Here is a 57,671-nt window from a genome sequence, read left to right on the forward strand (position 1 = left end):
GGTTTAATCTTTTCAGGAAACTCGAAGTTTTGATGACAAACCAAACTCTACAATTTACGTGTAGTGATAGCTAATCACTACAAAGAACAAGATACAAGATGACAAAAATCTCGCGTTGGGCGAGGTTACGTCCTGTGCTCCCACATTTCTATACAGATGTGGCGGCATCCCTGTCTCCCTACGGTAGGATAACTATATAGGATTCAAAAGTATGAAAAATGAATTGATAACCAATAGTTTCTAAAATTTCATAAAAACTTAAGCTTTATTTATGATTAATGACTTGATGGGTTTGAGAATAGATAAAAAATTGTGCTGTACCTACAGCAAGTACACATGAGGCAAGTATAAATTGCTGGTGATATGAAACTCCCCAATGTTGCAAGCTACTAAAACAGATTCCACCAATCAATTGAGTTACTGCAAAAGCTAATGTTGCCATGCTCCATAGTTTTTTATAGGCCACATGATAAAGATGTAAAATGGTATATGAAGTAAGGAAAACCACAGCAGGATTAAGCAAACCAGTAAAAAAGGATGATGTATAGGTAAGGATTGGATGAGTTGAAAAAATAGCAATCAAGATCGCAAAAACATACAGACTATATAATATTTTTAATGCGGTAGAATTGCCGAATTTTCGAGCTAATAAGTAAGCACTGATTGCACCTAAGGCACTGCCTGCACCATACAAAATCCAATTAAAGTTAATCAAATATAGATTAAGATGTAGGGTATTTTTAAGATAATCAATCCAAAACAGTGAGTGAGGAACATAGGCAAAAGCACTAGAAGCATAGACAACCAGCAAACTAAAATACATACCATTAACTGTCCCTGTTTGATTGTTTGTTACGTTGATATGATCCAGATGATCTTTAAACTGATTGAGTAAATAAACAATGACCAAACAAATGACAGCAGAGAATGCAAATAAAATCATCCATGCAGATTGTGTGTTGATTCTGTCAAGATAAGGCAAAAACAGGGTTGCCAATAATACTCCAATGCCAATACCACTAAAGCCGATAAAATTGATGGTTAGCCGTTCTTCAGCTTTGCTGCAATGTGCAACGATACTGGGAGCTAGGATCATCAATAAGCCACCACTGATGCCTGAAATGACTCGCCAAAAGACATACCAGCTTTCGGGAAGACCTGAAAAAGCACAGCTGAGTAAACTCACCGTTCCAGAAAATGCCGCCAAAATGATATATCGAGGCATGGTAAAGTTTTGAGGCAATTTCATTGCCCAAAATGCACCAATTAAATACCCCAACAAATTTGCACTGCTTAATATACTGGCAAAGCTGGAGTCCCAATGATAAGCAAGACGGGTAGAGGGCAATAATGCAGTATAGGAAAATCGGAGAATGCCAATGCCTAAACACATACACAGGCATAGGAAGATACTCAGCTGAATTTTATTCGATCCTATCTTGGTCATTATGCAGATTATCCATTTTCCGTTAATTCACCTTAAGGTGAATTTAAAAAAATGACAATAAATAATCAGTATTTAGTTTAGGAATAATCAAGGCTTATTCACACAACTTAACCAGAGGGTAAAATCGGAGCTTATTGCAGGATATGTACGATTAAGATCAAGGGCTAAGTCTCTTTAGATCATTGTACAATTATGAATTGAACATGATTTAAAACAGATTGGCCCATCGACAAGCAAAAATTCGTAAGGATTAAGCTTATAGATTGGCATCTACAGGATCTCCGATCGTATAGTAATGTCCACCTGCAACATGATGTAGGCTTTTCCATTCAGCACCAACTTCATGATAATACCAGTGACCATTTCGGAATACGCGATCATCCGCATATGCAGCGACGACTTTGCCTATAAATAAATCATGGCTTTGTTGATTATGCGGTTCAGGAATCAGTTCACAAATTAACCATGCAGCGCAGCCTTCAACCGCAGGGAGATGAAATCCCTCAAACCGGAAAAGTGGCGTATGGCAGTGTGAGAGTTTTTCAGGATCATTAAACTGACTGATTGAACCTAATTGTTGTACCAGTTTAAGTTGTTTAAGTGTCGGTACTTGCAGGATGAAATGCCCTGACTTTTCAACTAATTCACGAGTTTTCGTACTTTTGTCTAAAACCACACTCACTTTGGCAGGCACAAGTTCTAATGCACAAGCCCAAGCTGCTGCCATGACATTATTTTCGTTTTCATACTGGGCTGAGACAAGCACGGTTGGACCGTGATTTAATAGGCGATAAGCCTTAGAAAGTTCAACAGTTTGGATATGTGAATTCATAAGATGGCCTATATTCTGGGTGTTAGTCTTTATTTGTATAAGCTTATACAAAAAATTCATGAGTAAGCTAAAGTAATGTTTTTATTATTAATAGTACATGTTGAGAAAACAACACTTAAATATCAAAAAATGCTAAAGACTATTGGATATTTCACAATAAGCTTATAATAAAACGATCAAAACTATTGGAACTCGAATGAACTATACGCTCATTTTGAATATTGTCATATTCATTGCCTTGATCATACTGCTGATGCAAACCAGAAAGACAGATTGGAGTCTGGCTAAAAAAGTGTTTGCCGGTTTATGTTTAGGTGTGGTATTTGGGCTAGGATTACATTGGGTTTATGGTACAAATTCTGAAATTTTAACTGAGTCTATTCAATGGTTTAATATCGTTGGAAATGGTTATGTAAAGCTTTTGCAAATGGTAGTCATGCCATTAGTGCTGGTCTCGATCCTGAGTGCTGTGATTAAGTTACATAATGCATCCTCATTAGGCAAGATTAGTATTTTTAGCATTGGTACATTACTAATTACCACATTTATTGCCGCTTTGGTTGGCGTGTTTGTGGTCAATTTATTTGGATTAAGTGCGGCTGGTCTTGTACAAGGGACACAGGAAACAGCACGTCTTGAAGCAATTCAATCTGAATATATTGGTAAAGTCACAGACTTAAATGTACCTGATTTTATTTTATCTTTTTTGCCAACAAATCCATTTGCTGAACTCACTGGGGCACATCCAACCTCAATCATTAGTGTGGTGATCTTTGCTACGATGCTTGGTTTGGCAGGGCTTAACCTGATCAGAGATGACGCCGAAAAAGGCCAACGTATCGTCACTGCAATTGATACTTTGCAAGCATGGGTGATGAAGTTAGTTCGATTGGTGATGACGCTTACACCTTATGGTGTATTTGCCTTGATTACGAAAGTCGTAGCAAGTTCTAAAGCCGCTGATATTGTTAATCTTGGTGGTTTCTTGGTTGCCTCTTATCTGGGGCTAGCCATCATGTTTGCAGTACATGCAATTGTATTGTTGTTGACAGGCGTTAACCCAATCCGCTTCTTTAAAAAGGTTTTACCTGTATTAACCTTTGCTTTTACCAGCCGTTCGAGTGCTGCAAGTATTCCATTAAATATTGAAGCACAAACTCGCCGTTTGGGTGTGCCTGAGTCTATTGCTAGCTTTTCTGCTTCATTTGGTACAACGATTGGACAAAATGGTTGTGCGGGTCTATATCCTGCGATGCTTGCGGTGATGGTTGCCCCAACAGTAGGGATTAATCCACTTGATCCGATCTGGATTTTAACTTTAGCTTGCGTAGTGACTTTAAGTTCAATTGGCGTTGCTGGTGTCGGTGGTGGTGCAACCTTTGCTGCACTGATTGTTTTACCGATTATGGGTTTACCCGTAACTTTGGTGGCTTTGCTGATTTCCATTGAACCTTTGATTGATATGGGGCGTACTGCGTTAAATGTTGATGGTTCGATGACTGCAGGTGTTGTGACCAGTCAATTGATGGGGCAGACAGATCAAAGCATTTTACTTTCAGATGAGAGAGAAGAGTTAAAACATAGTTAACCTATTTTTCTATATTATTTAAACGCCATAAAAAGCACCTAAATTACATTTAGGTGTTTTTTTTCAACTAAAGTTTATCAAACATACTCTTTTTAATTAAAAGCTGATTCATTAAAACAAGTCAGAGTATTCTCGACTATAAATAGCAGTTTATCACGATCATATTTCTGATAAATATGATGGCCTGCTGGTGCTAAAGCGTTCTATTTTGCAGCTTGATTACACTCAGCCAATTTTTTTGAATTTTTTGTCCAAATTTTTCCAGCAGAATTTTTATAGAAGGTGATTTTCCCAATTCGAGATACCAAACTTTGGCATGAGTCGATTGAAAGTTGATTACCCCAAGGTCCAGACATTCGACATACAGTACCATCACATTTCCAAACCACATTAGGGCCATTCTCTATAGGTACGGTAACTGTCCCTTTATGTGTGGTTCCAGCAATCCAAATGGTATCGGCTGCAAAAGTCAGTGGAGAACATAGGATTAGGCTGCTTATAACGACGCTTTGGAGTTTTATGCTTATTTTCATCGTGCTTATTCCATCATTATTGATCTAGGAAAGATTATAAACTTCAAATGAATCTATAAAACAGGTGTATTTTGAATGGTCAATACGATCAAGCTTCAACTGTAACCATTTTAAAACTTAGACTGTATCTGTAATCATTTTTAGTATTGCTTAGAATAGATTAAAATGAGGAGTTTTGACAATGAAAATGTACCAAGTTGATGCTTTTACACAAGAATTGTTTAAGGGCAACCCTGCTGCTGTATTGGTCTTAGATGACTGGTTGGATGATGCTCTGATGCAAAATATTGCTTTAGAAAATAATTTGGCAGAAACTGCTTTTGTCAAACGCATGGATCATGAAAATTATCAAATTCGCTGGTTTACACCACAGGTTGAAGTCGATTTTTGTGGGCATGCAACCTTAGCTTCAGCATTTGTTTTATTTAAAGACTATACCCAAGCGAAGACGATTCATTTTCATGTTAAAGATTTGGGTATTTTTATCATCCAGCAAGCTGAGGATGGAAAGATCCTGATGAATTTCCCGATTCGTCAGCCACAAAAAGTGATCGATTATCCAGCGTTATTGAATCATGTCATTGATCAGCCTTTTAAAGAAGTCTACCTCAATGCGCAAGCGTATATTTTAATTTGTGAATCTGTACAAGATGTGATTGATGCAACACCAAACTTAACCAATATCCGAAAAATTGCAGAACAGTATCATGTGAGTACCGCATTAACTGCTGAGTCTGCAGGCTATGATGTGACCATTACCGCAGCTTCAAACGATTATGATTATGTTGCTCGCTATTTTGCTCCACATAAAGGAATAGATGAAGATCCTGTAACAGGTTCAATGCATACTGGTCTAGCGCCCTTATGGGCTGAAAAGCTAGGTAAAACACAACTTATTGGTTATCAGGCATCAGCGCGCGGTGGAAAATTGTTTTGTGCTATTCAGGATAGTCAACGTATAGAAATTTCAGGCTATGCACAGTTATTTATGCAAGCTGAGATTTTTATTTAAATTGATTTTAAGATAGACATGTTCAAATCATTACAAAAGCCGTTGAAATAAACGGCTCTTTTTTCAAAACTTTACTATAAATTTTGTTCAGAATTTCTTAAGATGTTTAGCTTATAAATGTTTAAAATTTAAAAAATTCTGGATTCTCCTATGCTCATGCAGTTGAAAAAACTCACCTTGTCGCTTTGTATTCTTGGTTTTAGTGCGTCTAGTTTTGCTCAAGCCATCCTGGTTAAATCTGAACATAATATCGAAGAATATAAGCTAGAGAATGGCTTTAGAGTTTTACTTGCACCGAATGACAAAGAAAGTAAAGTCTTTATGAATACGGTTTATTTGACCGGCTCTTTAAATGATCCACAAGGCAAAGGTGGCCTCGCACATTTACTTGAACATTTAGCGTTTAAAGGCACACAAGATGTAAAAGGTGAGGAATTTCAACGCCGTTTAGATCAATATACGTTAATGACTAATGCCAGTACCGATTATTATTCTACTAAATATACCAATATTGTACGTCCAGACCAAAATACCCTAAATGAAGTGATTTATTTAGAGTCACAACGTATGGACAAATTGGTGCTTCAAGAGCAATTCGTTCCTTCAGAAATCAATATTGTGATGCGGGAACGCGAAGTGCGTATGGATCAGCCTTTTGCTGTGCTGATGGATCAAATGTGGAAAGCAGCCTATGGCAACAAGTCATTGGGTCGTTTACCAATTGGTGATCTTGCTGAACTACAGTCAATTAAAATGAATGAATTGAACAAATTCTATAAAGACTGGTATGCACCGAATAATGCGGTAATGGTGATTGCTGGTAAATTTGATAAAGCAGAAGTTTTAAAAGCCATTGATAAAAACTTTAGTGCGATAGCTGCACGTAAGATTCCTCAACAAGCAACAGTACCTTTACTTGATTCTTCAACCATAAAAAATCGTAATTTTGTGGTGAAAAAGGGCAGTGATCTTGCCAAATTCAATATTTATATGAATGGTAAGAATGAAAAAATTCAGCCAGTATTAGCACTTGCGCCATATTTATATACCTTACAACCGAGTGGTCATCTATATTCCAGCATGGTAGAAACTGGTGTAGCGACCAATGTTCAATCGACAACATGGTTAGATGATGATTTTAATTTGGTGTTTATGGGGGCGATTTATGCACCAAACCATGATGCTCAAAAAATTGACAGTGCATTGATTGCCGGTGTAGAAAAAAATAAAAGCTTTGATGATGTCGAATTAAAACGGGTTAAAAATCTAATCCAGAATGCCAACGAGAGTTTATTGACCAGTGCTGCTGCTGTTGGTGGTATGTTAAGTGATTATGTGGTGTCGTCTCATGGTAATTGGGCACAATATTTTAAAGATCAACAAGCCATTCAAAAGTTAAGCGTAGCTGAAACTAATGCAACTTTAAAAGCATTTTTAACTGAACAGCACCGTTTTAATGGTGATATTCAACCGACACCTGAAGACCAGAAAAAGGCCTTAGAGCAAAAGCAAGCTGCTGAAAAACCAAAAACTTTAGATCAACAAGCTACTGCAGTAGAACCGTTAAAAGATGTCAGTGTTTATCAAGCGGAAGTTGCCCAATATGTTGAAAAATCGAAACAATATTTAACTGCAACAGAGAAAAAGATTCAACGTGGCACTTTAAAAAATGGGATGAAGTATGCTTTATTCCCAACCTCGACACGTGATGATAAAACCTATGCAACCATTGAGGTTAATTTTGGTACAGCTGAATCTTTAATGAATAAGGCACAAATTCTCGATTTTACGGCTTATTTATTATTACGTGCTTCTGAGCAATATAGCTTACAGAATATTGCAGATAAAACTATTGAAGCAAGTGGTGCAGCAACTGCGACGGCATCGGATAACGGGATTACTATTCAAATTTCAGCGAAAAAAGAAAAATTTGAAGAGTTCTTTAAATATATCGTGTCGGTGATGAAGAGCCCTAAATTTGAACAATCACAATTTGATTTAATTAAATTACAAAGTTTATCTAGTTTGGATCGACCATATACTGAGCCTGAAACAGTATCCTCTTTAACCATTGCGCGCCTACTTGAAACCTATCAGCCAGGTGATTTACGTTATCATTTTGAACCAGAACTGGCTAAACAACAGATTCAAGCAGCAACCAATCAACAAGTTATTGATTTGTATAAAAAATACTTTGCAATGGACCATGCCTTTATTTCTATCACTGGGCAATATGATGCAAAACCGATCAAGAAGTTACTTGAGCAACAATTTGGAAATTGGTCAGCTAAACAACCTTATCAGCGTTTATCAACAGAATTTACCCCTTATAAAGCGCAGAAAGTGCATGCCCTTTCAGAACAACGTGAGTTTGGTAGTTATCAAGCTTTGCAGACCTTACCTGTAGGTGTAGACAATAAAGATGCCGCAGCACTGATTGTCTTTAGTTATATTTTGGGTGACTCGCAATTGTCTTCACGTTTAGGACAAGAGCTTCGTGAAAAAAATGCGTTGGTTTATGGTTTTGGTAGTCAATTAAACTTGGACTCTTTTAATGAAGCAGGTGCATTGTCGATCGAAGCCAATTACACAGCAGGAAAATCTGCTGAAGTATCGCAAGTGGTGCGTAAAGTGCTGAATGACTTATTAGCGACTGGAGTAACCAGTCAGGAGTTGGAAGCGGCTAAAGCCAATATCATGAAGCAACGTGTAACGTCTTTAGAAGATGAACGTGTGATTCATCGTATGTTAAACAGCCAGCTTGAACGCAATAAGAAAATGGATAGTCGTGCTTTAAGAGATCAAGAGTTTGCTCAACTGACCAAAGCGGATGTAGATGCTGTAATTAAGAAGTATATTAAACCTGATCAATTGGTTGAAGTGATGGCTGACCAATATGGTCAAGCTCAGAAAAATCTAAATTGATGATTTAATTACTCATTGACTTAAGGAAGCCATACATTTGTATGGCTTTCTTTTTTATAAAGATACAAGATTTATAAAAAAGAGCCGTCAAACTGTACTAATTTATATTCATTAAACTCAAAAAACCGAGGTATTGGACCTCGGTTTTCAGTTTAACGATGCTTGAAAAATAAATTATTTTTCAACAAATGCGCGTTCAATCACATAGTCGCCTAAAACACCCATTTTAGGTGATTCTTTGAGGCCGTGTTGATCAAGGAGCTCGACAACATCGTCAAGGAATGCTGGGCTACCACACAGCATTGCACGGTCAGTTTCTGGATTAAAACGTGGTAAGCCAATTTTTTCAAATAATGCACCAGATTCAATCGCAGTGGTTACACGACCTTGCGTATGGAAATCTTCACGGGTCACAGTTGGGTAGTAAACCAATTTGTCTTTAATACCTAGCTCTTCAAAAAACTCATTGTTTGGAAGTTCGTTGAGGATCAGGTCTTGGTAAGCCAATTCAGAAATAAAGCGTGTACCATGTACCACGATAACTTTCTCAAAACGTTCATAGGTTTCAGGATCGCGAATCGTTGATAAGAACGGTGCTAACCCCGTACCCGATGAAAGAAGGTATAAGTTTTTACCTGGATTCAAATCATCAAGTACCAAAGTACCTGTAGGTTTTTTTGAAATTAGAATTTCATCGCCAACTTTTACTTTTTGCAAAATAGAAGTTAAAGGACCATCAGGCACTTTAATTGAGAAAAACTCTAATTCTTCTTCGTAGTTAGCGCTTGCAATAGAATATGCTCGCATTAAAGGCTTACCATTGACTTCAAGACCAATCATCACAAATTGACCATTTTTAAAACGTAATGCAGTATCACGTGTGGTCTTAAAACTGAATAGAGTGTCATTCCAGTGGTGTACGTGAGTAATCTTTTCGACGTTGAAAGCAGCCATTAAAGGTCTCAATAAATTATCAAATTAGAACAGCCTGCTATTCTAATCTAAAATCATTCTCGATAAACTGAATATATTTAATTGAACTTATCAGAAAAAATGATTATGACTGAGTTAAGTCTCCCGATTATTGGGATTATGCGTTCTCCTTATGTTGAAAAATTTGGTATTCCTCGACAACCAAATCTGGTTCAGGTGGAGTCTTTTATCGAAATGCATGCACCCTACAACGTCTTGGAAGCATTTGAGGGAATCGAAGAGTTTAGTCATTTATGGTTGATCTGGCAGTTTCATGACAATAAAAATCAACAAGATAAAGATAAATTCCGTCCTCAAGTGAGGCCACCACGGTTAGGTGGAAATAAAAAAATCGGTGTATTTGCAACACGCAGTATGTATCGTCCTGCACCGATTGGCTTATCTGTAGTACAACTTAAAGCCGTTAAAAAAGAGGGTAATGCAGTTCGTGTATATGTGACAGGCAGCGACCTTTTAGATGGTACGCCAATTGTCGATATTAAACCTTATATTCATTATTCTGATGCTGTGGATGCGGCGCAAAGTGGTTATGCCCAGCATGAGCCTGTTCGTAAACAGGTTATTTGGTCTGAGCATGCACAGCAATTAAAAAGTAAATTTCTTCAAACAGCTGACATGGACCAAAAATATATCGCTGAACTTGAGTCGGTACTGGCTTTAGATCCTCGACCAGCTTATCAGCATGATGATGCACGTATTTATGGAATGCGTTTTGGGAAATTTAATATTAAATTTAGTTGTGTAGAAGAGGGGATCCTGATACAGGGCATTGAGTCGTTCAGTTATTGAAAACGTGATTCCATATCCTGCTTAAAACTTATGCGCTTTTGTTCGCAGTGATCGGAGCATCTCGGTTTAAAGAGCAGGAGAGTATCTACAATTACTCTAAAGTGGCTGTCTTGGCAAACTGCAGCAAATCTTGTTGTGATTTCAGCAAAAGCCGTTGCCGTTCTGCGGCAACCCAGCCCAAAGCAAACCAGACTTGGGGTTCTGTTTTGACCAATTTTTTTAACACATCTTCAGCAACAATCAGGTCATTGTAGAGACCTAAACTTTCTTGAGCAGGTTTAATGGCTTTTAAATATTTTTTGACTTGGCTTTTATCCGATAATGATGCTACAAACTCAATACTATAACGCAAACGCTTTAAGTTTTTACGAGTACGGTGCCGTGCTTCGATGTCTAAATTTAAATAGTTTTTCGCATCAGTTTGAATTTTGCGATGTAATTGCCTAACTTTTTTAAATGCTGCTTTATGTACAGCTATTTGAGATTTTTCATTTGATTCTTGGGCAATAAATTGAATCAGGGATAGGACTAAATAATTAAAATTAAAAGATCTAAACAGTTTGGTTAATTTTTGCGAATCAACATCTTGAGGTTCTGGAAGTTTAAACTTAGGTGCACCAGCCGCTTCAAGCTGAGGTAATAACTCTTCTCGAATCATATCTAAATCACGAGCCGAACCAAGTTGTCTAAATAGTTCGGTTAACTGAGTTTGCCAAGTGGGATCGATATGCAAAGACCAATTCGAAAAGGTTTTTAAAGCGCTTCTTAAGCGACGTATTGCCACACGTGCCTGATGAATATGTTTGGAATTAAAGTTTCCAGATGCAATTGCTGTACTGTTGGGGAGTAGATGAGATAGACAATTATTCACAATCTTTTTTAATGCATTCTCAGGATGATCCTTTGAATCAAGAATAAGTGGCGTTTGCAACTGTACGGGATTGTCTGGAGTATTTTGTGCAAGCTGAAAACCTTGTTGCGCTTTGCTACGGGTATCAAGCCATAAGTTATAGCGTTTCATCCGAGGTAAGATAAAAGAAATTAGATCTTGAACAGTACCTTGTTTCAGTTCAAATTCTAATTCACGTAATGCGAGATGCTGTTGATGGGCGATGATATGACCATGATCATAACTGACTTCAATTTCACTATTTTGAAATTTAAATAAACTGAGTTTTCTTTCGATGTCTGTTTGAAACTGAACTTCTAATCCGTCTTTATGTTGCTCTAATAAGCGTTTAATATTTTTAGCAATATGCTTATTACTGAGATAATTTTTTAGATCTAATCCTATTTCTGAGCTTCCGATGTTTTCCTCAAATTCTGCACGTTTGAGTCTTTGTTCTGTTGGAAGTTTGAGGGTTTGTACCCATTGCTTATTTTCTTGATCATCTTCAAGGCGTTGACGAAGCGAAATGGAATGCTCAGACAAAATAAATTGTGCCGTATCATAGTATTTGGCTTGTAAGTGCTGAATATTGGTATCTTTTCTTTGAAACGCTTTAATGAGCATTTCTTGCTTTTCTTCAGGTATTTGGAATTTCAATTCAATTTCAAACATGCTTATCGTTCCATTCTTATTACTTATTCTTTCGATTTTAATCCGATAAATTGTTTTTTTTGAGTTTTTAATGAATGATTACAAATTCGCAACGTGAATACTCACGCGACTACTATTCTTCAATTTTATGCAGTATTTAAAGAGATGATTTTATTCAATAACTTTAATCAATAAAACCATCTCTTCTTGCTGCTGATTTATTTTAAAAACTTACGGCTAACCAAGAACTGTTCTGTCGCTTCAAGCAGTTTTTCCGCATAAGCTTCTTGTTTTGCGGTAAGCCAGCCTAAGGCAAACCAATCACTGGCTTCTAGGTCGGTTTGTTGTAGGTAAGATGATGATGAAGCAAGCACTTGATATTGCTCACAAGCTTGTTGAGCATCATTTAAAGATTTCGCATATTTCTGTAAGTTCTTAACATCATAGATATTGGTTAGGATCGGAAAGCTAAATTTTAATTCATTTAAATGCTGAGCCAGCGCTTCTAAACTTTCAAGGTCAGATAGATCGGCTTCATTTAAACTTTCTTGTAACTGTCGATACTGATTTTGCAATGTATTTTGCGCAAACCATTTTAAGTCATGGGTTGGCGCTTTCGCAGACTGTCCTAAACTGAACATGAGTAATTCTAAATAGTGCTGCACATTTTGAGTTGATTTGACCAAATTGATAAGTTTTTCATTGGCATACAAAATATCCCGATCTAAACTTTGCGCCGTTTTCGGATTTTGCAGTAAAGCACCTAATGTGCGTTGCATATGTTCAAAATGCTGTAAGTTTTTAAAATGACTCTCAAACGCTGAAAGTTGATGTGACCATTTATCCGTTTTGGTATCTGTCCAATCCTTAAAAAGAGAAAGACTTAAGTGTAAATGGTGTAGGGCCGTCTGTGCTTGAATAATATGTTCAGGTTGGGCAACCTGTGCAGAAATCGCGGCAATATTTGGCAATAAATGTTGTAATTGACTGGCAATAAGCACTCGTAAATTTTTATCTGCAGTGTCTTTTTTATTTAAAATGGTTTCTTTGCTGAGCTGTGCTGGACTGACTTTTTGATCCACAGTTAATAAGTGTCCAAACTCAGCTTTGCTACGTACATCAAGCCACAAATGATACTTTTTAACCCACTCAAAACTAAAAGCTAAAAGCGATTGAATTGAGCCACTTTTTAACTCAAATTCAACCTCATGAATTTCTTGTTTTGAGGTTTCGGTTCTGACTTCACCAATATCGAGGCTGATTTCAATTTCAGCATCTTCAAACTGAATCACACGGATGGTACGTTGGATGTCGGTTTCAAATTGTAATTGGAGTTCATCAAATTTATCCCCCAATGCATTTTTTAAAACAGCAAGTGCTTCGGGTTTATTCTGGTAAATATCAATATCTAAATGTGGGGCTTCAGCAAGCTCACCTAAATCAATATTGTCTTCAAAGCGTTGTAAATGGCTTTTGGTGGCGGCTTTTAATGTTTGTACCCAACGCGTTCCTTCTAAGCGTTGACGTAGTGCAGCGCCGTGTTGGGACATCTGACGATCAGGTGTGTCGTAGTATTTTGCTTGTAATTGAATAATTTGGGATTTTTTAGGATCTAATGCTTTGAGGAGTGCATTGCGGCGGGCTTCCGGAATTTGAAACTTTAATTCAACTTCAAGCATGTGAGGGTCCTAAGTGTTAATCATGGTTATTAGATAATTAAACATTATTGAATGTTTAATCGGGCATTGTAACTTAAAATGTGTCATCAGAAGACTTGTATAGCATGCCATTTGAGTATTTTTTACCGCAATATCGTTACTCATTAAATATTTAGAATGACAAAATTTCCTATTTCGTGACTTGTATGGTCTGGGCAATACTTGAAGTCGTAAATATAGATGAATTGTCAACAGACTTGATATTGAATTTGGCTGTTATTGCAGCATAAAATAAACTAAGCTGATTAAAAATAAAACAGGATGATTGATCATGAACGCGTATGTTGAGCCTAAATCGGAATTAGAGCAAAACCCGAAGTTTGAATTACCAATTAAAAACTATTCAGAATTTTATCGTTTTTATTTAACTGAACACCGTAGCATGATGAGTCGCCGTTTGCATGCAGCTGGAAGTAGTGTCGGTATTTATTTTTTTAGCAAGGCAATTCGTCAACGTAAAGCAAAATACGTGGTCTATGGACTGCTTTCAGGCTATGCATGTGCTTGGGTGGGGCATTTTGTATTTGAGAAAAATAAGCCAGCAAGTTTTAAGCAACCATTTTATAGTTTTATTTCAGACTGGCGTATGCTTTCCGATATTGTACGTGGCAATTTAAGTTTAAAAGACCGTAGTCTAGATAAAATTGAGAGCTAATCTTGTCAGTATAGTAATAAATTAAACAAAAAAGCTTAGAGATTTCTAAGCTTTTTTGTTTTTGTCACGTCTTCGCTGAGAAAACTTGCTTATAATCCATTTATTTGATTGTTTGAGAATATTGAATGCGCGGTCTTTACCTGATTACCAACGACGATCCAATCCAATTATTATTAGAAAAACTCGAAGCTGCTTTAAGCACTAAGCAAGTCGCTATTCTTCAGTATCGCCGTAAAAAAGTAGCTCAATCTGACCAAGCAAATGAAGTGAAGCAGATCAAGCAACTGTGTGAAAACTATCAGACACCATTTTTGATTAATGATGATTTAGATTTAGCTGAACAATTTAGTTTAGGTGTTCATCTTGGGCAGTCTGATGGTGAAATTTCAGATGCAGTGCAACGTTTACCACACGGTGTCATCATTGGGCGGACTTGCTTAAACTCAATTGAGTTGGCTGAAAAAGCAATCGCTGAAGGGGCAAGCTATGTGGCCTTTGGCGCAATTTATGCAACATCGACCAAACCTGAAGCAGGGAATATTGGCCTAGCGACATTACAGCAGGCATCTGAAAAGTTTGATTTACCTATTTGTGCTATTGGTGGTTTAACAGTTGAAAATTCTCAAGCTGTGATTGAGGCTGGTGCTGACCTTTGCGCTGTGATTAGTGATATATTAGCTTTATCAGTTGAAAATATTCCTGCCCGTGTCGCAGCTTGGGCACAGTTATTTGCAGAAACTGCAAAATCTTAATTTGTATCGTGATTTTTTATATCATTTTGAAATTTTAGTATTCTACAGGATTGAGTCGATTTATGAGCCTATCTCCAAAACAAGAGCAATTGTTTAAACAAGCCAGTAAACATATTCCAGGTGGAGTGAATTCTCCAGTACGAGCGTTTAATGGGGTGGGTGGTACGCCAGTATTTATCGAAAAAGCCAAAGGTGCTTATTTATACGATGTCGACGGCAAGCGCTATGTGGACTATGTGGGTTCTTGGGGGCCGATGATTTTAGGTCATGCACATCCTGATATTATCCAAGCAGTTCAAGAAGCAGCGGTTGATGGTTTAAGCTTTGGTGCACCGACGGTACATGAAACCACACTGGCTGATTTGATCTGTGAAATCATGCCATCAATTGAATTGGTCCGTATGACCAACTCAGGTACTGAAGCAACCATGACGGCTATTCGTTTGGCACGTGGTTATACAGGTCGTGACATGATTGTGAAATTTGAAGGTTGCTATCATGGACATTCAGATTCTTTATTGGTTAAAGCGGGTTCAGGCATGTTGACCATGGGTGAGCCAACATCAAAGGGTGTACCTGCTGATTTTGCCAAGCATACGGTGACCTTGCCATATAATGATATTGAAGCTGTTAAAGCTTGTTTTGCGAAATATGGTCAAGAGATTGCAGGGGTAATTGTTGAACCTGTTGCTGGAAATATGAATCTGGTTAAACCAATCACAGGTTTCTTAGAAACGATTCGTGAGCAATGTGATCAATACAAATCAGTATTTATTATTGATGAAGTGATGACAGGTTTCCGTGTAGCACTCGGTGGTGCGCAAGCATATTATAATGTAAAACCTGATTTAACGACTTTGGGTAAAATCATTGGTGCTGGATTACCAGTTGGTGCATTTGGTGGAAAACGTGAAATCATGGAATGTATCGCGCCTTTAGGCGGGGTTTACCAAGCAGGAACCTTGTCGGGTAATCCTTTGGCTATGCGAGCAGGGATCAAAATGTTTGAAACCCTTCGCCAACCTAACTTCTACAGCGATTTGTCTGCAAAATTAGATCAATTATTACAAGGTCTACAAGCGGCTGCAGATGAAGCTGGAATCCCATTCTTTACTCAACAAGCGGGTGGTTTGTTTGGTCTTTACTTTACTGATCAAACCGAAATTAGCAGTTTTGACCATATTTTAAAATGCGATATTGAAGCATTCCGTAAATTCTTCCATGGGATGTTAAATCGTGGTGTAAACCTTGCTCCATCTGCATTTGAGGCAGGCTTTATTTCAGCTGCACATAGTGATGAAGATATTCAGTTTACCATTGATATGGCTAAACAAGTCTTTGCTGAAATGCAAGCTTAAGGGGATTTAAGACCACTTCGATTGCTTGAATAAATGAGCAGAATGGACAGTCTTTTTGAATCAAGTTTGATTTAGAATAAAAGCCTGTAGTCCTTAAACTACAGGCTTTTTTTGTGATTTTAGACATTATAATTCAGGAAGAAAATATGCAAACCAAACACTATTTAACCTTATCTGATGCAGAGTTTTTATTGAATAAAGCACATCAATATGCAATTGATCATGCTTTTAATGTCAGTATTGCCATCGTTGATGAAACGGGCAATTTATTGGCAATGAAGCGTATGGACGGTACTTCTGCATTGACGTCGAATTTCTGTTTGGACAAAGCCAGATGCTCTGCATTAAGTCGTAGACCGTCAGGATCATATGAGACCCTTATCAAAAATGGTCAAATGGGATTTTTAACCATGCAGAGCGGCTCAGGGATGTTGGAAGGTGGTGAACCTATTTTGTATCAAGGTCAGTTGGTTGGTGCAGTGGGTATTTCAGGAGTGAAATCATTTGAAGATGCTGAAATTGCACGACATGCAATTCAAGCCTTTCTTGCTCAATTTAATTAAAATTCTATACTTAAAAATTATGTGTATCAGTAAATAAGTTTGAAGAGGTGTTTAAGTAAACACCTCTTTTATCTTGTAAAATTACAAACGATAGAATTGTTTGGCATTATGGTGGAAGATATTTTCCAGTGCATTTTCATCATATTGCATCACGATATCACTAAATGCATCAATGATATTCACCAGACTGGTATTGACCCGATCCATTGGGAAATTGGAAGCGAACATCACCCGATAGGTGCCAAAACTTTCCAAAGCATGCAGAATTAGTGGTGCAACAAGATCAATGATTTGTTGCTTAGAGGCCAGTTGTTTTTTCTTATAAAATTGATGACCAAGCACTGGCATAAATAGACCAGACATTTTGGTATATACATTTGGATAAGCAGATAATTCAGCAATAGCATCTTGCCATTGATAAAAAATATTTTCACGTGCTGTTTTTGATAAGCCTGTATTTTGTCCAATTTTACCAAACAGGCCTACTGGTGTACCAAGGTGGTCTAAAACAATTGAGGTTTCGGGGAACTTTTTTGCCAGCTCAATTACATCGGGAATTTGATGAGAATACACCCAAGCATCAAAACTCAGGTTATGTTGCGCGAGTTGTTCAAAGCCTTTTAAGAACTTTTTCTCAGTATATAGGTGTGGGAGATCCGTCCAATTATGCACGCCTTTATCTTCATGAAAGGAAGCCATGCGGCGTATACCGCGCAAATGTTTAGATGCTTTTTGGTGTAACTTTAAAATCTTTTTGAAATTAGGATCGCACGGGTCCGCGGTAGCCACGATGCCACCAAGTTTTACGGTATTTTCATTAAAGGGTAAGGATTCAATAAATTCTGTTTCACCTACGACACCTTTGCCTTTCTGTTTGGCCCAACTGGCTTCAATATGCACCACTTGTTCGACCGTATATGAGCCAAGATCATGTTTATAGTCTTGTGGTAAATAGGGTCGGGTAATGTGTTCCGTTAGTCCAACCGTTTCAATCAAATCTTTAGCTTTGACTAAACGAACCATTTTATCAAGTAGGAATGGATGCTTGCCCAAAAGCTTTACCGCAAATGCTGCTGCATGAGGGGTGTTGTAGGGATCCCATTGGTGAATATGTGGGTCAATGATTGGAAAATTCAAATCTTGCATATAACGTCCAAATTGTTATTTATTATCAAAATACAATACATGAATTTTATAAAAGATGAATATTGTCGCTTGGTAAAATTTATGAAGTAAAGCCATTGGAAGGAGTCAGTTGATTTATTGTTTTGGGGTGACTGCCAAAACAGTTATAAAAAAATAGCCTCATTAATGAGGCTATTTTATCAATGCTTAGATCAATCTAAGATGATTTAACTTACATTAGTGTTGATGATCATGGTCATCATGATCATGTTTGTGGGTATGAAAATCTTCGTTTTTACGGAAGCGGAGATAATTTTCAAACTGTTCACAATACTCATCATAGTTGTCTTCAAGCATCATTTGGAATTGTTGCAATATATAAGACATGACTTGTTCTTTGGCATCACGCATTTCATCACCATCTTTAAAGGTGTTTGCAGCAACCCAAGTATTAAAACGTGCAGTAGCGAAGAGCATTGCTGAGCTGACTTGTCCACGAAGTTCTTCTGGCTTAGGTTGCTGTCCTTTCGCTGGGCGGCAAAACTCATTGGCTTGTTTGATGAACTCATCCGCACGCTCAAAAAAAACAGCATTTAAGGCTTCTTCTTCGGTGACATCAGTAGCATCGATTTTTTGAGACATGACTTTTCCACATAGCGTATTTCATTGGTGCGCTATTATAGGCAATCCACAGGTTAAACGAAACGCTTTACTTCCTCTGTATCTGAATTTGAAAAATAGCTGTCAAAATTTTCTTGATATTCATCAAGATGATCTTCAAGCATGAGTTTAAATTGTTCCACGTAATAGTCTAAAATGACTTGGCGATCTGTTTTAAAATCTGGCGCTTGCTGGTAAGCGCATGCTGCATGCCAAATGCTATAACGGGCATTGGCATACATAAATGACGCACTGATCTTTCCCGGGTGTGCTGTCAAGTGAGACACTTGATGATTTTGATCTGCAAATTGATTGGCAAGTGCGATAAATTCATCCGCGCGCTCATAAAAGTATTCGTCAGCTTCAACTTCTTCAGATTCTTCAAAAAAATCATTATTTTCGGACATTATCATTCCTTTTCATAGACTTGTTTCATTGATATAACTATAGCATACTCAAATAGCCTAAGCTTAAAAAATACTCAAGGAGTAGATAATGCAAGATGCGATTGCCATACAAAGCTTGAAAAGTGATATTGCATTATTACGTCAAAATATTTGGCCACCTGTAAACTTGAGCAATGTTGAAGGTTTGCCTATTTATTATGGGACACAATCGGAAGTAGATACCTACTATAAACAGTGGCTTGGCTTGGTTGAAAGGGCACAAATGTTGTATCAACCTTTTATGGATGATGAGGTTTTAGATGTTGCTCAATTACCTAGCCATTTAAATTTACCTTTGTTTTTCTTTCATGTAGATCGGATTCGGATTAATAAAACCCGTGCCAAAGAATCAAAGACTTTTCGTGGAATTGCTGCATTGGTAGAGAAATGTGGGCAATTTGAACCCAGCCAAATTAAAAATATGTCACAGTGGTTAAACAGTGATGATACCGCAGCCTTGGTTGCACATCGTGAGTTCATTGATTTAAGAACCTATATTTTTCAGTTTGGACAAAGTGAATATACGAGAACACGATTTTATGTGAATGGTTTAGTGCTGAGCACTGAAAAAGATTTTGAATTGGTGGATGCCCGCGATAAGCCGCGCAAGTCAAGAAATGATAGCTATGCTGATCCTTTAGCGGATAACAATCTCTGGAAAGTATTTGGCAAATATCGTTAGACTATTGTGAAATAGAAGGTTGTAGATTTTGTTAAACCTGCTGTGATTTTTAACTTTGTTATTTTTCTAGCTACAAATTGAAACGAGTAAATTATTTTAAACACTGACTAAAAATAAGATTTAGTCAGTGTTATATAAAAGAATATCTTTTATTTTACAGCATCAATTGCAGCACTTGCTGTTTTGTTAAATAGCGTACATTCTGACTTTAAGCCATTTAGATAAGCTTCTTGTAACTGAGCATTTATACTGTTTTTACCAAACTCAGCAACAGCGTCTTGATAATCTCGTTCATATTGCTTAATTTTGTTTGAAAGTATGTCATATTCACCTGCAGTATAATAGTTTGCTGGGTAATAGTCAGAGCCGATTTTAGCTACAGCATCAACCGATGTATTCAGTTGCATGTCTCGGGATAAATCTAAGTTGAACTTTCCTAGCACCGTTGAAATATAACCGTCTTTAAAATATTTTGATGGGTCGTAATTATTCAGACGATAGCCTGAATAAAGATCAGCGAAGCTTGTATTTGTTGAAGAGGAAATAGATCGTAAACATGTTGATCCAGACGGGAATGTTTTGCCTTTAAGTTTTTGCACATAATATGAAGAATAAGTGCCAACTATTGAGCTAAGCGCAATATTTGAGCCAGCATAATGCTCAAATCCATCGATATATGGACTAATTGCTTTGCCTGTTAAGTTGACTGTTTCAAATTTTTCAGTTAATTCTAATTGGTTATAGTTACGTGATGAATAAGGTGTAAATGTCCAAACTGTCGCTGTTTGCGATTTCAGCGTTGCATATTGATAGCCAAAATCAGTTTTACTTTTAGGCGCATCATAGAGTCCATCTGTTGCTAGATAATCACTTAAAAGATCAGATGAAAGGAACTGTGTTGAACCATCAACGTTATATTCACCATTGATGTACATTTGCTTATTGTTAAAACTAAACTTTACTTTAGTAAAGAGGTTAATGTCTTGGGTTGAAGCGCCAGTTTCATATCCAAACCATTCAGACTCATTGTTTGTTGTATAATCCCCAGCATCTGAATCACCTCCACATGCGGTTAAAAATAATGAAGAAATGATGGTAAAAGACAGTAATTTAATTTTCATGAATTATTCCAAATTATAAAATATTAAAATTTATGAGTATAAAAATTCTCGCTGTCATCATATTTAAACATTTTATTTTTTCAACGTTTTTTTGATGAAATTTTAAAATTCTCTTAATTTTTATAATTATATATTGATCGAAATCTTAAAATAATTTTGCTGCTTTTCAATTTCATCCTTGCAAAAAGTGCTTTAATATTGAAGAACCCAAACAAAAACTGTAATAAACATCGTCATATGCAAAATTTGAATTGGAGCAAAGATCAAGGCATAGCGGCTGCCACCACTTAAAAATGCATTTATCGATTTCGCAATGGCATGTGCTGCTAAACCTAAAACAAAGGCGAGAGATAAGATGTGATTACTCGGTTCTCCCTGAATGACAATTGTGGCCAAAGCGCCATGAATTTCAAATAATGAGGCCAAAAGCGTACCTGCAATTAAACCCGCATCACCCAATAAAAGATTTAGCCCATATACACCCGCCTGAATCAAGGTTAACGACACTGCAATAATGGCTGCTTCATTTAGACTAAACATACGACTATCTACAAGCTGGTTATTCTCAATCGGTTGTGTGTGACGCATAAACCATAAGGCAAAAATGGTTAGTATCGCGATAGCGATTAGGCAGGGCAGTACAATGAGTTTGAACCAAGTAATACTGATACCAATCACAATAATCATGAGTTGTAGTAGGGTTGCCACGCAAGACATTAATGCTGCCCCAGCATTGGCTTTGGCTTCTGCACGTCCATTTCGGACTTCTAATCCTAAGCTGGCAATGGTAGCGGTACTGGAAACAAAACCTGAAGCAAGCGAAGACAACAGCATAGCATTTTTTGATGACAATAATCGTTTGGCAATATGTGCAAGTGCTTGCACCGCCAAGATTAAGGTGAGTAATTTTAAAATAACATAGGGGTTAAGCACAGCACCCCATAAAGCTTTGTTTGGTGTCAGTGGCAATGCAATTAATAACAATGCCAGTAAGAAAATTCCATCTTTAAATTCAGATTCTGTAATCCATTTCCCGGCAATGCCATGCATAGAATGTTTGGTCATCAACAAGACGGTGAGGATGACCGATAAACCTGCGGCAAAAGAAATATTCCAAACGCACATTCCACCGATAAAATAAGTGAGTATAAATGCAATTTCAGTAGTTATACCGGGATCATCAGTTTGATTCTTTAAAGAATAAATGACGATACCACCTGTAATGAATGCACCCACAATGCCAAAATAGGGACCAAACAAAAAACAAACAGCACCAAGTAAAGCACAAATAGCAAAAGACCTTAAACCCGCAAAACTATTTTGATTTTCACGTTGCTGACTTCGTTCACGTTCAAGACCGATAAGTAGACCACAACCCAATGCAGCCGCAATGATGGTGAGGAAATCAGTATAAGAGCCAAATGAAAATGGATATAGCGATATAAAATTCATAGTGCTCTCCAAATAAGACCATGAATTAATAGAATGATTTCAATGTATCGCAAAGTTTTAGAAAAACAAAAGTTTATTTTTTAGCCTTACGTTAAATACATTATTGAATTTAGAAAATCCAAGAAATACAACAATTAATTTTGTTATAGTAGATTGAGTTTCGGGGATATAACAATGCAATTTAATTTTGAAATTGATACAGCTTGGTGTTTAGAACAATTATTAAAAGATGGTCGTATTACAGAGCGTGAAAAACTATTGGTACAAACCACCCATCGACAACGCGATCAGTTGAAGTGGCATCCTTTGCAATGGATTGCCAGCTTTAAGCTCGTCGATGCTAAAAATCCAATAAAAAGACTGACATTGACTACGCTAACAGAATGGTTAGCTGAAAAAGCCGAACTCAATTCATTTACGATTGATCCATTAAAGGCCGATGTGACTTCACTAACCAATGTCATGTCACAAGAGTTTGCAATAAGAAATAAAATTTTAGCAGTTGAAGTCAGTGCCGATAAAATTCTGATTGGTACAGCACAGCCTTTTATAACGGATTGGGTACATAATTTAGAACGTAGTTTAAGTCCAAAAAAAATCGAAAAAGTAGTATTGAATCCTGAGTTATTACAACGTTATTTAACTGAGTACTATCAAGTCAGTAAAGCGGTCAGCAACTCACAAAAATCCAGTGCCTATGATAAAGAAAATAAGGGTGTAGAAGCACTTTTACAATTGGGTGATACCCAGAATCCAGATGCCAATGATCAGCATATTGTGAAACTTGTCGATTGGGTTTTACAGTTTGCTTTTGAGCAAGGGGCGAGTGATATTCACTTAGAACCGCGTAAGGAAAAAGGTAAAATTCGTTTTCGTATCGATGGGGTACTGCATACAATTTATAATATGCCAGCCAATACCTTAACCGCAGTTATTTCACGGATTAAAATTTTAGGCCGTATGAATGTTGCAGAAAAACGTAAACCTCAGGATGGGCGTTTAAAAACACGAACACCGAAAGGGCAAGAAACCGAGCTACGTCTTTCAACTTTGCCAACTGCTTTTGGTGAAAAGTTGGTGATGCGTATCTTCGACCCAGAAGTTTTGGTACGAAGTTTCCAACAATTAGGTTTTGATGAACATTTATTGGCACAATGGCATGCTTTAACTCAACATAGTCATGGCATTATTTTGGTGACTGGCCCCACAGGTTCAGGTAAAACTACCACGCTTTATTCTTCGTTAAAACAATTGGCAACCGAGCAAGTGAACGTCTGTACCATTGAAGATCCAATTGAGATGTTGGAGCCAAGTTTTAACCAGATGCAGGTCAATCAAGGGATTGAGCTAGGTTTCGCTGATGGTATCCGTGCTTTGATGCGTCAAGATCCAGATATTATTATGGTTGGAGAAATTCGTGACCAAGATACTGCCAACATGGCCATTCAGGCTGCGTTAACAGGTCATTTAGTGCTTTCAACTCTGCATACCAATGATGCGCCATCAAGTCTGACACGTTTGCATGATTTAGGTGTGCAACCTTTTTTAACCGCTGCAACGATTTTGGGAGTATTGGCTCAGCGTTTAGTGCGTAAGCTTTGTCCGCATTGCAAACAAGAAACCTTTATCAATGAACAAGAGTGGAAACATTTGACATTTGGCTATCAGACCAAAATGCCTAATTTTGTATATAAAGCAGTTGGGTGTGAGGAATGCCGTCAAACAGGTTATAAAGGTCGTGTTGGGATTTACGAGTTTATGCCAATTAGCCTTGAGGCAAAGCAGAGAATTAGTGCAGGCGTGACTTTAGATGATTTAAAAATGCAGGCAAAAAAAGAAGGCATTGAACCATTAAGAATTGCTGGTGCACGTAAAGTATTAGAAGGCATAACCACGCTGGAAGAAGTCCTTAGAGTTGTGCCTTTAAATTAATTTTGACTTAAAATAGCAAATGAAGAAATCCTAAGATTCACCTCATGTTGGTTTGTTTTAATGCTTCTATCGAAACGATGAACCGATATGAGGACACAACAATGAACATCCTTGCGAAAACAATTTTAACCACAAGCTTGATTGGTTTAACAAGTTTTGCCACTGCAAACACAGCAGTAAATCAATCAGCGCTTACACCAAGTTTAACCACAGTAAAACAAGCTTTAACATTGAAAGATGATACCAAAGTGCAGCTTCGTGGTAACGTGGTCAAAGCAATCGGTGACGAAAAATATCAATTCCGTGATAGCACAGGTAGCATTACTGTCGATATTGATGATGAATTATGGCAAGGTAAACCGATCGCGGCAAATGCTACAGTGACATTGTTTGGTGAGGTCGATATCGATTATAAACCGACAAAACGTGTAGAAATTGATGTGGATGCCGTGAATTTTTAATTATTTTATCCATTAAAACAAATCACAGCAGATTCTAGTTATATTCTCTAAGACTACATGTGTATGCATGTGGTCTTTACCTATGTTCAATAAGTATGAACAGCAACAAACAGCAGATTTTATTTTGATCAAGGCTTTGTCTGCCTAAAAGGAGAGAGGTTCTATGCGAATTTTGCTCGCTGAAGATGATAGTTCACAAGCTGAAAGTATTAAATCTTGGTTGGAAATGGATGGCTACAATATAGATTGGGTTGAACGTGGTGATCATGCAATTTTAGCCATAGAACAGCATCAATATGACTGTATCTTATTAGATCGTGGTTTGCCCAAAGCCACTGGTGATGAAATTCTCAAACTGTTAAAACGTCAATTTCCAGAAATTCCTGTGATTTTTCTTACGGCGAGAGACAGTATTCAAGATCGTGTGCAAGGTTTGGATCTCGGTGCAAATGACTATCTGGTAAAGCCTTTTAGTTTAGAAGAATTATCTGCCCGAGTACGGGCACAGCTCAGACAAACTCAAGTCACAAATTTACATGAAATAAAATATGAAAATTTAGTGTTAGATACTCAAGCGAAAACGGTATTTCAGGATCAGCAAGTTGTTCATCTCACCGCAAAAGAATTTCAAATTTTATATAAATTGATGCAAAAGCCTGAACATATTGTGACACGTGAGCAATTGGAAGAATCACTTTATGCTTGGGGAGATGAAATTGAAAGTAATGCGATTGAAGTTTATATCTATCAATTGCGTAAGAAGATTGGTGGACATTTGATCAAAACAATCCGTGGCTTGGGCTATCGTATGAATAAAGAGCAAGATTGAATATTTCATCATTACTTTTAATGATTTCAATAGGATGAATATGACACAGGCAGTATCACTACAAACCAAGCTGATTAAGACCTCCATGCTCAGTTCAATTGTGGCAGGTATTTTTGCGCTGATACTTTTGGTGAGCCTTTCGATTTATCACAATATGAAGGTACAAGATGAAATCATGGATGAAGTTGCAGATATGCTTCTGATCTCAGATTTAAGTGCGACTTCTGGTTTTCAATTGGATGAGTTAAGTGATGAATTTGATATTCAGTACCGATTGATGAATGGTGAGGTGATGTTGACCCACTCACCCGAATTTGATTTGCAACAAGGTCAAGCCAATCTCCTATCTGAACATGAAGGAAATGGATATGGATTTATTTGGTCAAAGGATAAGTTGTTACGTAGCTACCGAGCGATTGATCAAGATTCTCAGTTAAGCGTCTATGTTGTACAGCCCTTAAGTGTCCGTTTTAAAGACTTATTACAAAGTTTTATCAGCTATTTATTGGTTTTATTAAGTCTCTGGTTGCTGCAATGGCTGATTTTACATTTCTCAGTTAAAAAACAATTTAAATCCATTCAACTGCTTTCGACGGAAATTGCTGAGAAAAATGCCAATGATCTCAGCTTAATTCAGCGACAACCTGCATTTAAAGAACTTGAGCCGATGGTTAATCAGCTTAATCAAATGCTTGTTCGACTAGATCAAGCTTTAATTGCTGAACAACGTTTTACCGCAGATGCATCACATGAATTACGTTCGCCACTTTCTGCGATACAAATGCGTTTGCAGTTATTACAACGCAAATATGCAGAGGTTCCTGAGATTTATCAGCAACTCAATAGTATTCAAAATGATGTGAATCGAGGAACGCTGGTCCTTGAAAATCTTTTGCTTTTGGCACGATTAGATCCAGCGGATGCCAGTGAATTACCGAAGACTTGGATAAGTCTGGGGCAAATGACTCAGCATGTGTTAAATAGCTTGGCCCCATTTATAGATGACAAGCAGATTCAGATTCATATTCAAAGCGAAGATGTTCAGGTCTATGTAAATGAAGAATTACTGTTTATTTGTATTCGCAATCTTGTCGATAATGCAATTCGTTATACGCCATTACAGGGCAATATTTATATTCAGATTGGACCATTAAATAATTGTAATTTCTTTGAAATCCAAAATGATGGTGAGGGTATTCCTCAAGACATCCTAGATCGTTTAGGTGAACGTTTTTACCGAGCTTTGGGGAGCAAAACACAAGGTTCAGGCTTGGGTTTGTCAATTTGTAAAAAGGTGATCGATCTGCATCATGGAGAGATTCAGTTTACTGCTTCCGAATATGGTGGTTTAAGCGTTTGTGTTTATTTACGTTAAAGCTGTGCGATTAAATGGGCATTTTTATTGAATGTTTAACATTTCATTGGTGGATTGTTTTATAGAGATAGGGTGTTGTATAAAAATCAATAGACAAGCATTAAAATTCAACTGACAAAATTAAAAAGCAGTATGCGCTGATTCATACTGCTTGTTCCCACGTTTTTTGTTTTAACTTAATGTTTTTATAGTTATTTGGTCAAAATTAGACGATTGTTACGTGTTAAACGTAAGCGATATTCTTCTCCAGCATGCATGATGCGAATTTCGCGCCCTAATGCAAATAAGTTATTTGAATGTAACATCGGAAGAGATTGGTGAGCTTCTGTGTTACGTGTGAATAGGCTAAAAGGTGCGTTCATTATTGTTACTCCGTGTGGGGTGCTGTCTAAGTGATTTAAATGATAATCATTATCGAATAGATCTGTCAACGATAATTTTTATCATTTATAAAATTTCTATAATTGCTTACAATTCATTAAAAATTCAGGTGTCGATTTTTATGTCTAAACCCAGTATTCATGTGGCTATTGCTTTATTACTTCATCGTGGGAAGGTGTTGGTCGGTTGGCGCAATGCAGATCAGCATCAGGGTAATAAATATGAATTTCCTGGTGGCAAAATTGAAGCAGGGGAAACACCTGTCGAAGCATGTCGTCGAGAGATCTTTGAGGAAGTTGGAATAGGTATCGAGCAATGGCGTGCTTTTGACCTGATTCATCATGTTTATGATGATGTTGAAGTGTTTCTCCATTTTTTTCATGCTACGGTTCCTGAACAATATTTGCATGATATTCAGAAACCTTGGACATGGTATGGACGTGATCAACTATTTGCGCTTAATTTTCCTAAAGCCAATCAAGCGATCATTCAACGCTTGTACTGGTCGCATCAAATTAAAATCTCCGACAATCTTTCAGCATTGAGCATAGAAAAAAGTCCAAATGACAATGCGCAATTTTTTTATTTTAGAACGATTGCAGATCAGGTTGCTGTAACACAAATTTCACAGTTAGCTCCAAATGCCTTATCTCGCTTGATTGTCAATATAGAGCTGTGGCAACAGTTGTCTGAGCATCTTCAAAAAAGTATAGCTGCTGTACATTATAAACAGCATCAATTGATGGATTTACACATTGGGCAGTTACCAATCGGTCTACGTTGTATAGCAGCATGTCATGATCTGGTGTCTATACAGCGAGCACAGACATTGGGTTTTGATGCTGTGATTTTAAGTCCCGTATTTGCAACCCAGACCCATCCTGAAGCCCATGCGCTTGGATGGGAAAAATTTGCTGAATATGCCAAGACCTGTGATTTACCCATCTTTGCATTGGGCGGATTAAGCCAAGCTGATTTAGCGATTGCACAACAGCATTATGCATACGGGATTGCTGGGATTCGAAATTTTTAATCGAGCAGAGATATTGGCTTAAACAGTTATAAGCGTTGTAACTGTTTTTGCGCTTCTGCAATGCTCTGTTGACTTTTTAATTGCTGAGCAGCCTGCAAAATAACATTCCAAAAGGTTTTCTTTTGGGATGGACTTTGCGCATAACTTAAACCACGTCGCGCTAGAGATTCAGCATTCGCATACTGTTTCTTCTGATTGGCAATTTGAGCCAAATAAGAGAACACTTGTGCCGATTGTGGTGCTATACGTTGTGCATGGATTGCATAACGTTCAGCTTCATCCCATTGGCCCTTTTGATATGCGGTTTGAGTTTGTTGGATGAGCTGTTTAAATGCTGGGATATTTTCCCCATCCTCAAATTTTTGCGTTTGAGGCTTGGATTGCGGAGCAATCACGACAGGAACTTTTTCACGTTTAATTTCAGGGCGTTCATAAGGGGTAATTTTTACCCCATCTGGTGTAGCAACCCCATAGTCAGGTTGTTTAGATTTTGGCTTTTCAACAGATTTGCTCGGTTTAGAATTTTGTTGGGGTGTTGTTTGACACCCAGCCAAAGTTAATAGTCCGCTTAAACTTAGAATATAAGCGATTGTGCTTACATTTCGTTTCATCACAAATTCCTATTTAAAGCCAATTTACCCGTATATTTAACAGACCCTAGTTGTTATAACTACCACTCGAGATCACATGACCTCTTGAGTCCTGATCTAAACTGTCTTCACTTTCGCGAATATAGTTTTCTATACTATCACTTGAATGTGGTTGTGAAGTGTTTTGTTGCGTATCAGGTGTGGATTGAGGATCAACTTGATAATATGGCATGCCGCACTCTGTCGCACGATTAGGGACAGTGTGGCGTAATAATGGAATATATAGCGCGCCTTCACAGCCTTGTGCTGAAAGCTCCCCAGTTCGAGAGTCAATCCATTGCCATGAAATATCATCTGTTTGACGTAAATTCACTGGTTTTTGGCGTAATTGCTTCATGACATTGATCCAGACAGGTAATGCACCTGATGAACCTGTAAGCCCAGTAATTTTATTGTTGTCTAAGCCTAACCACACCACTGCTAAATTATTGCCTGAGTATCCAGCAAACCAAGAATCACGGGTATCGTTGGTTGTACCTGATTTACCCGCAAGTTTGAGATCAGCAGGTAATGTGTTGTAAGCCGCTTTACCCGTACCCGCAGACATAACTTGTTGTAAGCCAAAGTTCAATAAGAAGGCAGCAGAAGGGTCTATGGTCTGTTGTACATTTAAACCAAAACGTTCCAATAAACGACCATTAGAATCTACAACAGTACGGATAGCTTTGGTTGGATATTTAAATCCACCTGTTGCAAAGTTACCATAAATACTCATCACCTCCATTGGTGACATATCAACAGCCCCAAGGAAAATAGATGGGTAGTTTGGAATCTTTGAGGTCACGCCAAATTTAGACAAGTTATTGCTAAAAGTAGAGATCCCAAATTCATTACCTAAACGCACAGCAGACAAGTTATATGAGTTTGCTAAAGCTTGAGACATCGGAACATAGCCATGACCTGTTCCGCTATAGTTCTTTGGTGTCCAAGTTTGATTACCACTGACAGGTAAACTAATTGGCGCATCTTCGATTTGTGATGCCCAGTTATAACGACCTGATTCCAACGCGCTTAAATAAATCACAGGTTTAAGCAAAGAACCCACTTGACGTTTAGCATCTACAGTACGGTTAAAGCCAGTAAAGTCTTGGGTTGAACCAACAGCGGCAATTAATTCGCCATTTTCAGGGCGAGTAACTAAAACAGCGCCTTGTAGGTCTTTTAATCTTGCTGGGTTCGCATTGGCTAAACGGCTCACCGTTTCTCTAAAGCTCTTTTGCACTCTAGTTTGTGCAATTGGATCAAGTGTCGTAAAAATTCTTAAACCTTGGTTGGTTAAATCTGATTCTTGGTATTCAGTTTTAAGTTGACGACGTACAATATCTAAGAAGTCTGGGAAGCTTGCTGTACCTAATGTTGGTTTACGAACCACATTAAGCGGACGTGCAATTTCTTTTTCATATTGCGCTTGGTCTAAGTATCCCATCACCAGCATATTATTTAGCACAATATCGCGACGTTTTTTTGCGCCTTCAGGATTTTTCCAAGGGTTAAATAGGGTAGGACCTTGAACTAAACCGACCAAAAATGCTTGTTGTGAAATATTTAATTCGCTGAGTGGTAAGCCGAAATAGAATTGTGAAGCTAAGCCATAACCATTGACAGAATAGTTACCACTTTGACCTAAATTCACTTCATTTAAATAGGCTTCTAGAATTTCGTCTTTGCTGTAATGAAGCTCTAATAACAGCGACATCAGGGCTTCATTCACTTTACGTTTTAAGGTCTTTTCAGGGGTTAAGAAAAAGTTCTTAACCAACTGTTGGGTGAGTGTTGAACCACCCTGACGTTTACCACCGGTCACGTTACTGAGTAATGCACGCGCTGTACCACGGAATGAAATACCATGATGGCGATAAAAGTTTCTATCCTCTGTCGCGATTAAAGCTTCAATCAAAGGCTTAGGAACTTTATTTAATTTAATGAGGACACGGTCTTCATTGTGTTGCGGGTAGATACCCCCAATTAACATTGGCTCTAAACGTGCGATCCCAGTATTGGTCGGTTTGGTGGCTTTTACATCTGTAACAGTATCACCAGCAAAGGTCACTTGTAGGACTTGTTCTGGATCTACACTGTCACCAAAGTCAAAGCCACGTGTATGAACGTAAATTGTATTCGGTTGGGTAATATAGGTTCCCGATTTGGTATAGCTATCACTGTTTTTATAACCGAGTAATTTGAGTTCTTGTTCAAACTCTATTTGGGCAATTGGCGCAGTTGCATAGATTTCTAATGGACGAGCGAATACTTTCGCAGGAATATCCCAGCGATTGCCTTCAAACTTATCTCGAATAACATTGTCGAGGCGAATTAAGTAGACGCTAAATGCGAGAAATACTGCAATAATTAATACACAAAAAATCAGTGCAATTAAGCCTATACCACGTTCGGTCTTCATATACAGATAATAATACCCAAATTTATTTTCGCTAATCATGCGAAGCTTTTCTTAATTTTGCAATAATAAATCTGTGAAATACACAAATTTAAAGGCTTTTTAAACATTCTCGTTATTTTTCGTATATGAATGATTTTATAAACATATACTGAGAGTGTTATTATATCTCAGAATTTCAGTGGAGCTACCGCGTCTGTGCAAATTTCACCAAAGACCTTTCGTAATATCGGTTTAATTGGAAGACCAGATAAATCATCTGTGGTTGATACGCTTTGTCTTATACACGATCATTTATTAAGTTTGGGTCTGCATCCAGTTTTTGATACTGCTACAGCACAACTTGTACCTTATACCAATACACAAACTGTCAGTAAGAATCTGCTCGGTGAAGTGGTTGATTTGGTAATTGTTGTGGGTGGTGATGGTTCTTTATTACATGCTGCACGTGCATTGGTAAAATACAATATTCCTGTACTTGGGGTGAACCGCGGTCGCTTAGGTTTTTTAACAGATATAAAACCCACTGAAGTGCTGTTTAAGTTAGATCAAGTTTTAAAAGGTGAGTTTCAGCTTGATCGTCGCTTCTTATTGGAAATTGAAATTCGCAGTAAAAATGAAATAATTTATGATGCAATCGCTTTGAATGATGTGGTACTTCATTCTGGTAAATCTGTTCATATGATTGATTTTGAGCTGAACATTGATGGGCAATATGTTTATCGCCAACACAGCGATGGTTTAATTGTATCGACTCCGACAGGTTCAACGGCATATGCCTTATCTGGTGGCGGACCAATTTTACATCCAAGTATGGATGCGATTGCTTTGGTTCCAATGCACCCACATACGTTGTCATCAAGACCGATTGTGGTGGGTGGGCAAAGCGAAATTAAGATATTGATTCGTGAAAACCGTGTGTTGCCGATGGTCAGTGCCGATGGACAGCATAGCGTTTCATTAAATGTCGGTGATAGTTTGCATATTCGTAAACATCCCTTCAAACTAATACTTTTACATCCACCAGGTTATGACTTCTATATGGCTTGTCGTACTAAACTTGGCTGGAATCAAGATTTTGATTCTTTTCAGCGGGATTGACCATGAATATTGAACAGATGCTTTCTATTTTAGATGCTGACATTGTTGAGCGTTTAAAAACTGCGGTAGAAATTGGTAAATGGCCAAATGGTGTGGCGTTGACTGCTGAGCAACGTCAAACCTGTATGCAAGCAGTGATTGCTTGGGAACATCAGAATATACCTGAAAAAGAACGTACAGGTTATATCGATAAAGGGCATAAAGAAGAAGGTGAGGAATGTGATTCGCATGTGCCTGAGCCAGAATTTAAACCGATTCGTTTTATCTAACTGAGCAAAAGAACCCTTGAATCACAAAGTAGTTTCACTTTGTGATTCAAACACTCAATTTAAAAAACAATAATATTTAAACTGTTTCAATCATGATGCTATTAAAAAGATAAATACGTTTAAACGAGAAGTGCGTAATAAGGTGATAAAGATATTCAGAATGATAAAAATCTTAAAAAAAGATAAAGAGATTAAAATGCTCAAGCTGCTCAAAACAATAACGCGACTAAAAACAATAAAGCTTGCTCGACTCAGTTTATTTTGTATCACTGCAATTTCGACCAGTGTATTCGCTGAGCGAACAAGTGATGCAAGAAGTATTCAATGTTTATTAGATGTTACCGTAACCGCAAGTCAAAATTTCCAAACGCCTGTTACACAATATACATCAATTAAAAATGATGGTTATCCCATGCTGTTAATTGGTATAAAGATCCGTAATGCTTATACAGCCGACGCATCAAAAAAGATAAAAACGCATCATCTATATTGTTCAAGTCTGATTGGAAAGCAAAAAGATGCTTATTTATCTGGTCCTTATCAATCCAATAATATCGATGTCAAAATAGGTGATCAGTTGCAACTCATCAATATTCATTCTTCTGGAAAAAGTTATCCCTATTGGGCTGATTTTTATTTTATCCAAAAGCGTGATCAATAACGTTCACGCTTGTGTTTAAAGATGAAATTAGAAACGCGTGTTCCAAAGATGTTTTGCTTTACTCATGGCTTCTGGATAGTTATTTACAATACCCATGGTATATAAAGCAATGCCCATTGTTTCAGTGATGGCAATTTCTCCATACTCATGTGCTTGTTGGCCTTCCCAAACCGCTTTAAAAACAGCGAGATCAAGCTGTTCTTCTGTTGGGCTGCGGTTATCGGTTAATTTAGGCAATTCATGTTCATAAAGTTCACCATGTTGAATACCACAGATGAGGGTTTTGGCATCTGGATTGCGCTCAAACTCGCCACCTTCACCTTTAATCACAGCACTATTTTTATAACCTAATTGAAAGGCAGCTTGTTGATGTGAACTACGATAAGCAGGGTGGAAAATTGCCTGTAAGGTTGCTTTGGCATTGAATGGATTAATCAAACGAGCCAGTGTGTGAATCGGTGAGCGTAAACCCATCACATTCCTAAGATTGATCAAATCTGCCAAGATTGGAGAGATTACATTTAAAGGCAAATAAGCAAAATTTTGGGTGTCTAGTTGCTGTTTGACCTGTACTTCATTTTGGCAAATTGGAAAGCCTAAGTATTCTAAGACTTGTTCAGTATACACACGGTTCATGGTATGTCCGGATGCACCATGCATCACGATCTTATAGCCATGCTTTGAGAGTGTTAAGGCTGCCAATAAAAACCACGGGTAATGTTTGCGTTTACCTGCATAAGAAGACCAATCTAAATCCACAGCAAGTGGTTGAAAATTCAATTGGTCTTTGGTCGCTTGGACAAAGCCTGTCAGTTCATCTACAGACTCTTCTTTGACCCGAAGCAACATTAAAAATGCGCCAAGTTGTACGTCTAAGACTTCATTTTTCAAAATCATTGAAAAAGCTTGATAAGCTTCATCATAAGTTAATGATCGTGCACCATTTTTCCCTTTACCAACAATTCGCACAAACTGCGCAAAAGGATGTTCAAAGTCTTTATAAAGATTGCGTTTTGTATTCATGTCAAATGGATTAAGGGAGAGGAGACAGTGGAATACACTATGCCATAAATGGATCTAAATCGTATAGATATAGACGATATTAGACTAAGGTCTAAGCATAAATTGCACAGATGTTAGGCGAAATTAACATTTGCATAGAGATTGATCATCAAAAATTAATTAAAATAGCCTTGAAGAGCGTTTTATTTTTTATCTCCTGTTCTGTATTTATTCTTTTGGCCAAGGTGCCAGCGAGAATAAATCTTAAATATCGTCATTCGTTGTCATTGTTTTGGAAAACTGTCGTTTTCTGAAGGAATTTTTATTTGCTAAAAACCGACTTCCCAGAAGTTTTTATCGGGATTTTGGGCTGTGTCAGCAAATGGTAGCATTAACATTGGATATTTCTTCAAACAGAAATATAGAAAGAAGTAATTATCATGGCTAAGAAACCGCTGTATAAGTCACTCTATTTTCAAGTGATTGTTGCCATTATTTTGGGTGTGATAGTAGGGCACTACTTTCCAAGTGGTACTCAATTGATCAATGGTGTAGAGAAAAGTGTTCCTGGTTTAGGCGAACAACTCAAACCTTTAGGTGATGCTTTTATTAAGCTCATTAAAATGATTATCGCCCCTGTGATTTTCTGTACCGTGGTCAGTGGGATTGCGGGCATGGAAAGCATGAAATCAGTGGGTAAGACCGGTGGTATTGCACTTTTATACTTTGAAGTCGTATCTACCATTGCCCTGATTATTGGTTTAGTTGTTATCAATATCGCCAAACCGGGCGTTGGTATGAATGTTGATCCTGCGACTTTAGATACCACTGGTATCAGTAAGTATGTGGAATCAGGTGCATCACAATCTACCGTTGATTTCTTTTTGCATATCATTCCAAATACCGTTGTGGGTGCATTTGCAGAAGGTGAAATTCTACAAGTTCTTTTATTTGCCTTATTGTTTGGTTTTGCATTACATAAACTTGGCGATGCTGGAAAACCAGTATTAAGATTGATTGATCAAATTTCACATGTGTTCTTTAACATTGTGAATATGATTATGAAACTTGCGCCAATCGGTGCTTTTGGTGCGATGGCATTTACCATTGGAAAGTATGGGATTGGTAGCTTAGCGCAACTTGCACAGTTAATTCTTTGTTTCTATATCACGTGTTTGTTGTTTATCTTTATTATTCTAGGTTCAATCAGTCGTTTCTGCGGATTTAGCATTTTAAAAATGATTCGTATGATTCGTGAAGAATTGTTGATTGTATTGGGTACATCTTCTTCAGAATCTGTATTACCACGTATGCTGAAAAAGCTTGAAATTGCTGGCTGTGAAAAGTCTGTGGTTGGCTTGGTAATTCCAACAGGTTATTCATTTAACCTTGATGGTACCTCTATTTATTTGACTATGGCGGCGATCTTTATTGCACAAGCAACCAATACTCAACTGGATATTTGGCATGAAATTACCTTGCTTGCAGTCTTGTTGATTTCATCAAAAGGCGCAGCAGGTGTAACTGGTTCAGGCTTTATTGTAATGGCAGCAACTTTGGCTGCTGTAGGTAATATCCCAGTCGCTGGTTTGGCTTTGATTTTAGGTATTGACCGTTTCATGTCTGAAGCACGCGCATTGACTAACTTGGTGGGTAACTCTTTGGCAACGATTGTGGTTGCCAAGTGGGTTGGAAAGCTGGATGTTGAGAAGCTCAATGATGCTTTAAATAACCCAGCTGAAGTGGATCGTAAAATGCTTGAAGAATCAAATCAACCTCAATTGGATTTGCAGAAGTCTTAATTTTATTCTGTTGTAAATCAAGGAAGCTCAGGCTTCCTTTTTTAATGTCAATATTTAGATATAGCTTGTTTCATAAATGGTTTTATTTGCAAAAGACAGTAAGCTGTGCCTACTCTTATATTGCTTTTGTGGACGCAAATTATCGATTTGATTTAACAAAATTCGATCAGCAATGACATAAATCGTAATATTCTGATCACCTACAATTATTAATAAATTTTGATCAGCATATAAATTAAAAACTTGTTGAGTTTGTTCGGGTATTTCCCAATAGTTTGCTGAATAATCATCGTCCCACATTGTTTTTGCGAGTGAAAGAAGATGTATTCCTGATCGATTTTTAGGTTCAGGTTTAAGGTCAAACTCTTCTTGATCCCACAGTTCAATATTCCAAATGGCAACATGTTGATCATCAAGCCAGCACATTAAAGCATTCCAGTTTTCTCGATAACATAATGTTTGGACACTTGAGCCATCTTCACTTTCAAAAGGGTTATGTTTAAACCATTGACTAAGTGACCAAACTTTGGGAGAAGCTACAGGATGCCATATCCAACCATCATCTAAAATATAATCATTGTTTGGACTGACATATAACGCGCCATGAAAGTAATCTAAATAGTGTTTAGGAGGTTCAGTTTCATAAGCTGCAATATAGCGCTCAGTCAAAAGCTGATTTGTGGTTAAATTAAATGCTTCAAGTCGATTCCAGTCACTTCTATAAATACAAATATCTTGTGAATTGAACTGTGTAAAAGCCAATGAGAAAGACACGGTATCTTCATAATAACTTTGACTATCAATGTGTAGAACTGTCTCCAGTGTTTGAGTATTTATTACAACTCCAAATTGCCCATGATCGACATAAACTGCGATAAATTTTCCATTGGTACTACATTTAATTTGGTATTTAGGGGTACCGTAATGACGGAGTTCTCGATTATTTAGAATTGGAAGCGGAAGGGGCGTTATGGATAGCTGTTGTAATTGCTGTTGAGTTAAGTTGTAGCAATATAAATAGCCTTTTTCGGTGACGATATAAATTTTGCATGTATCTGAATCAATAGCTGTAATATCTAAAATTTCGCTATCTAAACCTTTTAAATTATAGTGTTTTTGTTTCATGTAATTCTCTTTTTAACATATTTCTACTTCTTAAAACTGCGTATAGCATTGCCTCGCTCGATCAACGCGTGTTGTAAATGTTGAGCGTGTTTCTGATGGGCTTGCTGGCTCTCCATCTGTTGTCGTAGTTTGAGTGCAATCAACTCTTTTGCCACACGCTTATTGGCATGTTGGCTCCGTTCAGACATGACCTTTACACTTATTCCAGATGCAACATGAGTTGCATGAACAGCAGAGTCAGTTGTGTTGACATGCTGTCCACCAGCACCAGAAGCACGACGGGCCTGAAAAGTGATGGTGTCATCTGGAGGGAGTTGCAACGGTGTATCGAAAAGCGTAATGCCTACAAACCAGTTTTTACGTTTATGTTGTGGGCGAATTGGACTTTGAAACTTCCATTGAATTGTACCGAGCCAAGTATTGAGCCATATTCGGGCATTCTCATCGATACTGAGCAGCACCGAAGAATAACCATGTTGAGTCGCATTGCTTTCAATTGGTTGGAGTGGATCTTTTTTTGTTTTGGCTTCTTTGTGTATTTCTTCAAGCGTATATTTTACAGCAAGTTCACATTCTGCGGGTCCAAGCGCAGCACTGAGTTGGACAATAGACAATATAAGTTTTCCTTAAAATTAATTTGGACGATCGAAAATCAAAAAAATGCATGCAAATAAATAGAAATTGTGAAATTCATAAAATTAAGTGTGATTTAATTTTGAATTATTGATTTTCAGCTAACTGATTATAGAAAAATATGTGAATAAAAAACAATCGAAATCTAATAAAAATATGCATTATCAAGCCTCTGATCAAAAATGTTTAAGAAAATTCATGCTCAGCTGAATAATACTATTCGAGAAATTTTTGAAAATATGGCAGAATATGGGGTTTTAAAGATTTTAGAGGATTGGCAACATGCGCTTTGTTGATGAAGCAGTCATTACCGTAGAGGCTGGCGACGGTGGCAATGGCGTAGCCAGTTTTCGCCGTGAAAAATTTGTACCATTTGGTGGTCCAGATGGTGGTGATGGTGGTCGTGGTGGCAGCGTATATATTCAAGCTGACAACGATACCAGTACCTTAGTAGATTATCGTTATACCCGTAAATTTCGCGCTGAACGTGGTAAAAACGGTGCTGGCGCAAACTGTGCTGGTCGTGGTGGTGAATCAGTTATTCTGAAAGTTCCAGTAGGAACAACCATTGTAGATACAGAATCTGGCGATATTATTGGTGATTTGGTTGAAGATGGCCAAAAGGTTTTAGTTGCACATGGTGGCGATGGTGGTTTGGGGAATACTCATTTCAAATCATCGACCAACCGTTCTCCGCGTAAATGTACACATGGTATTAAAGGTGAATATCGTGAAATTCGTTTAGAGCTAAAAGTTCTAGCGGATGTAGGTTTATTGGGAATGCCGAATGCAGGTAAATCTACCTTTATTCGCGCAGTATCAGCAGCTAAGCCAAAAGTTGCAGATTATCCATTTACAACAATGGTACCGAATTTAGGTGTGGTCGATGCAGATCGTCATCGTTCATTCGTTATGGCAGATATTCCTGGATTGATCGAAGGGGCGGCGGAAGGTGCTGGTTTAGGGATTCGTTTCCTTAAGCATTTAGCACGTACACGTATTCTGTTGCATATTGTTGATGTACAACCGATTGATGGTTCAGATCCTGCCTACAATGCCAAAGCGATTGTGGAAGAGTTGAAAAAGTTCTCACCTACATTGGCTCAATTACCGATTGTTCTTGTTTTAAACAAACTTGATCAATTAAGTGATGATACTCAAGAAGAATGGTGTAATCATATTCTTGAAGAATTACAATGGGATGGTCCTGTATTTAAAACTTCAGGCTTGCTTGAGGAAGGTACCAAACCTGTTGTGTATTACCTCATGGATCAAATCGAGCAACAACGTGAGTTGGAAGACGAAGATCCAGAGTATGCAGCGAAAATGAAAGCATTCCGTGATCAGCTTGAAGCTGAAACACGTGAGCAAACGATTGCTGCAAAAGAAGCTTATCGTGAAATGCGTCGTCAACAACGTCTTGCTGGTATTTTGGCAGAGGAAGAAGATGATGAGGATGACGATGGCGAGGATGATGGCGAAATGGAAGTGTACTACGTACGCTAATTTCTAAGGGTATCTATCATTTCCAACGATACCCATTTAGAAAAGAAAGACCGAGGACAAGATGATAGAAGTGGTAGATGGGCAACGTCAGCTCAAGGCTTTAAAACGTATCGTTGTTAAAATCGGATCATCTTTACTCACAGCAAATGGGCAAGGTTTAGATTTGGATGCAATTTCGCATTGGGCGAAACAAATTGCAGATCTACACAATGCAGGACACGAGATTATTCTTGTGTCTTCAGGTGCTGTGGCTGAAGGGATGGTTCGTATGAAGCTAGAGAATCGACCCACCGATTTACCCAGTCTACAAGCTTGTGCTGCCATTGGTCAGATGGGGTTAATTCATACATGGTCAAGTGTGTTGGAAAAGCATTTTATCCAAACAGCACAAGTCTTGTTAACTCATGATGATCTTGCCGATCGCCGTCGTTATCTTAACTCATGTGATGCCTTGCAAAATTTAATAGATTGGAAAGTGATTCCTGTAATCAATGAAAATGACACAGTGTCTACTGATGAAATTCGCTTTGGTGATAATGATACGCTTGCAGCAATGGTTGCAGGGCAAGTTCATGCAGACTTACTGATCATTTTGACTGATCAGCAAGGGATGTTTGATTCAGACCCGCGTTCTAATCCAAATGCAAAATTGTTCCATACTGTTCGTGCAATGGATGAAACCTTGTTTGATATGGCCGGTGGTGGTGGTAAGTTTGGTCGTGGTGGTATGTTGACCAAAGTTCGCGCTGCTCGTCTGGCTGCCAAGTCAGGTTGTCCAACGCTGATTGCCAGTGGTGAAAGTGATAATGTATTGGCTCGTTTAATGGCGGGTGAATTATTGGGTACTTTATTCATTACTGATGATGATCGTGTTACAGCACATCAACAGTGGTTAGCTGCACACCTTCAAACTGCAGGGCGTTTGGTTTTAGATGATGGTGCTGTCAAAGCCATCAAGGAAAACCATCGTAGTTTGTTGCCTGTAGGGGTGAAAGCTGTTGAAGGGCATTTTGATCGTGGTGATGTTGTGGAATGTGTTGATCAGTATGGTCATCGAGTCGCGGTTGGACGAGTGAACTTTAGTTCGCGTTCTGCTGAAACTGTCAAAGGTTTGGCTTCGGATAAAGTGTATCAGGTGCTAGGTGAAGCACGTTCTTTAGAAATGATTCATCGTAATCACATGTCAATTTATTGATTGGTTTTAAGATTTCTAAGAAATATAACCTCGCTTTGGCGGGGTTTTTATTTGGGTGTGATTAATGGTGATTTTTCGTTGTATAAATCGGATTTAAAAACTTTATGGCCGACCCATGACTTTAAGTAAAAGTGTTGGTCATGGAAGCGAGAGCCTCCTTGTACGCCTTTGCCAAAATTTTCATCGTTATTTAATTTACGTTTGATCGCATTAAAAAAGCTTTTAATATTTTTATCGGGTGTTTTTGAGATGATTCTTAAACTTATTTTTTCTAACGTATCCTCTGTTTCTCGACCACCTTTACCTGCAATGGCATATATACAGTATTCATCTTTGTAGATTTTATCTTTACTGATGTATTGAGCTTGATCGAGAAAATAGAAGCCAAGATTTGGATGATCATATTGGCTAAGTTGTTCTTGTAAATTATCAGGAGTGGCAATTTTCATTTGAATTTTATGATCTGAATCAAAATATTCAATTGCCATTTCAATTTGATATTTCTCTAACTCATGTTGAATATAGGGATAGAATTCAGCGAGTGGCATGATGATATTGATATAGGACATTGAAAAATCTCAGTGCTGAATTAGGCAAATTTTTTTTCGTCTTCTAAATAGGGTAAAACCTGATCCTTGCCAACCATATATTGATAGTCGGCCAAATGAAGCATATCCAAATCTTCTTCACTGTTGCCATAGGCAAATATTTTGTCGTATTGGTCTAAATCATATTTTTCTAAGATGCGTAGTCGTTTTTGTTCACAACTACAATCTGGCGTGGAATAGTGACCAGTAAACTTTCCATCTATAACTTCAGTACCCGTACAGATTAGATCTATATCCAATATTTGACAAATGATTTTGAGGTAAATATCTACTGATGCTGAAACTAATACAACATCATCACCATTATCTTGATGTTTTAATAATTGCTCATAAAGGTTTTGATCCAGTTCCCTGACCAAACGTTGGGCATATTCATTTGCAATATCTTGAATTTCATTGGCATCGGCTTGTTTAAACATTGCATTAAATAATTTGATACGCATGGAGTTGGCAGGGTAGATGTTTAAATAATAGGCCTGAATCCACGGTAAAATTTTGATGCCTTGCTTTACGATGTGTCTTTTTGATAAAGCATAGAAAATAAACCCTGTGAAACTGTCTTTTTTACACAAGGTACCGTCAAAATCAAATAATGCTAAATTTTTAAACGTTTTGCTCTGTGCATACATGTTTCATATCTTCCGTTTACGCGGCTTGCGTACCAGTTAGTATTATAATCACGACTCAATTTAGGCCCAGAAATGACAACTTCAGGCATTATGGCATACATTGGATCTTTGCCCGTTTTATTCTTATAAAGTTTAGATACTGCGATATAAGTTTGAGTTTTTTCAAAATCTTGCTGCTTTTCGTCTTTTAAATCACTACGTAACTGTCGAGGGGTAACTAAAATATTATTTTTTGAAAATAAAGCAGTAAGCGCCTTCTCTGTATCAGTAATCGCTGGACGTGGATCCCCATTTTTGTCATAAGAGAGCAAATCACCATCAAGTGCAAGATCAGCTTCAGTCAGCTTATCGATCATTTTTTGAAAAGCGGCATTTCGACTCGAATACATCCCTGAGTTATAGTCGGCAAAACGATAAATCGGTTTATCATAGTCTGCCGGATACATCATTAAACGATGAATTCCATAGTATAAACCACCAAATTCGGTATACAGGTCATCACGTAATTCATTGATGTTCATACTGCTACGTTTATGCTCTTTGGCATAATTGATATGAACCTGCATGGAACCTAATGTGGTGATTGGGTTCATTTTTTCAGCAATATCTTGACCAACAAATTTGGCCGCACCCGTCAGCGCACTCACATGATAATGCTTTGCCATATAGTCAAAGATTTCACGATAAAGTACGTCTAAATCTTTTTCAGTGCGGACACGGCTCATTTGTTTTAAATAGTTATCATTTGGCGAGGGCTGGTTTTTTAAAACATTCTCAAAATATGAAGCAACAGTACCACCAATTGTGGTTCCAAGTTTATCTTCAAATTTTTCATTTAAACGTGTGGTGACTTCTTTTACCGCTTTATCCCCCAAACCTGGTACAACAGGATTGGCAACAAAGTTAGATTCCTGATCAACCACCGCAATGATGGTGCAGATATTTTCTTTGTTGGTTGGAATTTTTAATTCATTGGAAATATCGTAGATGTCTTTTGCCCAAGAGTCACGTTGATTGACACGATTGGGAATCAGTTTTCTGATTTGCTCTTGTTTTAATTGTTCATCATCTTCATTGGCAAACCATGAACCTTTACCACAAGCAACTAGGCTTAAAGAAAGAGCTAACACGCTGAAAGATTTAAGAAATGCGTGATGTCGAACTAATTTTTTCATATCGAAGAAAACATACTCAGAAAATGATGAGCCACTATGGCAGATGCAGTATACTATGAAGGTCTAAAAATGTATGAATATATATGTATATTGGTCCTTATCAACTGTCAAATAATTTAATCGTTGCACCTATGGCAGGAGTTACAGACCGTCCGTTTAGGACACTGTGCAAATACTTTGGCGCTGGGCATGCGGTAAGTGAAATGATGACCTCTGATCAGACCTTACGTATGACCAAAAAGAGTTTATATCGGGCAAATTTTGATGGTGAATTAGCACCGATTTCAGCGCAAATTGCAGGGTCTGAACCAGATCAGTTAGCTGAGGCAGCACGTTATCAAGTTGCAAATGGTGCGCAAATTGTCGATATCAATATGGGATGCCCAGCAAAAAAAGTTTGTAATAAACTGGCAGGTTCAGCATTGCTGAAAGATGAAGATTTGGTTGCCCGAATTTTAGATGCAGTGGTTAAAGCGGTGGATGTGCCTGTGACGTTAAAAACGCGGTTAGGTTTTTTAAATGGTCATGAGAATATTATCCGTGTGGCGAAACGAGCAGAAGAAGCAGGAATTGCAGCCTTAGCCTTACATGGTCGTACCCGTGAGGATATGTATTTAAATACGGCACGTTATAGTTTGATTAAAGAAGTCAAACAGATGCTCTCTATTCCTGTGATTGCCAATGGTGATATCGACAGCCCTGAGAAAGCCAAATATGTATTGGACTATACTGGTGCTGATGCCGTTATGATTGGACGTGCAGCCCAAGGGCGTCCGTGGATTTTTCGTGAAATTGCCCATTATTTAAAAACAGGTGAATATTTAGCAGCACCAGATATTCAAGAAGTAAAACAAGTTTTACTGGGCCATTTGTCTGAACTTTATCAGTTCTATGGTGAATACTCAGGTTGCCGTATTGCACGCAAGCATATTGCTTGGTATACCAAAGGTTTACATTCAAGTAATGAATTTCGTCAAAATATGTATAAAGTGGAAAGTACAGTTGAACAAGCGAAAGTCGTTGAGGATTACTTTAATCACTTGCTTGAACAAGGCAATACGATGAGTGATGTACAGGTTGAATCGGTAAATTTATTGGATGTGTAATCAATAAGGTGTAATCAGTATAGGAGCGAACTCCCATACTGAACTACCTAATCACTAAATGTTTTTTTAATGCATTATTTAAAGGATAAATACGTTGTTTAGGCAAGAGTTTTTCAGCGTGATGATACTGTCCTAAACGTCGAAATTGCGCCATCTTATCTACAAGAGGGGTGATATCTTGGATTGAATGAATCGCAGTGTTGTTAAACGCTTGAATTAAAAAACGACTAATCCCAATTTGAATACTCCGCTGTTCAAGCTTAGTTCCTTTTAAATTCCGTTCAGGATCCCACTGAATATGTACCCTTGCATTTTCAAAAGCTTCAAACCATTGCTCACCATTTTTATGCCCAGAGAGTGTCGGGTCGGTATGTACACTTTGTTCTAGTAAATATTCCCAAAAATCACGTTTGATACGGATTGCTAAGATATGATTTTGGTTGGATTTTGTCGCCCAATGACTGCGTCCCATTAGCCATAAAAATGAAGGTTTTATCCATGTCATTCTTTGAAAGGAAAAAGGTGAAACAAATTTTTGTTGTTGGACTGCCAAATGGGCAATATGTTGATTATAGGCTTGATAAACCGTAATCGTGTCACGGTCATATAGCGCACGTATTTGATGATAGGCAGACATGATAAATCTCACTTTTAATTTGAATAAGTTGTTGAAAATTTATAACTTAATCAAATAAGTGAAAAATGATTCACCGATTGGCAAAAAATTTGATTTAACATGAGCATCAAGCTAGCTTTATTGATTTTATCGCTATTCTAGTCAAAATGGCATTTTTATCAAGCTGATTATATTTTATACACCCATAATAATGGTTTATTTAAGTCATGAATAAAGATTCTTTGAGAATACTGGCACAATACAATATATGGGCAACCCAGCGTCTTTGTGAAAGTTTAAAAGCTGTGTCCGATGATGATTTTAACAAAAATGTTGGTCTTTATTTTAAAAGCATTGCTGGCACTTTGAATCATTTGCTATTGGGGGAACATTATCTTTGGTATTCACGCTTTAAGCAGGGTGTATCACCTGCAATTGCATTAGATACTATCATCCAAACTGAAAAAAACCTATTACTGGACGAATTACAAGAGAAGTCGAATAACTGGATTGAGTTTCTAGAGCAGTTAGATGAAAAAACCTTAAATGCAGATTTAACCTATAAACGAGTTTCTGGACAAGAACTGACTTTGCCTTATGCTGCTACTCTTATGCATGTATTTAATCATGGCACACATCATCGTGGGCAAATTACTGCTGCAATGACAGGATTGGGGTATGTATGCCCCGAATTAGATTTGGTGTATATGTTAGTTGAACAAAGCCAAGCATAGTAAGTATAAATAGAAGCTGTCGCAGTTCAGCTTCTATTGACAGCTTAGTTAAGAATTAAGAATGGTTCATTTCTACAACCAGTTGATTAACTAGATCTCGAGCTTCTAATTCACGGATCAGTCCAACATTACTTCCAGCCCAGAATGCACCAAAGCCAGTATCACCATGTTGAACAGCTAAAGCATTCAGTTGTTTAGCTAAATCATAGGCATAAGGGTAGGCGGCTACATGTGGACGGTCGGGCTGATCAATCCTCGCTTGCCAATGATTGATGATGCCGCGTGCTGGGCGACCTGAAATGCTTGAAGTAATTTGAGTGAGTGGGTGATCAAATAAAGCCTTGCGGTATGCTGCATTGGCATTTGAAGATTTACATTGTACAAAAGCAGTTCCCAATTGAACGGCATCAGCACCAAGGTTTAACATGGTTTTAGCTTGTTGCCCATTCATAATACCACCTGCTGCAATGACAGGAAGTGAACTATATTTTTTGATGAGTTGGACTAAATCAGCGGTTTTAATTGCGCCATCAATTTGAGCATTAAAAATACCGCGATGTCCACCTGCTTCGATACCTTGAGCTACAATAATATCAATCCCTGCTTCTTCGATAGTGAGCGCTTCAGTTAGATTGGTTGCAGAAACAATTGTGATGATACCGGCTTGTTTTAATTTTTGAATTTGATATTCATGCGGAATGCCAAAGTGGAAACTTACTGCTTTGGGTTGAGTGTCTAAACAAAGGTTTAAAAAATCATCATTGTCTTTAAAGCTAGGGTAAATACATTTTAATTCTGTAGGTGGGCTTGCACCAAATTTTTCAAATTCAGTTGCTAAATGTTGACTCCATAACAGATTAGATTCAGTGTTTAATGCTGCTGATTCATGACAGAAAAAGTTTAATTGAAAAGGATGTGGTGTTAGTGCTTGAGTTTCATGAATTTGTTTTAATGCAGAATCTAGTGTATTTGCACCGAGTCCTAAAGCACCTAAAGCCCCTTGATTTGATACTTCTGCAGCCAATAGTGGGGTAGAAACTCCAGCCATTGGTGCAAGTAATATGGGATGTTTTATCCCTAATTGTTCTAATAAAGACATACTTAAGCTCCTTGTGTTTTAAGTTACTTTGCCGAAGCGACTGCAAATTAGCAAATTATGTTCGGTATTTATTATAAAAATATAATTTAAATACATCTTTAAGTTGCGACTTATTTTATCAAGACATAGATTAAATTGGAGTGACTTGGAACAGTGAACCAATCCAGCTTGAGAACGCCATTGCGATAATTCCCCACACAGCCACACGGAAACTACCTTTGAGTATTGATGTACCAGCAAAATAGCTGGATAACGCACCCAGTATGACTAGAGATAAGATACCGACAACTAAAACAATTTTCTCTAAATATGCTTCCGGGCTAAACACAATTGATAATGTCGGAAATAATGCACCAATAGAAAAAGATAATGCAGAAGAACCAGCAGCCTGTAATGGTCTTGCAGCAGTTGCTTCATTGATCCCAATTTCATCACGTGCATGTGCTTCCAAAGCATCTTTTTCTGTGAGTTGAACAGCAACTTGATGCGCCAATTCAGGATCTAAACCACGTTGAATATAAATGTGGGTAAGTTCTTTGAGCTCTAAGTGCGGATTCTTTTCTAATTCTAGAGCTTCTACTTTTAGATCTGCTGCTTCAATATCTGACTGTGATTTAACGGAAATATATTCACCGGCAGCCATTGAGGTTGCACCAGAAATTAATCCTGCAATACAGGTAATCAGCAGGGTGTGGCTTGAGGCACCGCTTGCTGCCATTCCCATCACTAAACTAGTCACAGAAATAATGCCATCATTTGCACCTAAGACGGCTGCTCTTAACCAGCCTGTACGTTGTATAAAATGCTGTTCTAGGTGGTGAGAATGAGACATAAACAAAACTCCATGTGACTGAAAGTCGGTTAATTTATAATGTAAATATATGACAAATGAAAAAAAGCTCCTATATTTAGGAGCTTTTTTTCATATTAAAACTATTGGCTCGCTTTTTCTTTAACGTCAGCAGCACCTTTTTCAACAGCACCCGCAGCAGTTGCAGTGGCATCTTTAGCAGCATCAACAGTTGCATCTGCAGCATGGGCAGTTGCATCAGCTGCATGATCTACAGCAGTCGCAGTTGCATTTGCTGCATTATCCGCAGCTTTAGCAGTCGCATCCGCTGCATTTTGAGCCGCGTGTTCTGCATCATGTTTTGCTTGTTCTACGGCATTTGCAGCATGTTCACCTGTAGTCGCACCCGTTTCAGGTGCTTTGTCTTTATTACAACCAACAAGTGCAATCGTTGCAATCAGACCAAGAGAAAGTAGAAGTTTATTCATTGTCTTGTACCTTTTTTAAATTAATTTTTGGCATCCAGCAGTTGGATAAAATAAGGGCTCGTTAATATTTCATAAGTAGCTTGCGTTGTAGGCTAAAATTGAGCAAAGCTTGTATAAGTCACTAAGGATGAAAAAAAAAGAATAACGGATCTCTTTTAAGTTTCATAACGCCAACAGAGCTAATTTTAGTTGCAACCAGAGTAAGAACAAAGCACTGCTTTATTGGCAGCACAAGGCGAAGCTCAGGGACTAGTGTATTTTTTACTGTTACCTTGTTACGAACTACTCATTTAGAAAGACTAAATTTCATATTTCGTGCCTAGTATCATCTAAAACACACACTGTCGCAAACATAGAGGAATGATCAACAAATCCAAATATAAACACAAAAAATAACCAAATCAAAAAATAAAATGTAAATTTTTTATAAGATCAATTTATCTTATATTGAATAATAACTGATCAACATAATTTTAATAAAAGTTTAATATAATATGAATACACTCGCTTTATATCTAAAACTCAAGTATCAATAAAATACTTAATGAAAAAATAAAAAAGTTGTTTCTATGTTTTATCGTTAAAATTAAATCAAGACATAGTTTAAGATCTATACAATTTATGATATTAATCGATTAAAAGTGACGAGTAGTACTAGATCTGACAATTTTGAACTTTGGAGACAAAATCAGTGCTGTAAAAATAAATTAAAATTGAAAAAAAATATTTACAAGCCAATAAAAACAGATAGAATTGAGCTAAAATGTGAAGTATATCAAATAATTCTGTCACTAGAAAAAGTCTAGAAAACATGTTTTTCGGCTTTTAAAAATGCTTAATTTACAAATTAATTTATGGGGTTTTCTTGAATATGCTTGATCTAAACACATCTCGAAAAGTACCCGATGATTTTGTCATATATGCTGAAAAACAAATCAGACAACTTTTGAACTCGGTCAGTGGTGTAGAGTTCATCATGTTGTGTACTTCTGATGGTTTTGAAATTGCTTTAGCCAACAAGAAAAATATTAACAATTCTGGAAAAATTGCTGCAGTGAGTAGTTCGATTTTGGCCTTAGTGACAGCATTTGTTTCAGAAATCAATCTTGTTGGATGTCAAACAATTACCTTAGATGCAGAGAATGGAAAAGCGCTATTAACCGCAATTCCTCATCCAAAGCATCCGTTGGTTTTAGTGGCGATGACCAACAAAGATATTTTATTGGGGCAGATCCTATATGAGCTCAAATCTACTTCTGAATTACTCACGAGAAACATATAGGGAAGTTATTTTAAAATATGTGATGAGGTTCACATTTTTTTAAAAAATGAGATCTATACTGATTTTTTTTCGAAGCTGTTATTTTTTGGAATTTTTTGAAAGCTTTAAATAGTCAAATTAGTTATTTATTTTTTAAATTTCTATTGAATAATTAATATTTTTTATGCTATTTAAATGAGTGTGGAAATAATTAATTAAAATTGATTATCAAATAAAATTAAATGGGTATTCAAAAAGAATACTAATTTATCCATGTTAGTTAGAAATGAAAATTTTTAGCTATATAGTAAAGTGTTTTAGTAAAGCAAAATAAAAATTGAATTGCTAAAACGAACAACAATGTTGAAAGCAACGGGGATGCTCATGGCTCGTATCACACTAGATCAATTAACTGATATCGATGGTTTCGTTTGTGCTGCATTAGTAGATAGCGAAAGTGGTTTATCTTTAGCGACTGCGGGTGCAGGTTTAGACTTAGAATTAGCAGCAGCAGGTAATACTGAAGTTGTTCGTGCTAAGCGTAAAGTTGCAAAAGCACTAAAATTAGATGATGTAATTGAAGATATTTTAATTACATTAGGTAAGCAGTATCACTTGATTCGTCCACTTGATTCAAATGAAAATTTATTTCTTTATCTGGTTTTAGATCGTTCTAAATCAAACTTAGCAATGGCTCGTCACGAGTTAAAAGCATTTGAAAAAGGCTTAGACTTTTCTTAATTTAAAAATTGAAAAGCATAAAAAACTCGTCTTCGGACGAGTTTTTTCTTTGGCTATCCTGTATAACATAGATATCGTATTTAGAGTGTTGAGTGTAGATGTTAAAAGCTGGAATTTATAAACATTATAAAGGTAATTTATACCAAGTCTTTCATGTCGCAACGCATAGTGAAACCCGTGAAAAAGTTGTGGTTTACCAATGTTTATATGAGGATTATTCAATCTGGGTTCGACCTTATGAAATGTTTTGTGAGCAAGTCACATTAGAAGATGGTCAAGTCCAAGCGAGATTTGAATTTTTACATGCTGTTTAATCCATATGCGTTAGACTTTATAGGTTGATTAAGTCATGTAATAAACCGTAACGATGTAACTTGTCAAAAGCTATGTATTGTCATAGCAATGACGTAAATGATTGAAATAATAACAATGATAGTGAAAAGGAAGATCTAAACATGAGTTTAAGTAACCCATTTTTGCAACGATTGAATGAACTATATCAATCCTTTATTAAGTTTGATGCCACACAGTGTGATCGTATTAAACGCTATCGAAATATCGAACCTGAATCAGCATTGTTTTTAGCCATGCAAGTGCGAATTCAGCAGTCTAAGAAAATTTTAGAGATCGGAACATCAACAGGTTATTCTACATTGTGGCTTGCGGATGCAGCCAAAGTGACAGGTGCGAAGGTGACAACGCTTGAGATCGATGAAAAAAGAACTCAGCAAGCGCAACTGCATGCTCAAGAGTTAAAAGTTGATGACGTGATCGATTTTTGGGTGGGGGATGCGCAAAAATACTTAGAACAGTGTCAGGAACAATATGACTTTATTCTACTTGATGCTGAACGCAATGCTTATTTAAATTACTGGGTATATCTACAGAAGATGCTTGTAGAGCATGGCGGAGTTTTGATTGTTGATAACGTAATATCACATGCGGCTGAAGTTAAAAGCTTTATCAAAGAAGTTAAACAAGATGAAAGGTTTATGACAACAACCTTGTCGATCGGGTCAGGTCTGTTTATGGTGACATTAAAAAACTAACACAGTTTTTATATCAGGGAGAAATCTCCCTGACTTTACTTTAAAAGCGCCGCTCTAAAATTATAAAATTGAAAGCCTTTTAAAATGTAAATCATATTCTAGGTATTTATGCACGAATGCTGTTTTATCACTACATCGTAGTAAATTATTGTATATAAATTCTGGTACGGGATGGTAAAGTTCACCAGAACCATTGTTATAAAAAATTTTTAAATACCGTGAAGAAGCATTATACTTCCAAGAAGTCACGGTAATCATAGATCCCATAAGCAACCCCTTAAACTTTTGATTGTTTTACAGAAAAAATATTCTGTATCTTTTGAAATTAGTCTATTCACTTAAAGAAATGTATAGTGGTTTTGTAAAAATCCTAATGATTGTTTTGATAAGGTTATTCATATTTTGACATTGCGTATTTTTGCAAGATAAACGCTTAAAAATCATAATTAAACGAGATAACGAGTTTTTTTAATAATTTAGGGATAGATTATGATTCTTGCAATAGATGTTGCCTATACAGAAAACGCTGCACAAGTTGCTGGCATTGTATTTGAGTCTTGGACGAGTTCTAGTATATCGAACCATTACCTTATCACCATCAAGCCAATTGCTGACTATGAGTCAGGTCAATTTTATAAACGTGAATTGCCGTGTATTTTAAAATTATTGGATTTGGTGAAAGAAACCATTGATATGATTGTGATTGATGGCTATGTTTATTTAGGTGTTGAACAAACAGTTGGTTTAGGACAGCATTTATATACTGCCTTAGCTGATAAAACTCCTGTAATTGGAGTGGCTAAAAATGAATTTAGGGGAACGCCAAAGGAATTTGAAATTCTACGTGGACAAAGTGTTAAGCCCTTATATGTCTCTGCCATTGGAATAGAATTAGCGAAAGCGAAACACAATGTGCAGTCCATGTATGGGAAATACCGTATTCCTGAGCTACTTAAGCAAGTTGATCGTTTGAGCAAAACAACGCAAAAATAATTACGCTATTCTAAATCGAGTGGTTTAAATGCATTTTTTATATGCTAATGCTTTGTTTTTTTATTAAAAAAATATTTTATAAATTTATGGTGAAACATATATGGATCAGTCAGCGTCTCGTCAAAAAACTTCAATAAACTATATTGAATTTAAGGTGAAAGACATCCTCCAAAGCAAAAAGTTTTATCAAAACTTAGGCTGGACTTTTACTGACTTTGGTCCTGCATATTGTGAGTTTGATTCAGGGGAGATAAAAGGTGGCTTTACCCAATCTGACAATGTGCAAAGTTCTGGTGGGGCATTAATTGTCTTATATAGTATCCAGTTAGAACAAAGCTTAGCGTGTGTGAAAGAGGCAGGAGCAACTATCGTACAAGAGATCTTTAGTTTTCCTGGTGGGCGTCGTTTTCATTTTAAAGATTTAGACGGATATGAAATTGCAATTTGGTCTCATTAAATAAAAACCTATAAACGCAAAAACCTGCACATAAAATCCAATGTAAAAAAACCACGCTAAAAAGCGTGGTTTTTTTATGGGTTTAATCTAATTCAAGAATTAGATTTTACCGACTAAGTCGATTGAAGGTGCAAGAGTTGCATCACCTTCTTTCCATTTAGCTGGGCAAACTTCGCCAGGATGACCGTGAACGTATTGAGCTGCTTTAACTTTACGAAGAAGTTCAGAAGCATCACGACCAATACCACCAGCATTGATTTCGATGATTTGGATTTTACCTTCAGGATCGATAACGAAAGTACCACGATCAGCAAGACCAGCAGATTCAATTAAAACTTCGAAGTTTTTAGCAAGAACCCAAGTTGGGTCACCAACCATTACATATTCAATTTTTTTGATTTCTTCAGAAGAATCGTGCCAAGCTTTGTGCGTGAAGTGTGTATCTGTAGAAACAGAGTAGATTTCAACGCCTAATTTTTTGAATTCAGCATAGTTGTCTGCAAGATCACCAAGTTCTGTTGGGCAAACAAAAGTGAAGTCTGCTGGATAGAAGAAAACTACAGACCATTTACCTTTAAGATCGGCTTCTGTAACTTCAATGAATTGGCCGTTTTGGAAAGCTTGTGCTTTAAATGGTTTAACTTCAGTATTAATTAAGCTCATCATTATCTCCATGATTGAGGTGTTTATCTAATATTTAACTAGAATAATGAATTTTAGATTATTGGGGAAATAGTATTTTTTTATCGCTAAGATCGGAAAATCAAATTAACGTGCTCCAGATACATTTCACCAAAAACCGTTGTTTTGTCAGAGTTTCATCAACTAAAGCAAATCAAGATGATGTTTGAATGACAAAGCATCCTTTTTTAATCTGTTACAAACATGATGCTTCTGGGGCTATATTTCAAGGGTGATTTCTAAAAAAGATATAAAATTTATTTCAATGTATAGAATTTGTTCATATAAGATAAATTGAATTTTAACTACATCACATTTCAATGTTGTGCATCGAGCAAATGATACAGGGGCTGCTGTTTTGTGCTTGGGCATCACTTCAAGCTAGCTAGTTTTGTAGATCATATAGCAACAGATCTACGTCTATATGAATATTTGCAACCACAGCCAGTTGCGTAGTTGAGTAAACTTTAGCACCTTTTAAATATTATTTTTATAATACATGTATAACACAATGGTGAATTCACTTTGATTGGACTATCTCTCCTGTGCTTTACAGCGTAAAATATCCCGTTCAATTTTAAGTATTAGGATAATGCATCTGTGCCAAATCAGTTAAATGTCGATCAATGGGTTATGGTACGAGATCGCCATCGTTTAAATCGACTGAAAAAAGGAAAAGATGCTCATCCTGAAAAATTCCAAGAATTGTTTGAGAAATCAAATCATCAAGTCAAAAAAAGATTAGCCAGTCTACCGACAATCAAACTCAATCAGGATCTACCGGTTACCCAGTATGCAGATAAACTGATTGAAGCGATTCAGAAGCATCAGATTATTATTGTTGCAGGGGAAACGGGTTCTGGTAAAACTACGCAATTACCACAGATTGCAATGCTTGCAGGTCGTGGTTTAACTGGGATGATTGGTCATACTCAGCCTCGTCGTCTGGCAGCACGGAGCGTATCGCAACGAATTGCTGAAGAAGTTGGTGAAAAGCTGGGTGAAAGCATCAGTTTTAAAGTGCGTTTTAATGAGCAAGGATCAAATGATTCGATCGTTCGCTTAATGACGGATGGTATTCTACTTGCTGAACTTTCTAATGATCGTTATTTAAATAAATATGACACGATTATTATTGATGAAGCACATGAGCGTTCATTAAATATTGATTTCATCATGGGTTACCTGAAGCAACTGGTCAAAAAGCGCCCTGATTTAAAAATCATTATTACTTCAGCGACATTAGATGTGAATCGCTTTAGCGAATATTTTAATGGTGCACCAATTTTTGAAGTGGAAGGACGTAGCTTTCCAGTTGAACTGCGTTATCGTCCGATTTCAGAGATGACGATCGGCGGTAGTGATGATGATGACTTTGATGAGTTTGAAGAAAATTTACCACGCGCAGTGGTACAAGCTGTAGAAGAATGTTTTAAGGATGCTGAGTCTAAGGGACATCCTGAACATGCGGATATTCTTATTTTCTCAAGTACTGAACAAGAAATTCGAGAACTACAAGAGACCTTACAAAAATTTGGTCCTAAACACACGCAAATTTTACCTTTATATGCTCGTTTAGCTTTGGCAGAACAGCAGAAAATCTTTAATCCATCTGGTGGTGGTCGACGTATTATCATCGCGACAAACGTTGCTGAAACAGCATTGACTGTACCGAATATTCGTTATGTGATCGACAGTGGTTTTGCACGTATTTCTCGCTATAACTATCGTTCACGGGTACAGCGTTTACCGATTGAAGCGATTTCTCAAGCTGCTGCAAATCAGCGTAAAGGGCGATGTGGTCGTATTGCACCAGGTGTTTGCATTCGCTTATACAGTGAAGATGATTTTCAAAGTCGTCCAGATTTTACTGAACCAGAAATTAAACGGACCAATTTAGCATCGGTTATTTTACAGATGCAAAGTCTCGGTTTAGGTGCTGTAGAAGATTTTGATTTTATTGAGCCACCAGACCATCGTTTGGTCAACGATGGGCGTAAGTTGCTGATTGAATTAGGTGCTATCCATGACGCGCAAAATTCAAATAATCTTCCTCAAGCAATGGCACAAAATGAAATTGCGGTTTCCAAGCAGGGAACTGTAGGTGATGCTAAAGCAAAAAACCTTGCACAACCTGCTACTAAAAAAGCCGAACTTCAAAATAACAGTTTAACCAAAATCGGTCTACAAATGGCAAAAATGCCAATAGACCCACGCCTTGCACGTATGATTCTTGGTGGTGCTCATTTTGGGGTACTGAATGAAGTTTTGATTATTGTTGCTGCACTTGCAGTACAAGACCCACGCGAGCGTCCTGCTGATAAGCAAATGCAGGCGGATCAAAAACATGCATTATTTAAAGAAGCAGATTCAGATTTTCTATTTTATATTAAACTGTGGAATACACTGACTGAAAATCGTGAAACTTTGAGTGAAAGCAAAAGACGTAATTTTGCCAAACAGCATTTTCTTAGCTGGTTGCGCTTACGTGAGTGGAAGAAAACTCATGAACAATTACTGGATTTAGCACAAGGTTTAAAACTTTCATTCAATGAAAAGCAGGCCAGTTATGAAAATTTACACCGTGCCTTATTGACAGGACTATTGTCCTTTATTGCCAATAAAACTGACGAACGTAATATTTTCATGGCAGTTCGTCAGCAAAAAGCCCGAATTTTTCCTGCATCAACCTTACATAAAACCAATACCCCATGGGTAATGGCATTTGAAATGGTCGAAACCTCACAGGTGTATTTACGCACACTGGCAAAAATTGAGCCTGAGTGGATTCTTTTGGCTGCACCGAACTTATTAAAACATCATTATTTTGAGCCACATTGGGCGAAAAAACCGGGTGTGGTCAATGCTTATGATCAGATTTCATTATTTGGACTGATCATTGAACCGAAACGTGCCACCAATTATGAAAAAGTGGACCAGTTGGCTGCACATGAAATTTTCTTAAGAGATGCGCTAACTACAGGAAACTTGGGAACAACGCCACCATTCTTAAAACACAACCTATTAAAGCTTGAAGAAGTGGAGCGGGTAGAAGACAAACTGCGTCGTCGTGATTTAGTCGTCGATGAAGAAACCATTTATCAGTTTTATGCCTCTAAAGTGCCTACGGAAATTGCCAGCCGTCGTAGCTTTGAAGATTGGCGAGCAACAGTAGAACCGCAGAATCCTCGTTATCTTTTTGTTGATGATGATGATTTATGGATGAATGATCGTCCAACTACACAGCAATTTCCAGATTATTTACATAATGGACAATTGCGTTTAGCTGCCAGCTATCGTTTTGATCCAAGTCATGATGAAGATGGCGCAACTGTAAAAATTCCTGTACAGGCCTTAGCTCAAGTTGATGAAAATATTTGGTCTTGGGGGATTCCGGGTTGGCGTTTGGATTTAATCGAAGCTTTATTAAAAGCCTTACCAAAAGATAAACGTCGTAACTTGGTGCCGATTCCAGATACAGCCAATAAATTGATCAAAGCAGTCGATGCGCAACATTTGCGTCAGCATATTTTTGAGTTTTTGGCATTTCAATTACGTGGTGAACAAATTACCAATAAAGATTTTTCTTTTGAACGTATTGATCAATTCTTAATTCCATTTATCAAAGTAATTGATGAAAAAGGTCGCGTGATTGAAAAAGGCCGTGATCTTGCAGAACTTAAAGCACGTTGTCGAACTGAAACACACAGTCCTGTCAAACAGTTAAAAGGTGAGTTTACTACTTTTCCTGAAAGCTTTGTATTTGAAGCATCTCAGAAAGTAACTGGGGTTGTGGTTAAACAATATCAGGCACTGGTTCCAAGCAAAGACTTTGCTAAGTTAGAGTTGAAAGATGATTCTGGTATTGTGATTCAGACCTTTAATGATCAAAGTGAAGCGATTAAACAGCATCGTGAAGGCGTAATTCGTTTGATTCATATGCAATTGGGGGATTTGATTCGTCAATTGAAAAAGCAAATTTCCAAGCCACTGGCATTGGCATATTCTCCTTTGGGCGATAAAGCACAACTTGAGCAAATGTTGGTGTACGCAACATTACAAATGGCAATTCAAGATTTACCCATTAATGCTGAAGAATTTGCGATAGTCATGGCAGATGTGAAAAAGTCATTTTTAAGTTATGGTCAGGAAGCATTAAAGTTGATCAGTGAAATTTATATTCAATGGCAGGAAATACGCCAGCAATTGTTGATGCTGGATCAAGATGTATTTGCTAAAAATATGAATGATATTGAGGATCAACTCGATTTAATGAACTTATCCAATTTTGTTTATTCAAAATCTTCAGATATTTGGCAGGAATATCCTCGTTATTTAAAAGCATTGTTATTGCGTTTAGATCGATTGCCGAATAATCTAAATCGTGATGATGCTGCAATTAAAGAAGTAGATCCTTGGATGGATAAACTGTTTAAGTTTAAGTCGGATGTCCGTGTTAAAGAAGTCTACTTCATGGTTGAGGAACTACGTATTTCATTATTTTCTCAACCAATGAAAACCAAGATGCCGATTTCGTCAACCAGAATACAAAAAGTATGGGAAAAGCTTGGAATCGGTTAGAATAGAAATAATTTGAAATATTTGTGAATTTAAAAAGGAGTTTTACATGGGCATCCGTATTACAGGTACAGGTTTGTACCATCCTGAAGAAGTGATTACCAATGAAGAATTGGTGGATT

Annotated in this window: 56 protein-coding genes (1 of these 56 running past the window's edge); 30 read left to right on the forward strand and 26 right to left on the reverse strand. The window is 37.3% G+C overall.

Features of this window, described 5'->3' with window-relative positions; translation table 11 throughout:
* Nucleotides 1-265 precede the first annotated feature (265 nt).
* Entirely contained in the window at nt 266-1,447 is a 1,182-nt protein-coding gene (locus tag WFN33_RS18420; protein WP_336954483.1) for a YbfB/YjiJ family MFS transporter, read from the reverse strand.
* 256 nt (nt 1,448-1,703) lie between these two features.
* Complete coding sequence (locus WFN33_RS18425) at nt 1,704-2,279, reverse strand: flavin reductase family protein (protein WP_336954484.1); 576 nt, start codon at nt 2,277-2,279, stop codon at nt 1,704-1,706.
* Between the two features lie 196 nt (nt 2,280-2,475).
* Here WFN33_RS18425 and WFN33_RS18430 point away from each other — a divergent pair, with 196 nt between their 5' ends.
* Nucleotides 2,476-3,867 (forward strand): L-cystine transporter, encoded by a 1,392-nt coding sequence (locus WFN33_RS18430; RefSeq protein ID WP_034612245.1) that lies wholly within the window; start codon nt 2,476-2,478, stop codon nt 3,865-3,867.
* 203 nt (nt 3,868-4,070) lie between these two features.
* Here WFN33_RS18430 and WFN33_RS18435 read toward each other — a convergent pair whose 3' ends face one another.
* Entirely contained in the window at nt 4,071-4,400 is a 330-nt protein-coding gene (locus tag WFN33_RS18435; protein ID WP_336954487.1) for a hypothetical protein, read from the reverse strand.
* A gap of 181 nt (nt 4,401-4,581) precedes the next feature.
* Here WFN33_RS18435 and WFN33_RS18440 point away from each other — a divergent pair, with 181 nt between their 5' ends.
* Together WFN33_RS18440 and WFN33_RS18445 are read left to right on the forward strand one after the other, a co-directional pair.
* Complete coding sequence (locus WFN33_RS18440) at nt 4,582-5,412, forward strand: PhzF family phenazine biosynthesis protein (protein WP_336954488.1); 831 nt, start codon at nt 4,582-4,584, stop codon at nt 5,410-5,412.
* Between the two features lie 150 nt (nt 5,413-5,562).
* Entirely contained in the window at nt 5,563-8,337 is a 2,775-nt protein-coding gene (locus tag WFN33_RS18445; protein ID WP_336954489.1) for a M16 family metallopeptidase, read from the forward strand.
* Nucleotides 8,338-8,511: 174 nt separating this feature from the next.
* Here WFN33_RS18445 and WFN33_RS18450 read toward each other — a convergent pair whose 3' ends face one another.
* The gene (locus WFN33_RS18450; protein ID WP_004721908.1) at nt 8,512-9,291 is read right to left on the reverse strand and encodes a ferredoxin--NADP reductase; all 780 of its coding nucleotides are present in this window, start codon (nt 9,289-9,291) and stop codon (nt 8,512-8,514) included.
* 99 nt (nt 9,292-9,390) lie between these two features.
* On the opposite strand from WFN33_RS18450, the gene tsaA reads away from it, so the two are divergent.
* The gene (tsaA, locus tag WFN33_RS18455; RefSeq protein ID WP_336954490.1) at nt 9,391-10,119 is read left to right on the forward strand and encodes a tRNA (N6-threonylcarbamoyladenosine(37)-N6)-methyltransferase TrmO; all 729 of its coding nucleotides are present in this window, start codon (nt 9,391-9,393) and stop codon (nt 10,117-10,119) included.
* A gap of 91 nt (nt 10,120-10,210) precedes the next feature.
* On the opposite strand, the gene WFN33_RS18460 is transcribed toward tsaA, so the two are convergent.
* Nucleotides 10,211-11,680, reverse strand: a complete 1,470-nt coding sequence (locus WFN33_RS18460; protein WP_336954491.1) for a CYTH and CHAD domain-containing protein — start codon at nt 11,678-11,680, stop codon at nt 10,211-10,213.
* Nucleotides 11,681-11,877: 197 nt separating this feature from the next.
* Nucleotides 11,878-13,338: a CYTH domain-containing protein gene (locus WFN33_RS18465; RefSeq protein WP_336954492.1), complete on the reverse strand. Its 1,461-nt coding sequence runs from the start codon at nt 13,336-13,338 to the stop codon at nt 11,878-11,880.
* 310 nt (nt 13,339-13,648) lie between these two features.
* On the opposite strand from WFN33_RS18465, the gene WFN33_RS18470 reads away from it, so the two are divergent.
* From WFN33_RS18470 to WFN33_RS18485, 4 genes are all read left to right on the forward strand, one after another.
* On the forward strand, nt 13,649-14,032 hold the full coding sequence (locus tag WFN33_RS18470; RefSeq protein WP_151957026.1) for a DUF962 domain-containing protein: 384 nt from the start codon (nt 13,649-13,651) through the stop codon (nt 14,030-14,032).
* A 125-nt stretch (nt 14,033-14,157) separates the two neighbouring features.
* Entirely contained in the window at nt 14,158-14,784 is a 627-nt protein-coding gene (gene thiE / locus WFN33_RS18475) for a thiamine phosphate synthase (protein ID WP_336954493.1), read from the forward strand.
* A gap of 62 nt (nt 14,785-14,846) precedes the next feature.
* Nucleotides 14,847-16,142, forward strand: coding sequence for a glutamate-1-semialdehyde 2,1-aminomutase (hemL, locus tag WFN33_RS18480; protein ID WP_336954494.1), 1,296 nt, complete (start codon nt 14,847-14,849; stop codon nt 16,140-16,142).
* Between the two features lie 146 nt (nt 16,143-16,288).
* The gene (locus tag WFN33_RS18485) at nt 16,289-16,705 is read left to right on the forward strand and encodes a GlcG/HbpS family heme-binding protein (RefSeq protein ID WP_336954495.1); all 417 of its coding nucleotides are present in this window, start codon (nt 16,289-16,291) and stop codon (nt 16,703-16,705) included.
* Between the two features lie 81 nt (nt 16,706-16,786).
* Here WFN33_RS18485 and WFN33_RS18490 read toward each other — a convergent pair whose 3' ends face one another.
* From WFN33_RS18490 to WFN33_RS18500, 3 genes are all read right to left on the reverse strand, one after another.
* Complete coding sequence (locus tag WFN33_RS18490) at nt 16,787-17,851, reverse strand: amidohydrolase family protein (RefSeq protein ID WP_336954496.1); 1,065 nt, start codon at nt 17,849-17,851, stop codon at nt 16,787-16,789.
* A gap of 216 nt (nt 17,852-18,067) precedes the next feature.
* Complete coding sequence (locus WFN33_RS18495) at nt 18,068-18,472, reverse strand: DUF3144 domain-containing protein (protein WP_336954497.1); 405 nt, start codon at nt 18,470-18,472, stop codon at nt 18,068-18,070.
* Between the two features lie 53 nt (nt 18,473-18,525).
* Nucleotides 18,526-18,897: a DUF3144 domain-containing protein gene (locus tag WFN33_RS18500; protein WP_336954498.1), complete on the reverse strand. Its 372-nt coding sequence runs from the start codon at nt 18,895-18,897 to the stop codon at nt 18,526-18,528.
* A gap of 88 nt (nt 18,898-18,985) precedes the next feature.
* Here WFN33_RS18500 and WFN33_RS18505 point away from each other — a divergent pair, with 88 nt between their 5' ends.
* Nucleotides 18,986-19,618, forward strand: a complete 633-nt coding sequence (locus tag WFN33_RS18505) for a hypothetical protein (protein WP_336954499.1) — start codon at nt 18,986-18,988, stop codon at nt 19,616-19,618.
* A 149-nt stretch (nt 19,619-19,767) separates the two neighbouring features.
* On the opposite strand, the gene WFN33_RS18510 is transcribed toward WFN33_RS18505, so the two are convergent.
* Together WFN33_RS18510 and WFN33_RS18515 are read right to left on the reverse strand one after the other, a co-directional pair.
* On the reverse strand, nt 19,768-20,739 hold the full coding sequence (locus WFN33_RS18510; RefSeq protein ID WP_336954500.1) for a hypothetical protein: 972 nt from the start codon (nt 20,737-20,739) through the stop codon (nt 19,768-19,770).
* A 192-nt stretch (nt 20,740-20,931) separates the two neighbouring features.
* A complete protein-coding gene (locus tag WFN33_RS18515) occupies nt 20,932-22,191 on the reverse strand; it encodes an MgtC/SapB family protein (protein ID WP_336954501.1) in 1,260 nt (419 codons plus the stop codon).
* Between the two features lie 174 nt (nt 22,192-22,365).
* On the opposite strand from WFN33_RS18515, the gene WFN33_RS18520 reads away from it, so the two are divergent.
* The 4 genes from WFN33_RS18520 to WFN33_RS18535 all read left to right on the forward strand — a co-directional run bounded on the left by WFN33_RS18520 (nt 22,366) and on the right by WFN33_RS18535 (nt 26,788).
* Nucleotides 22,366-24,123 (forward strand): GspE/PulE family protein, encoded by a 1,758-nt coding sequence (locus WFN33_RS18520; protein WP_336954502.1) that lies wholly within the window; start codon nt 22,366-22,368, stop codon nt 24,121-24,123.
* Between the two features lie 101 nt (nt 24,124-24,224).
* Nucleotides 24,225-24,584: a NirD/YgiW/YdeI family stress tolerance protein gene (locus WFN33_RS18525; protein ID WP_336954503.1), complete on the forward strand. Its 360-nt coding sequence runs from the start codon at nt 24,225-24,227 to the stop codon at nt 24,582-24,584.
* A gap of 163 nt (nt 24,585-24,747) precedes the next feature.
* Nucleotides 24,748-25,413, forward strand: a complete 666-nt coding sequence (locus tag WFN33_RS18530; protein ID WP_004721888.1) for a response regulator transcription factor — start codon at nt 24,748-24,750, stop codon at nt 25,411-25,413.
* Nucleotides 25,414-25,453: 40 nt separating this feature from the next.
* Nucleotides 25,454-26,788 (forward strand): sensor histidine kinase, encoded by a 1,335-nt coding sequence (locus WFN33_RS18535; protein ID WP_336954504.1) that lies wholly within the window; start codon nt 25,454-25,456, stop codon nt 26,786-26,788.
* Nucleotides 26,789-26,979: 191 nt separating this feature from the next.
* Here WFN33_RS18535 and hemP read toward each other — a convergent pair whose 3' ends face one another.
* A complete protein-coding gene (gene hemP / locus WFN33_RS18540; protein ID WP_004721884.1) occupies nt 26,980-27,150 on the reverse strand; it encodes a hemin uptake protein HemP in 171 nt (56 codons plus the stop codon).
* A 140-nt stretch (nt 27,151-27,290) separates the two neighbouring features.
* Between hemP and WFN33_RS18545 the strand changes: the two genes are divergently transcribed.
* Entirely contained in the window at nt 27,291-28,202 is a 912-nt protein-coding gene (locus WFN33_RS18545) for an NUDIX domain-containing protein (protein ID WP_336954505.1), read from the forward strand.
* A gap of 26 nt (nt 28,203-28,228) precedes the next feature.
* Here WFN33_RS18545 and WFN33_RS18550 read toward each other — a convergent pair whose 3' ends face one another.
* Together WFN33_RS18550 and mrcB are read right to left on the reverse strand one after the other, a co-directional pair.
* A complete protein-coding gene (locus tag WFN33_RS18550) occupies nt 28,229-28,813 on the reverse strand; it encodes a tetratricopeptide repeat protein (protein WP_336954506.1) in 585 nt (194 codons plus the stop codon).
* Between the two features lie 46 nt (nt 28,814-28,859).
* Nucleotides 28,860-31,253, reverse strand: a complete 2,394-nt coding sequence (gene mrcB, locus WFN33_RS18555) for a penicillin-binding protein 1B (protein WP_035371136.1) — start codon at nt 31,251-31,253, stop codon at nt 28,860-28,862.
* 195 nt (nt 31,254-31,448) lie between these two features.
* On the opposite strand from mrcB, the gene WFN33_RS18560 reads away from it, so the two are divergent.
* The 3 genes from WFN33_RS18560 (at nt 31,449) to WFN33_RS18570 (ending at nt 33,281) form a co-directional block, all read left to right on the forward strand.
* A complete protein-coding gene (locus tag WFN33_RS18560) occupies nt 31,449-32,351 on the forward strand; it encodes an NAD(+) kinase (protein WP_004721877.1) in 903 nt (300 codons plus the stop codon).
* Between the two features lie 2 nt (nt 32,352-32,353).
* Nucleotides 32,354-32,620: a YeaC family protein gene (locus WFN33_RS18565; protein WP_004721875.1), complete on the forward strand. Its 267-nt coding sequence runs from the start codon at nt 32,354-32,356 to the stop codon at nt 32,618-32,620.
* Between the two features lie 196 nt (nt 32,621-32,816).
* Complete coding sequence (locus WFN33_RS18570; protein ID WP_336954507.1) at nt 32,817-33,281, forward strand: hypothetical protein; 465 nt, start codon at nt 32,817-32,819, stop codon at nt 33,279-33,281.
* 27 nt (nt 33,282-33,308) lie between these two features.
* On the opposite strand, the gene WFN33_RS18575 is transcribed toward WFN33_RS18570, so the two are convergent.
* Complete coding sequence (locus WFN33_RS18575; protein WP_336954508.1) at nt 33,309-34,304, reverse strand: glycosyl transferase family protein; 996 nt, start codon at nt 34,302-34,304, stop codon at nt 33,309-33,311.
* 419 nt (nt 34,305-34,723) lie between these two features.
* Here WFN33_RS18575 and WFN33_RS18580 point away from each other — a divergent pair, with 419 nt between their 5' ends.
* Nucleotides 34,724-36,085 (forward strand): dicarboxylate/amino acid:cation symporter, encoded by a 1,362-nt coding sequence (locus WFN33_RS18580; protein WP_004721869.1) that lies wholly within the window; start codon nt 34,724-34,726, stop codon nt 36,083-36,085.
* Between the two features lie 54 nt (nt 36,086-36,139).
* On the opposite strand, the gene WFN33_RS18585 is transcribed toward WFN33_RS18580, so the two are convergent.
* Together WFN33_RS18585 and prfH are read right to left on the reverse strand one after the other, a co-directional pair.
* Entirely contained in the window at nt 36,140-37,210 is a 1,071-nt protein-coding gene (locus tag WFN33_RS18585; RefSeq protein ID WP_336954509.1) for a hypothetical protein, read from the reverse strand.
* A gap of 23 nt (nt 37,211-37,233) precedes the next feature.
* Nucleotides 37,234-37,824 (reverse strand): peptide chain release factor H, encoded by a 591-nt coding sequence (gene prfH, locus WFN33_RS18590; protein ID WP_336954510.1) that lies wholly within the window; start codon nt 37,822-37,824, stop codon nt 37,234-37,236.
* Nucleotides 37,825-38,125: 301 nt separating this feature from the next.
* Here prfH and cgtA point away from each other — a divergent pair, with 301 nt between their 5' ends.
* Both cgtA and proB read left to right on the forward strand, forming a co-directional pair.
* Entirely contained in the window at nt 38,126-39,349 is a 1,224-nt protein-coding gene (gene cgtA / locus WFN33_RS18595) for an Obg family GTPase CgtA (RefSeq protein WP_336954511.1), read from the forward strand.
* A gap of 61 nt (nt 39,350-39,410) precedes the next feature.
* Nucleotides 39,411-40,544, forward strand: coding sequence for a glutamate 5-kinase (proB, locus tag WFN33_RS18600; RefSeq protein WP_336954512.1), 1,134 nt, complete (start codon nt 39,411-39,413; stop codon nt 40,542-40,544).
* Between the two features lie 47 nt (nt 40,545-40,591).
* Here the strand turns inward: proB and WFN33_RS18605 are convergent, their stop codons facing one another.
* From WFN33_RS18605 to WFN33_RS18615, 3 genes are read right to left on the reverse strand one after another with little or no spacing between them, the layout of a single operon-like run.
* On the reverse strand, nt 40,592-41,113 hold the full coding sequence (locus tag WFN33_RS18605) for a hypothetical protein (protein WP_336954513.1): 522 nt from the start codon (nt 41,111-41,113) through the stop codon (nt 40,592-40,594).
* Nucleotides 41,114-41,133: 20 nt separating this feature from the next.
* On the reverse strand, nt 41,134-41,781 hold the full coding sequence (locus WFN33_RS18610; protein WP_336954514.1) for an HAD-IB family hydrolase: 648 nt from the start codon (nt 41,779-41,781) through the stop codon (nt 41,134-41,136).
* A complete protein-coding gene (locus WFN33_RS18615) occupies nt 41,748-42,956 on the reverse strand; it encodes a DUF1615 domain-containing protein (protein ID WP_336954516.1) in 1,209 nt (402 codons plus the stop codon). Before WFN33_RS18615 ends, WFN33_RS18610 begins: the two co-directional genes overlap by 34 nt.
* A gap of 83 nt (nt 42,957-43,039) precedes the next feature.
* On the opposite strand from WFN33_RS18615, the gene dusB reads away from it, so the two are divergent.
* Complete coding sequence (dusB, locus tag WFN33_RS18620; protein WP_336954517.1) at nt 43,040-44,062, forward strand: tRNA dihydrouridine synthase DusB; 1,023 nt, start codon at nt 43,040-43,042, stop codon at nt 44,060-44,062.
* A 43-nt stretch (nt 44,063-44,105) separates the two neighbouring features.
* Here dusB and WFN33_RS18625 read toward each other — a convergent pair whose 3' ends face one another.
* A complete protein-coding gene (locus WFN33_RS18625) occupies nt 44,106-44,699 on the reverse strand; it encodes a DUF4291 domain-containing protein (RefSeq protein WP_336954518.1) in 594 nt (197 codons plus the stop codon).
* Nucleotides 44,700-44,905: 206 nt separating this feature from the next.
* Between WFN33_RS18625 and WFN33_RS18630 the strand changes: the two genes are divergently transcribed.
* Nucleotides 44,906-45,412 carry a DinB family protein gene (locus WFN33_RS18630; protein WP_336954519.1) on the forward strand — a complete coding sequence of 169 codons (507 nt, stop codon included), beginning with the start codon at nt 44,906-44,908 and terminating at the stop codon, nt 45,410-45,412.
* A gap of 55 nt (nt 45,413-45,467) precedes the next feature.
* Here the strand turns inward: WFN33_RS18630 and WFN33_RS18635 are convergent, their stop codons facing one another.
* The 3 genes from WFN33_RS18635 to WFN33_RS18645 all read right to left on the reverse strand — a co-directional run bounded on the left by WFN33_RS18635 (nt 45,468) and on the right by WFN33_RS18645 (nt 47,789).
* The gene (locus WFN33_RS18635) at nt 45,468-46,511 is read right to left on the reverse strand and encodes an NAD(P)H-dependent flavin oxidoreductase (RefSeq protein WP_336954521.1); all 1,044 of its coding nucleotides are present in this window, start codon (nt 46,509-46,511) and stop codon (nt 45,468-45,470) included.
* 130 nt (nt 46,512-46,641) lie between these two features.
* On the reverse strand, nt 46,642-47,343 hold the full coding sequence (locus WFN33_RS18640; protein WP_336954522.1) for a VIT1/CCC1 transporter family protein: 702 nt from the start codon (nt 47,341-47,343) through the stop codon (nt 46,642-46,644).
* A gap of 101 nt (nt 47,344-47,444) precedes the next feature.
* Nucleotides 47,445-47,789 carry a hypothetical protein gene (locus WFN33_RS18645; RefSeq protein WP_151803479.1) on the reverse strand — a complete coding sequence of 115 codons (345 nt, stop codon included), beginning with the start codon at nt 47,787-47,789 and terminating at the stop codon, nt 47,445-47,447.
* Between the two features lie 871 nt (nt 47,790-48,660).
* Between WFN33_RS18645 and WFN33_RS18650 the strand changes: the two genes are divergently transcribed.
* From WFN33_RS18650 to WFN33_RS18665, 4 genes are all read left to right on the forward strand, one after another.
* A complete protein-coding gene (locus tag WFN33_RS18650; protein WP_336954524.1) occupies nt 48,661-49,071 on the forward strand; it encodes a roadblock/LC7 domain-containing protein in 411 nt (136 codons plus the stop codon).
* A 363-nt stretch (nt 49,072-49,434) separates the two neighbouring features.
* Entirely contained in the window at nt 49,435-49,791 is a 357-nt protein-coding gene (locus WFN33_RS18655) for a hypothetical protein (protein ID WP_004721834.1), read from the forward strand.
* 98 nt (nt 49,792-49,889) lie between these two features.
* Nucleotides 49,890-50,105, forward strand: a complete 216-nt coding sequence (locus WFN33_RS18660; RefSeq protein ID WP_336954526.1) for a DUF1653 domain-containing protein — start codon at nt 49,890-49,892, stop codon at nt 50,103-50,105.
* A gap of 141 nt (nt 50,106-50,246) precedes the next feature.
* A complete protein-coding gene (locus WFN33_RS18665; RefSeq protein WP_336954528.1) occupies nt 50,247-50,840 on the forward strand; it encodes an O-methyltransferase in 594 nt (197 codons plus the stop codon).
* 60 nt (nt 50,841-50,900) lie between these two features.
* Here WFN33_RS18665 and WFN33_RS18670 read toward each other — a convergent pair whose 3' ends face one another.
* Complete coding sequence (locus WFN33_RS18670) at nt 50,901-51,107, reverse strand: KTSC domain-containing protein (protein ID WP_004721830.1); 207 nt, start codon at nt 51,105-51,107, stop codon at nt 50,901-50,903.
* 222 nt (nt 51,108-51,329) lie between these two features.
* On the opposite strand from WFN33_RS18670, the gene WFN33_RS18675 reads away from it, so the two are divergent.
* Together WFN33_RS18675 and WFN33_RS18680 are read left to right on the forward strand one after the other, a co-directional pair.
* A complete protein-coding gene (locus WFN33_RS18675; RefSeq protein WP_336954529.1) occupies nt 51,330-51,833 on the forward strand; it encodes an endonuclease V in 504 nt (167 codons plus the stop codon).
* A gap of 100 nt (nt 51,834-51,933) precedes the next feature.
* On the forward strand, nt 51,934-52,290 hold the full coding sequence (locus WFN33_RS18680; RefSeq protein ID WP_336954530.1) for a VOC family protein: 357 nt from the start codon (nt 51,934-51,936) through the stop codon (nt 52,288-52,290).
* Between the two features lie 99 nt (nt 52,291-52,389).
* Here WFN33_RS18680 and ahpC read toward each other — a convergent pair whose 3' ends face one another.
* Nucleotides 52,390-52,953, reverse strand: a complete 564-nt coding sequence (gene ahpC / locus WFN33_RS18685) for an alkyl hydroperoxide reductase subunit C (RefSeq protein ID WP_004721823.1) — start codon at nt 52,951-52,953, stop codon at nt 52,390-52,392.
* Between the two features lie 618 nt (nt 52,954-53,571).
* On the opposite strand from ahpC, the gene WFN33_RS18690 reads away from it, so the two are divergent.
* Both WFN33_RS18690 and WFN33_RS18695 read left to right on the forward strand, forming a co-directional pair.
* Nucleotides 53,572-57,552, forward strand: coding sequence for a DUF3418 domain-containing protein (locus WFN33_RS18690; protein ID WP_336954531.1), 3,981 nt, complete (start codon nt 53,572-53,574; stop codon nt 57,550-57,552).
* A gap of 46 nt (nt 57,553-57,598) precedes the next feature.
* Nucleotides 57,599-57,671, forward strand: the start of a protein-coding gene (locus WFN33_RS18695) for a beta-ketoacyl-ACP synthase III (RefSeq protein WP_004721819.1). The gene runs 1,043 nt beyond the window's last position; only the first 73 of its 1,116 coding nucleotides appear in the window; it begins with the start codon at nt 57,599-57,601; its stop codon lies off the right edge, out of view.

It is taken from the genome of Acinetobacter sp. AS167 (assembly GCF_037152175.1).
In the GTDB taxonomy this organism is placed as follows: Bacteria; Pseudomonadota; Gammaproteobacteria; order Pseudomonadales; family Moraxellaceae; genus Acinetobacter.

What these genes read in the sequence shown, in the direction of transcription:
- tsaA (WP_336954490.1), top strand. Translation starts at nt 9,391, where the DNA reads ATGATTATGACTGAGTTAAGTCTCCCGATTATTGGGATTATGCGTTCT.
- WFN33_RS18520 (WP_336954502.1), top strand. Translation starts at nt 22,366, where the DNA reads ATGCAATTTAATTTTGAAATTGATACAGCTTGGTGTTTAGAACAATTA.
- ahpC (WP_004721823.1), bottom strand. Translation starts at nt 52,953, where the DNA reads ATGAGCTTAATTAATACTGAAGTTAAACCATTTAAAGCACAAGCTTTC.
- WFN33_RS18470 (WP_151957026.1), top strand. Translation starts at nt 13,649, where the DNA reads ATGAACGCGTATGTTGAGCCTAAATCGGAATTAGAGCAAAACCCGAAG.
- WFN33_RS18615 (WP_336954516.1), bottom strand. Translation starts at nt 42,956, where the DNA reads ATGAAAAAATTAGTTCGACATCACGCATTTCTTAAATCTTTCAGCGTG.
- WFN33_RS18580 (WP_004721869.1), top strand. Translation starts at nt 34,724, where the DNA reads ATGGCTAAGAAACCGCTGTATAAGTCACTCTATTTTCAAGTGATTGTT.
- WFN33_RS18460 (WP_336954491.1), bottom strand. Translation starts at nt 11,680, where the DNA reads ATGTTTGAAATTGAATTGAAATTCCAAATACCTGAAGAAAAGCAAGAA.
- WFN33_RS18675 (WP_336954529.1), top strand. Translation starts at nt 51,330, where the DNA reads ATGATTCTTGCAATAGATGTTGCCTATACAGAAAACGCTGCACAAGTT.
- WFN33_RS18630 (WP_336954519.1), top strand. Translation starts at nt 44,906, where the DNA reads ATGAATAAAGATTCTTTGAGAATACTGGCACAATACAATATATGGGCA.
- WFN33_RS18640 (WP_336954522.1), bottom strand. Translation starts at nt 47,343, where the DNA reads ATGTCTCATTCTCACCACCTAGAACAGCATTTTATACAACGTACAGGC.
- WFN33_RS18585 (WP_336954509.1), bottom strand. Translation starts at nt 37,210, where the DNA reads ATGAAACAAAAACACTATAATTTAAAAGGTTTAGATAGCGAAATTTTA.
- WFN33_RS18635 (WP_336954521.1), bottom strand. Translation starts at nt 46,511, where the DNA reads ATGTCTTTATTAGAACAATTAGGGATAAAACATCCCATATTACTTGCA.
- WFN33_RS18485 (WP_336954495.1), top strand. Translation starts at nt 16,289, where the DNA reads ATGCAAACCAAACACTATTTAACCTTATCTGATGCAGAGTTTTTATTG.
- WFN33_RS18500 (WP_336954498.1), bottom strand. Translation starts at nt 18,897, where the DNA reads ATGTCCGAAAATAATGATTTTTTTGAAGAATCTGAAGAAGTTGAAGCT.
- WFN33_RS18570 (WP_336954507.1), top strand. Translation starts at nt 32,817, where the DNA reads ATGCTCAAGCTGCTCAAAACAATAACGCGACTAAAAACAATAAAGCTT.
- WFN33_RS18440 (WP_336954488.1), top strand. Translation starts at nt 4,582, where the DNA reads ATGAAAATGTACCAAGTTGATGCTTTTACACAAGAATTGTTTAAGGGC.
- WFN33_RS18505 (WP_336954499.1), top strand. Translation starts at nt 18,986, where the DNA reads ATGCAAGATGCGATTGCCATACAAAGCTTGAAAAGTGATATTGCATTA.
- WFN33_RS18425 (WP_336954484.1), bottom strand. Translation starts at nt 2,279, where the DNA reads ATGAATTCACATATCCAAACTGTTGAACTTTCTAAGGCTTATCGCCTA.
- WFN33_RS18445 (WP_336954489.1), top strand. Translation starts at nt 5,563, where the DNA reads ATGCTCATGCAGTTGAAAAAACTCACCTTGTCGCTTTGTATTCTTGGT.
- WFN33_RS18625 (WP_336954518.1), bottom strand. Translation starts at nt 44,699, where the DNA reads ATGTCTGCCTATCATCAAATACGTGCGCTATATGACCGTGACACGATT.
- WFN33_RS18545 (WP_336954505.1), top strand. Translation starts at nt 27,291, where the DNA reads ATGTCTAAACCCAGTATTCATGTGGCTATTGCTTTATTACTTCATCGT.
- WFN33_RS18575 (WP_336954508.1), bottom strand. Translation starts at nt 34,304, where the DNA reads ATGAATACAAAACGCAATCTTTATAAAGACTTTGAACATCCTTTTGCG.
- WFN33_RS18420 (WP_336954483.1), bottom strand. Translation starts at nt 1,447, where the DNA reads ATGACCAAGATAGGATCGAATAAAATTCAGCTGAGTATCTTCCTATGC.
- dusB (WP_336954517.1), top strand. Translation starts at nt 43,040, where the DNA reads ATGTATATTGGTCCTTATCAACTGTCAAATAATTTAATCGTTGCACCT.
- mrcB (WP_035371136.1), bottom strand. Translation starts at nt 31,253, where the DNA reads ATGAAGACCGAACGTGGTATAGGCTTAATTGCACTGATTTTTTGTGTA.
- cgtA (WP_336954511.1), top strand. Translation starts at nt 38,126, where the DNA reads ATGCGCTTTGTTGATGAAGCAGTCATTACCGTAGAGGCTGGCGACGGT.
- WFN33_RS18660 (WP_336954526.1), top strand. Translation starts at nt 49,890, where the DNA reads ATGTTAAAAGCTGGAATTTATAAACATTATAAAGGTAATTTATACCAA.
- WFN33_RS18450 (WP_004721908.1), bottom strand. Translation starts at nt 9,291, where the DNA reads ATGGCTGCTTTCAACGTCGAAAAGATTACTCACGTACACCACTGGAAT.
- WFN33_RS18525 (WP_336954503.1), top strand. Translation starts at nt 24,225, where the DNA reads ATGAACATCCTTGCGAAAACAATTTTAACCACAAGCTTGATTGGTTTA.
- WFN33_RS18515 (WP_336954501.1), bottom strand. Translation starts at nt 22,191, where the DNA reads ATGAATTTTATATCGCTATATCCATTTTCATTTGGCTCTTATACTGAT.
- WFN33_RS18670 (WP_004721830.1), bottom strand. Translation starts at nt 51,107, where the DNA reads ATGGGATCTATGATTACCGTGACTTCTTGGAAGTATAATGCTTCTTCA.
- WFN33_RS18610 (WP_336954514.1), bottom strand. Translation starts at nt 41,781, where the DNA reads ATGTATGCACAGAGCAAAACGTTTAAAAATTTAGCATTATTTGATTTT.
- WFN33_RS18530 (WP_004721888.1), top strand. Translation starts at nt 24,748, where the DNA reads ATGCGAATTTTGCTCGCTGAAGATGATAGTTCACAAGCTGAAAGTATT.
- WFN33_RS18665 (WP_336954528.1), top strand. Translation starts at nt 50,247, where the DNA reads ATGAGTTTAAGTAACCCATTTTTGCAACGATTGAATGAACTATATCAA.
- WFN33_RS18490 (WP_336954496.1), bottom strand. Translation starts at nt 17,851, where the DNA reads ATGCAAGATTTGAATTTTCCAATCATTGACCCACATATTCACCAATGG.
- WFN33_RS18550 (WP_336954506.1), bottom strand. Translation starts at nt 28,813, where the DNA reads ATGAAACGAAATGTAAGCACAATCGCTTATATTCTAAGTTTAAGCGGA.
- WFN33_RS18465 (WP_336954492.1), bottom strand. Translation starts at nt 13,338, where the DNA reads ATGCTTGAAGTTGAATTAAAGTTTCAAATTCCGGAAGCCCGCCGCAAT.
- WFN33_RS18645 (WP_151803479.1), bottom strand. Translation starts at nt 47,789, where the DNA reads ATGAATAAACTTCTACTTTCTCTTGGTCTGATTGCAACGATTGCACTT.
- WFN33_RS18535 (WP_336954504.1), top strand. Translation starts at nt 25,454, where the DNA reads ATGACACAGGCAGTATCACTACAAACCAAGCTGATTAAGACCTCCATG.
- thiE (WP_336954493.1), top strand. Translation starts at nt 14,158, where the DNA reads ATGCGCGGTCTTTACCTGATTACCAACGACGATCCAATCCAATTATTA.
- hemP (WP_004721884.1), bottom strand. Translation starts at nt 27,150, where the DNA reads ATGAACGCACCTTTTAGCCTATTCACACGTAACACAGAAGCTCACCAA.
- WFN33_RS18435 (WP_336954487.1), bottom strand. Translation starts at nt 4,400, where the DNA reads ATGAAAATAAGCATAAAACTCCAAAGCGTCGTTATAAGCAGCCTAATC.
- WFN33_RS18510 (WP_336954500.1), bottom strand. Translation starts at nt 20,739, where the DNA reads ATGAAAATTAAATTACTGTCTTTTACCATCATTTCTTCATTATTTTTA.
- WFN33_RS18430 (WP_034612245.1), top strand. Translation starts at nt 2,476, where the DNA reads ATGAACTATACGCTCATTTTGAATATTGTCATATTCATTGCCTTGATC.
- proB (WP_336954512.1), top strand. Translation starts at nt 39,411, where the DNA reads ATGATAGAAGTGGTAGATGGGCAACGTCAGCTCAAGGCTTTAAAACGT.
- WFN33_RS18650 (WP_336954524.1), top strand. Translation starts at nt 48,661, where the DNA reads ATGCTTGATCTAAACACATCTCGAAAAGTACCCGATGATTTTGTCATA.
- WFN33_RS18680 (WP_336954530.1), top strand. Translation starts at nt 51,934, where the DNA reads ATGGATCAGTCAGCGTCTCGTCAAAAAACTTCAATAAACTATATTGAA.
- hemL (WP_336954494.1), top strand. Translation starts at nt 14,847, where the DNA reads ATGAGCCTATCTCCAAAACAAGAGCAATTGTTTAAACAAGCCAGTAAA.
- WFN33_RS18605 (WP_336954513.1), bottom strand. Translation starts at nt 41,113, where the DNA reads ATGTCCTATATCAATATCATCATGCCACTCGCTGAATTCTATCCCTAT.
- WFN33_RS18655 (WP_004721834.1), top strand. Translation starts at nt 49,435, where the DNA reads ATGGCTCGTATCACACTAGATCAATTAACTGATATCGATGGTTTCGTT.
- WFN33_RS18565 (WP_004721875.1), top strand. Translation starts at nt 32,354, where the DNA reads ATGAATATTGAACAGATGCTTTCTATTTTAGATGCTGACATTGTTGAG.
- WFN33_RS18495 (WP_336954497.1), bottom strand. Translation starts at nt 18,472, where the DNA reads ATGTCTCAAAAAATCGATGCTACTGATGTCACCGAAGAAGAAGCCTTA.